Genomic DNA, 55,139 nt, shown 5'->3' with positions numbered 1-55,139 from the left:
TAAGTTATTGAATAATAACCAGATTTAGCAGGGTGATAATGTGAGTGGTCCTAACAATTAAAGTTACACGCTAGTTGAACAATACCTGTAAGCCTAATGAAATATTTACAATTAAATTGATTCAGCTTTAATTATTTGCTTCTAAGACTCGCAAATTTTAAGCCTGATCTCATTACAATCCCCGAGGTACAAAAAAGGCATTAATAATAATGTTATTAACGCCTTTAGCTGAATTAAGGATTATTCAGTAACTCTCATCATCTATCGATAACTAATACCGATTGGAGTAAGTATGTGATCTAAATTTTACGCAGAGAAAATGGCTTAATTCAAGGCGAAAGTTGAGGTAAATGGTTGTTCCCTTTACGAAATTTCCAACGAAGAAGGAAGTTATTTTAACCAGTAAAATAGATCAGCTATTTGTTCCGATTGGTATAAATACCTCAGCCATGTTTAATAGGAACTACACTTTTATATAAATAGGCTTCACAAAAAGTAGGGCTTAATCTTCGTACTACTTGGCTTAATAAAGAAATAACTGCAATTGAAAAAATTAACCTTCCCCAGAATATAGTATTGAAATCTGCGCCTATTAATAGAATGAGCAAGGTGTCTTCTATTAAGCTATGCAATAGATTTAATAGCATGATCGCCGTAAATACATCACGGGCTTTGATATGCCCTTGTTTGGCCTCATGAATTAACAAGCCTCCACCAAAAGCGAGCCCTAGGGTAATGCCAATTATTGTTAAACTGGTTGCCTCTTTGCTGATACCTAATAAACGTAAGAAGGGTTTTAATAACCAGGCCATTAATTTTTCAATACCTAATAATTTAAGTATTTTCAACGTAAATAATAAAATAGAAATAACGATAAAAACCATAAATAAACTAGATGTTTGTTTTATCAGCCATCCTAAGTAGCTTGTATCAGCACTCACTTCAGGCTTCCAAAGAATAACGGCTTCATGTTGTAAAGTATCAGTATATTGATAACTTAAATGCAGTAACCAGGCTAAGAGCAAGCTACCGCCAATACGTAAAAATAAAGTAGCCCATAAGCTAACGCCTGCTTTTTTCGCTATTGTTGCTTCAATGGGTAGGGTATGTGCGAGTAGCATCATACTGCCAAGGATAGACGCTTGTGCAACTGTTAATGTTTCATCCATATTGATTAATACAATCAACCCCCCATAAATATTAGTGAGTAGCGTTGTCGCCCAGACTAAGCTCATACTGTCGGGGAGGCCTACGCTATTCATTAATGGACCGAGTAATTGGCTTATTAAAATTATACCGCCGAGCTCTTCTACAATTTTTATGATGATTAACATCGGGATCATTATTTTGAAGAGTGTGTAGGTAACGCGGAATATGTCTTTGCATAATTCGCTGAAAAACAGTGTGATAGTCGGCATAGCTAATAACTTTTTGATGGAAGGAGGATTTTTGATAATACTGTTTTTGTTTGTTGAGGCAATCAAAACATAATATTTTAGTTGGGGATCTGATCTCTAACCAATATGTATTTTATATTAACTATTATTAGTTGTCGGTAATGGAACTGTCATTAAAAGAGGCGTTTTTGGGGGGATTACTTTTCCAGTAAAATACTGATTAAACCTTCTCTCAAAGCGCCTTTAGAAAGTGTTATTTTTTCAATCCCTAAGCTCTCAAAGAGTGCAATTAAAATGGCTAAACCACTCGCGAAAACTGCTTGGCGTGATTCTTTTAAACCATCAATGATGAGTTCATCTATTTGCTGTGAATCGATGCATTGCTGTTTTATCTGGTTGAGTAAACTTAGCGTGAGATGTGGCTTTAGTTGTTGTTTACTATTTACTTCGTTGACCGCTTGAATCGTGCCTGACGCCCCCATGCAAAATGACCAGTTTAGCTCTTGATAATTTTTGACATGTGGTTGGATGATTTCTTTTGCGCGGTGTATTGCACGTGAAAAGTTATCGTTGTTAAGTTGGTTGTCAGAAAAGAAATTATTTAACCAAGTAACACTGCCCATATGTAAGCTTTCAGCTTTTAATACATGTTTACCTTGGCCAATAATTAGTTCGGTGCTTGCGCCACCTATATCAATCACTAATAGTTGTTCTTGGCTTTGTTCAGTAAATGCGACACCACGATAAATGATTTTAGCTTCTTCAATACCTGAAATAAGCTTAATTGGATATTGCAGTATTCTTTCTGCTTGTTGAATGAAAGTTTGTTTATTATTCGCAAGGCGTAATGCCGCTGTTGCTGTAATAAGAATTTTTTCAGGCTGGAGTGTATCGAGTTCATCGCGAAATGTTTGCAGGCAGTTTAATGCAGTTTTTATTGTTGTTGGATTTAAGTTGTTATTTACATCTAAACCCGAGGCGAGCCTAACTTTTTGTTTCGTTTTAGAAAATGCGCTAAAACCATCTTCTTCTTTGGTCACTGTTAACATATGAAAACTGTTAGAGCCAAGGTCGATGATGGTATAGCGTTTATCTATCACTATTAATCACTTATTAACGTTTGTGACTACGGTGAAAGTTATCTTTACGGTTGTTTGGGCGACTACTGTTATTTGCTTTGTACTTAGTTATTTTCATTACAGGTAATGAATCAAGTAATGCATCTTTGTCGTATTCGCTAACAGGAATAGCATGTTTAATGTATTCCTCAATACCAGGAAGATTAAAGACATACTTTTCACACGCTAGTGTAATAGCAAGGCCTGTTTGTCCAGCACGACCAGTACGGCCAATACGATGAACATAATCTTCACAATCATCTGGTAAATCAAAGTTAAAAACGTGTGATACTTTTGGAATATGTAGACCACGTGCAGCAACATCTGTTGCAACAAGAACGTCTATTTCACCATCAGTGAACTGTTTTAATACTTTTTCACGTTTCTTCTGTGGCACGTCACCAGTCAATAAACCTGCGCGTAAACCATCTCCAGATAAATAACCCCATACCTTTTCACAGACATGTTTAGTATTAGCAAAAACGATTGCTTTTTCTGGCCATTCATCTTCCATCAAGGTCAATAGTAAAAGCATTTTGTCTTCATTTGAAGGGTAAAAAAGCTCTTCACTAATATTTTCCGAGGTCATTTTTTCAGGTTCTATCTGAATATGCTCAGGATCATTCATATGTTCAAAAGCAAGCTCTTGTACTTTGTGTGACAAGGTTGCAGAGAACAACATATTTAAGCGCTGGTCTGCCGCTGGCATACGTCTAAATAAGTAACGGATATCTTTGATAAAACCAAGATCGAACATGCGATCAGCTTCATCAAGTACCACACTTTGAATTGACTCAAGGTTAATAACACCTTGTTTAACGAAGTCGATGATACGACCTGTTGTGCCAATTAAAATATCAACGCCTTTTTCGAGTTTGTTAAGTTGAATTTCAACTTTTTCGCCCCCATATGCTAATCCAAGGCGTAAATTAGTGGCCTTCGCTAGTATAATGGCGTCTTTATGAATTTGGATTGCAAGTTCACGTGTCGGCGCCAAAATAATAGCGCGTGGTTGATTCTTACGGCGATTTTCAGGTGCTTTATTTACCAATAGGTGATGAAAGACTGCAGGTAAAAATGCGAGTGTTTTACCTGTCCCTGTTTGAGCTTGCCCTGCGATATCTTTCCCTAAAAGGGTGATAGGCAGTGACAGTGCTTGTATAGGTGTACAGAATTCATAACCTTGTTCGGTTAGGCCTGAAACTAGACTCTTCTCAATAGGAAGGTCTGCAAATTTTACTTGAGTTAGGTGTGTTTTATTCATTTGCTGAGCATAACAGTTTATGCTTGCAATAAGTATTGAGATCGATTCAAATAATGAAAATATAATTTACTATATTCGTGATATAGTGACTATCTACTAGTTAATTCCTTCTGGAGAGAAAAATGAGCGATAATATCGTAACTTTAAGTGATGCAAGTTTTGATGAAGATGTAGTTAATGCTTCAGGCCCTGTTTTAGTCGATTTTTGGGCTGAATGGTGTGGACCTTGTAAAATGATCGCACCTATTCTTAGCGAAGTTGCTGCTGAATATGCGGGTAAAGTTACTATCGGTAAATTAAATATCGATGAAAACAATGCAACGCCGCCAAAATTTGGTATTCGTGGCATTCCAACTCTATTGTTATTCAAAGACGGTAAAGTTGCAGCAACTAAAGTGGGTGCGTTATCTAAAACCCAACTTGTTGAATTTTTAGATGCAAATATCTAAAAAACTCTAGCAGATTAGATAAGTTGTGATCTACAGCTTATCCAATCTGGACTATTATAAATTTTAATGCTACCTTAACGTTCAAATTATGAACAAATCTATTCTCAACTCCACTCACATCAAATCAGATTACCTAAAAACCTATGAATCTAACTGAATTAAAAGACACTCCAGTACACAAGCTTGTAAAACTTGGTGAATCCCAAGGGCTAGAAAGTTTAGCTCGCCTAAGAAAACAAGATATTATTTTTGCAATTTTAAAAGCGCACGCTAAAAGCGGTGAAGATATCTTTGGAGCTGGTGTACTAGAAATATTGCAAGATGGCTTCGGTTTCTTACGTAGCTCTGATAGTTCGTACCTTGCTGGGCCAGATGATATTTATATCTCTCCTAGTCAAATTCGTCGCTTTAATTTACGAACGGGTGATAGTGTTGAAGGTAAGATTCGCCCACCTAAAGACGGTGAGCGTTATTTCGCGCTATTAAAGATTAACCAAGTTAACTTTGATAAGCCTGAAAACTCAAAAAATAAAATATTGTTTGAGAATTTAACACCTATTCACCCTGATGAGCGTTTACGTTTAGAGAGTGGATCAGGTAGTACTGAAGATATTACAGCACGTATTCTTGACCTTGTTGCTCCGATTGGTAAAGGCCAACGTGGATTAATTGTTGCACCGCCAAAAGCCGGTAAAACAATGTTGCTACAAAATATCGCACAGAGCATCAGTATTAATCATCCTGACGCAGAATTGATTGTATTATTGATCGATGAACGTCCGGAAGAAGTAACAGAAATGAGCCGTTTAGTACGTGGTGAAGTTGTTGCCTCTACGTTCGATGAACCAGCAAGCCGACATGTACAAGTTGCTGAAATGGTTATCGAAAAAGCAAAACGTCTTGTTGAGCATAAAAAAGATGTAATCATCCTATTAGACTCGATTACGCGTCTAGCACGTGCTTACAATACGGTTGTACCAAGCTCTGGTAAAGTATTGACTGGTGGTGTTGATGCAAATGCATTACATCGTCCAAAACGTTTCTTTGGTGCTGCACGTAATGTTGAAGAGGGTGGTAGTTTAACTATTCTTGCAACAGCGCTAATTGATACTGGTTCTAAGATGGATGAAGTGATTTACGAAGAATTTAAAGGAACAGGTAACTGTGAAATCCATTTAAATCGTAAATTGGCTGAAAAACGTACTTACCCTGCAATTGATATTACTCGCTCTGGTACTCGTCGTGAAGAATTATTAACTAAAGCCGATGAGTTACAACGTATGTGGATTCTACGTAAAATCTTACATCCTATGGGTGAGATTGGCGCAACTGAATTTATGATTGATAAGCTTGGTTTAAGCAAGAGCAATGATAGTTTCTTTGACGCAATGAAGAACCAAAAAGCGAAATAGTTTACCCTATTTTGTTTTATGAAAACGCTACTCTTATGTAGCGTTTTTTTTATCCATTTTTTGAGGTAGTTACCCATGAAGTTTGATGACCTACGTGATTTTATTGCACAACTTGAAGATAAAGGTTTATTAAAACGTATCACGCAAGAGATTGATCCTAAATTAGAAATGACGGAAATCTCAGATCGTACATTACGTGCAGGTGGCCCTGCATTATTGTTTGAAAACCCGAAAGGTTACGATACGCCTGTATTAACCAATCTGTTTGGTACCACTGAACGTGTGGCGATGGCAATGGGTAAAGAGCATGTTTCACAGTTGCGTGAAGTGGGGGAATGGCTCGCTTATTTAAAAGAGCCTGAGCCGCCTAAAGGTATTAAAGCATTGTGGGAAAAGTTGCCTATTTTTAAGCAAGTCTTAAACATGCCCACTAAAACAATTGCAAAACCTGCTTGTCAGCAAATTGTGATGGAAGGCGATGATGTTGATTTAACTAAATTACCTATTATGACCTGCTGGCCTGGTGATGTGGCACCGTTGATTACCTGGGGATTAACCATTACTCGTGGCCCTTATAAAAAACGTCAGAATTTAGGTATTTACCGTCAGCAATTGATCGGTAAAAATAAAATTATTATGCGCTGGTTATCACACCGTGGTGGTGCGATTGATTTTCAGCAGTGGCAAGAAGCGAATCCGGGTAAACCCTTTCCTGTCTCGGTTGCATTAGGTGCTGATCCCGCGACTATTTTAGGTGCTGTAACGCCCATCCCAGATAGCTTGTCAGAATATGCGTTTGCAGGTTTATTACGTGGCTCGCGCACTAAAGTGGCTAAAAGTCTAAGTAATGACTTGGACGTACCTGCATCAGCAGAGATTATTTTAGAAGGGTATTTACAACCTGGAGAAATGGCTCCTGAAGGGCCTTATGGCGATCATACCGGTTATTATAATGAAGTAGATGATTTCCAAGTCATGACGGTTACTCACGTCACTACGCGCGAAAAGCCTATTTATCACAGTACCTATACTGGTCGTCCGCCCGATGAGCCTGCTATTTTAGGTGTTGCACTGAATGAAGTTTTTGTTCCTATTTTACAAAAACAGTTCCCTGAAATTGTTGATTTTTATCTGCCGCCTGAAGGTTGTTCATACCGCATGGCAGTGGTTTCTATCAAGAAGCGTTACCCAGGGCATGCTAAGCGTGTGATGTTAGGTATTTGGTCGTTCTTACGTCAGTTTATGTATACCAAATTTATTATTGTTTGTGATGATGATATCAACGTACGTGATTGGAATGATGTGATGTGGGCGATTACAACACGTATGGACCCTGCGCGTGATACCACTATGGTTGAACATACACCTATCGATTACCTTGATTTTGCGTCACCTGTTTCAGGCTTAGGGTCAAAAATGGGCTTAGATGCAACTAATAAGTGGTCGGGTGAAACAGACCGAGAATGGGGTGTTCCTATTGTGATGGATGAAAAAGTGAAAGATAAAATAGATTCACTTTGGCAAGATTTAGATATTTTTTCATGATATATACCTGTTATCAATCAAAGTGCTTTATTCAGTTGCCAGCTCGGATACTAAAGCAAGGCGCAGTATGATGACCTTACGAGAGATTAATAAAAACATTAATCCTCTACCGGTAGAATGAAATAAATGACTTTAATTCTTTAATGGCTAGTCCTTATCGAATACTGCAACGCCGTATTAGTTTTCGAGCTTGCAACCCGTAGGGCAAGCTTTGAGGAGAACATCTTCGTTGTTAGAAAGTATCGATTGAGCGAGCTAGATCTTCAACTTTCTGCCTAGAATCTGTTCACCTCACCGCTTGCTGAATTTTGCACCTTGAATGATAACGGGTATAATTGTTATCAATTTGTTAAAACTTCCTTTTTAAAGAGAAATAAATGTCTATTGTTACTTGTAAAGTAAGCTCAATCGAAAAATTAAATGATTTTTTATACCGTATTTTTTTACAGCCACAGCAAGCTGTTTCCTATAAAGCAGGACAATATGTGTCTGTTGTGATGGGAGAAAAAGATAAACGCCATTTCTCAATTGCTAATGCGCCCGGTGGAGATCTGATTGAGCTACATATTGGTGCGACACCAGAAAACGGTTACGCAATGCAAGTGATTGATAAAATGCAAAGTGATGGCCAAGTTGAAGTCGAAATTGCTAATGGCGATGCTTACCTACGTGAAGCATCAACACGTCCTATTATTCTGATGGCTGGTGGTACAGGTTTCTCTTACGTTAAATCTATTCTGGAAGAGATTGTTGCTAAAGGCCTCACTAACCCTGTTTATCTTTACTGGGGTGTAAAAGAATACTCTCATTTCTATTTTGAAGATGAAGCGTCAAGCTGGGCAGAGGCACACCAAAACATCCATTTCCACCCTGTGATTGAATTGCCTGAAGCAGAGTGGCAAGGACATCAAGGTTATGTTCATCAAGCTGTTTTAAATGACTTTGCTGATCTTAGTGCGTTTGATATCTATGTGGTTGGACGTTTTGAGATGGCAAAAATAGCACGTGAAGATTTTGTTAAGCAAAATGCATCTCTTGATCATCTTTATGGGGATGCTTTTGCTTTTATTTAGCATAATAAAGGCCTAAGAATGACAGTTAAAAATGCTCAGCAGCCAGACTTATCTCTGATGGAATCGGTTGATAAACTGTTCCTACGTTTTTTGGTTGGTAAAAATAAAATCTATAAAGAAGGAGAGTATAATGATGGACTCTCCGATGCTGAGCTTGATGATACAGAGTTAGCTTCAAAAGCAGGTGATGCAGAAGACGGTTGGAACCAACGAATATTACTCGATGTTGAAAAAGAACGTGTAATGCGAGAAAAAGCAGATAAGCGTCTTAAAGATAAACGTAACGCTTTGCTCAAGCGCTATTTCCAGCAGTCCCTTTTGAAAGTAGTTAATGCTAACTTAGAAAATACTGATCACGTTATTTTAGAGCAATTACAGTTACGTGACAGTAACGTTGAGCTATTACAGAAACTATTAGTCGGTGAGCCTCGTTATTCGATTTTAGCAGCCTTATTAGACTCTGATATTGGCACTCGAAAACGTTTACTTTCATTAGTGGGTAGCGTTGACTTTATGTCTACGCTGGGTCGCTCATCTCGCCAAGTCCGTGATATTCAAAGTGCGATTGGTTTGATTGGTACAGAAGTCTTACGTTATTTAGTGCCTGCTATTTTGTTCAAGTACCGCATCAATGCTTACAGCCATCATAATGTGTTGTTTGCTAGAAAGCTGTGGCGTTATGAGATGACACTTGGACAAACCTGCACTGCGTTGATGTTAGCGGAAGATTATCGTCGTCCTTATGAAGGTATGTTGTTATCTGCGATGGTGAATTTTGCTTATGTTGCCAGTTACCAGCAATATTTAAGCTCCTTTGAATTAGTGCGCACTGCTTGCTTAGATCAGGCACGTGATAAAGGAGAAAAAGATCGTCATGATTTCTTTTATGATATCCACACGGATTCAGCTTCCTTACAGGCTTTACTTGTTTCGCAATCAAGTTTGGCACTGAGCTTATCCCTTTCTGAGGCATTATTTTCGAAATCATTCCCACACTTAGTTAACGCATTAAGAGAGGAAGTAGAAGCTGTTCCTTTTGAAGCGCGCGGTAAACTGGGTAAAGTTTTATATAAAGCAATGCGCTTTGCTAAATTCGATCAGCTCCGTGCTTCACGACTGTTTAAACCTGAATGGCTTGAAGCGTATCTTAATGAGTCTCAAATAGACCCTGCTACTTATAAAGTATTATTACGTCATGAGTTATTTCGATTCAAACCAATTTGGTAATTAGTCTTCAAAGCAGGTAAAATACGCTATCCATTTTTTAGAGAAAGACATAATGCCAACTTCATCCGATAGATTTAGTGATATTCGACCTTATAATGATGATGAGATCCAACCTGCGATCCAGCGTGTTATTAATAGTGATGAATTCATCGATGCTATTGTCAGTTTTCGTTTCTCTAAAATCGCTAAATTTACAGGCTTTTTATTAAAGCCATTATTGCGCCAGTATTTCTTATATAAATGGCGTTCAATCAATAGCATAGATGAGATGCAGCAAGTTGTGGGCGGTTATGTTCAACATATGATCGACTCTACAACAACCAAGTTCACCTACTCGGGACTTGAGAATTTAGACGCCAACAAAAATTACCTGTTCGTTTCTAATCATCGTGATATTGCAATGGATCCTTCCTTTGTTAATTGGGCTTTGTTCTCTGAAAACTTTAAAACCGTGCGAATTGCAATTGGTGACAACTTATTAAGTAAACCTTTTAGCTCTGATTTAATGCGTATGAATAAAAGTTTTATCGTAAAACGCGCATTAAAAGCCCCACGCGAAATGATGAAAGCGGTATTGCAACTGTCGGATTACATCTTTAGTTCACTGCAAAGCGATAGCAGTATCTGGATAGCGCAACGCGAAGGGCGCGCAAAAGATGGCCATGATAAAACAGAACCTGCGATTATTAAGATGTTTTACATGAACGGTAAAAAGAAAAAAGTCGCGTTTAACGACTATATTAAGCAACTCAATATTGTGCCTGTTGCTGTTTCTTACGAGTTTGATGCCTGTGACAAACACAAAGCCCAAGAGTTATTTGATAAAGCGCAAACTGGCGAATATAAAAAATCTGAGTTTGAAGATATCGAAAGTATTGTACGCGGTATTATTGGCCAGAAAGGGCATGTTCATGTTGCCTTTGGTAAAGCGCTAGATGAAGACTTTGAAGATCCAGAACAAGTAGCAAGCGCAATAGATCAACAGATTTACCAAAACTACTATTTGCATCCTTCTAACTTCATTGCAGCAAAACAAAACTTAGACTCTGTTAGTGAAGCTGATAAAGCCACCTTTGAGCAACGCTTACAAGGTATGGCGCCAGAGCTTCAAGAAACAGTATTGAAAATGTATGCAAACCCAGTGATAAACAGTATAAATTGATAAAAATGTTCAAAAGTGAAGCACTAATTACTTTGTTATGCACATTTTGATTTTTAGTTAATTCCTCAAAGTTGTCACATTCGCGATCTATGTTGTTGAAAATTAAGCTGTAATCTATTTTATTTGTTACAGCTCAATTTTTCTTGAAAACTACTAACAGAGTTATCCACAGGAATTCTCTGTATTGAAAGTGAACAGCCACTTACCCTACCGCGCAATAAATCTAACTCTATTTTAAGATTCTATTTTTAGTTATAATCGTTATTTATTTATAACTATTGAGTAATGAACCGATGGCGACGATCCCTGAAAATCCTTTTGTACTTGTTGATGGCTCTTCCTATCTATACCGTGCATTTTTCTCTCCCCCGCATCTCACTAATTCAGCGGGTGAAGCGACGGGCGCTGTTTATGGCGTGGTCAACATGCTCAAAAGCCTGATGCGTCAGTTTAACCCTTCACATATTGTTGTGGTATTTGATGCTAAGGGTAAAACCTTCCGTGATGATATGTATAGCGACTACAAAGCTAATCGTCCTAGCATGCCCGATGATCTACGCATTCAAATTGAACCGTTACACGCGGTCATTAAAGCGATGGGTTTACCTATCCTTATTGTCGATGGTGTAGAAGCCGATGACGTTATTGGTACACTATCAAAAATCGCCAGCGCTAAAGGTATTAAAACACTGATTAGTACCGGTGATAAAGATATGGCACAGCTGGTGGATGAACATACACTACTTATTAATACCATGACTGATACGGTCATGGATGTGGAAGGCGTGACTGAGAAATTTGGTATTTCGCCTGAGTTAATTATCGATTACCTCGCATTGATGGGTGATCAAGTAGATAACATTCCTGGCGTCCCTGGTGTTGGTGAAAAGACCGCATTAGCGATGTTACAAGGCATCGGTTCAATGGATGCTATTTATGACAATTTAGAAAAGCTTGCTCCTCTGGGGTTCCGTGGTAGTAAAACAATTGCTAAGAAGATGGCTGATAACGAAGAGATGGCGCGTCTTTCTTACTTGTTAGCCACTATTAAACTCGATGTTGAATTAGACGTCGGTTATGACGATTTTAAATTTGGCGAGCAAGACAGTGATGAGCTTATTAAGCTGTTTGGCAAGTTAGAATTTAGACGTTGGTTATCTGCGTTACTTGATGGCGGAAAAGTGGTCGACACAGCTGCCGGTGAAGCGGGTAGTTATAACGCCGTCTCTAGTAATGGAAATACGAGTAGTGCTAACCCTAGCGCGGCGGTTGCTAATGCTGCATTGGTTGATCGCAGTGCTTATAAAACGATTTATACGCAAGGCCAATTAACGCAACTGATTAAAAAGCTTGAAAATAGTGACCTGTTTGCTTTCGATACAGAAACAACCAGCTTGGATTACATGCAAGCACAGATTGTGGGTTTATCATTTGCGATTCAAACAAACGTAGGTAGTGATGATGCACCTGTCATTGAAGCTGTTTATCTTCCACTTACGCACGATTATATCGATGCGCCAAAGCAGTTAGACTTTGCTGAAACGATGGCTAAATTAAAACCATTACTAGAAAATAACGAGCATAAAAAAGTAGGTCAAAACCTTAAGTACGATCGTAGTGTATTACTAAATCACGGTATTGAATTAAAAGGCATTCAATTTGATACCATGCTTGAGTCTTATATCATTGATAGTACGGGTAAGCATGATATGGATACCCTTGCGCTTAAGTACCTTGACCATAAATGTATCTCTTTTGAAGAGATTGCGGGTAAAGGTAAAAAGCAACTGACCTTCAATGAGATTAGTATTAAAGAAGCTGCACCGTATGCCGCTGAAGATGCTGATATTACGCTTCGTTTACATATCGAGTTGTATAGTCGTCTGCAAGAATCTGAAACGCTACTTACGCTATTTAATGAAATAGAGTTGCCACTGTTAACCGTGCTCTCTGATATTGAACGTGGTGGTGTCGCAATAGACAGTGAATTATTAACGGCGCAAAGTGTAGAAATTGCTAAACGTCTGTTAGAAATTGAAGAGCTTGCGTATGTTGAGGCGGGTAAACCGTTTAACTTAAGTTCGCCAAAACAGTTACAAGTTATTTTGTTTGAAGAGCTTGAATTGCCTATCTTGAAGAAAACACCTAAAGGTGCACCTTCAACGGCTGAAGAAGTATTAGTTGAGTTAGCGGAAACTTACCCGTTACCAAAACTGATTATTGAACATCGTGGATTAAGTAAACTTAAGTCGACTTATACCGATAAACTGCCAAAAATGGTTAATGAAAAAACTGGTCGTGTACATACTTCTTATCATCAAGCCGTCACAGTGACCGGGCGTTTATCATCAAGCGATCCAAACTTACAAAACATTCCTATTCGTAGTGCAGAAGGTCGTCGTATTCGCCAAGCTTTTATTGCCCCACAAGGTTATAAAATTGTGGCTGCCGATTACAGTCAAATCGAGTTACGTATCATGGCGCATTTATCACAAGATAAAGGCTTATTAGAAGCGTTCTCACAGGGCGTTGATATCCATAAAGCCACTGCCTCTGAAGTGTTTTCGGTTGATGTAGATGACGTTACTGTTGATCAGCGCCGTAGCGCTAAAGCAATTAACTTCGGACTTATCTATGGTATGAGTGCCTTTGGTCTTGCTAAGCAGTTAAATATTGGTCGCCACGATGCACAGCAATACATGGATAAATACTTTAATCGTTACCCTGGTGTATTAACTTACATGGAAGATACACGCACGGTTGCTAAAGAGCAGGGTTATGTTGAAACAATTTTAGGACGACGTTTACAGTTGCCTAATATTAACTCGCGTAACGGCATGTTGAAAAAAGCGTCTGAACGCGCAGCAATCAATGCGCCAATGCAGGGAACGGCTGCTGATATTATCAAAAAAGCGATGATAGACATGGCCGCTTGGGTTAACAAGCAACCTGAAGGTAATGTGCAATTGTTAATGCAAGTGCACGATGAATTAATCTTTAGTATTAAAGAAGAGCTTGTAGAGTCTTATACCAAAGAGATTCAAAGCATTATGGCTGGCGCGGCGAAACTTGATGTTCCGTTAATTGCTGATGCTGATATGGGTAATAACTGGGACGAAGCACACTAATAAAAACTGACTAAGTGAATGAAAGTGGGAACGACACTATTTTGAATTAATTTGTTAATAATTATGAACCTTTTATCACTATGAAAGACTAATCCTTTGAACTAGTTAATTTTATAGTTTCTTCCTTAGTTTTCCTCTGCATGGTTTTTCCATTCAGAGGTTTTTTTTGTCCTGAATTTGTTGCCTACTCTGAATAATGCCATTTCGAATGGATCGGAAAACGGAAGAAATGTTTCTAGTGTCTATTGTTTTCCTCTGCATGGTTTTTCCATTCAGAGGTTTTTTTTGTCTTTAATTTATCGTCTGCTCTGAATAGTTCTTTTCGAATGGATCGGAAAACGGAAGAAACGTTTCTAACATCTATTGAAAAGCAGTTCGTTTTTAGTCGTCAGTTATTAGTTGACACCCATTGCAGAGTTGTTGAATTTGTTGCGCTAACAGCTAACAGCTAACAGCTAACAGCTAACAGCTAACAGCTAACAGCTAACAGCTAACAGCTAACCATCCTCTATTTATAGATAAAGATACTGCAGCACCAGAAAGAAGCTCATTCCTAGGCCGATTGTTTTTAATAAGCTCTTGGTCACCAATGCAATAACAAAAGCGAACAGGGCTGCAATTAGGTAGTTGTTGCTCAAGCTGATGTCGATAACACCACTTGGCATGATGACCGCGGGGATAATGATGGCGGTTAATACTGCTGGTGGAACAAACTTTAGCGATTTAGCGAGCCAATTAGGAAAGCTAAGCTTGCCTGCAAAAGCAAACATGATAAAACGTATGCCGAAGGTGATGATAAACATGCCTAAAATTAAAAGTGCTTCATTCATAATAAACCTCACTCATAAGAAACTTGTCTGTTAGCAAGTTGAGAAATAGTTAACCCCACCGCGACACCAATAATCGCGCTGACAATTAAACCTAATTTATTAGGCAGGTGTGCAAAAGCGAGTGAACTAATACCGGCAGCAAAAATTGCGCTAATCATTGCTTTGCTGTTCATATAAGGCACAACCATGCCAATAAAGGTTACCGACATAGCAAACTCAAGGCCCCAGCTACTCATGTCAGGAATCAAGCTTCCCAAGAATAAACCTAAAATTGTGAAAGAGACCCACGTGGTATAAAAGCAGCTAATAGAGCCGAGATAAAAATAGTGAGCATCACGTTTATCTTCCTGTAAATAACGTTGGCTCATATTCGCAAAGCTCTCATCGGTTAACCCAAAAGCAAGTATTGCCCGCCAGCCTAAAGAAAGATGTTTTACATGTTCAACAAGTGCAGTGGCATAAAGTACATGACGTAAATTAACCACGAAGGTGGTTAATAAAATCATCTCTAGTGGCGCTTGTACGGCAATCAGTGCTAAGACGATAAATTGTGCCGAGCCAGCAAAAACCAATACCGACATCGCTACGGTTGCTAATGCAGAGAGGCCACTGGTTGGCGCTAATGTGCCAAATAAAATAGCAAAAGGAATGGCGCCTAATACTAACGGTAGCGCTGCTTTACCGCCCCCTAGAAATTCCCTTTTTTGTGTTTTGTTAAACATAAAGTTGTAGCTCCATATAAACATCTGCTCGCGCATAATCACTCTGGCCTTTTGGGTGTGGCATCTGAGTAAAACCAAAGTGTTGATAAAGCGCCATGGCACGTAATAATTTACTGTTTGTTTCTAAGCTAATTTTTTGAATGTTGAGGTCTCGTGCTTTATTCAGTGCGCTTAATAATAATGACCGACCAATACCATGACCTTGGATATCGGGACAAACCGCCATTTTAGAGAGTTCGTAACAATCGTCGCTAATCGGTTTCAGCGCAATGCAACCAATGACCTGTTCATCTTGTTTAGCAAAAAACAGATACCCTCCCTGTGCGAGGTAATAACTTTCTGGTTGTTCAATCGCTTGCTGGTCATTTACTGTGAGTTCGCCATTAAACTCGCTATTTAACCAGCTCATATTGAGCCGTTTAAAATCGTTTTTATAATCACTATGCCAGTTCACTATACTAATGTTTTGCACTGGTTTTTTAAGATCCTGCAGTACAATTTGAGAAAGATTAAGCTGTTTCAGACTGTTTTCAAACTGTTCGATAGCGTCTAATAATGGCGTTTTTTGCAAGCTTTCAAGATAATCTAAGTGTTTCTTTAGCGCCTGCCAAATAGGGGTGGCTTGCTCGGTTATCTGTGTTGATTGCTGGGTTAAAATAAGCTGGCTCGCGCGTTTATCTGTTGGGTGAGGGTGCTTGGTTAAATAACCCTCTTGAATCATTTTATTCGCGAGTTTACTAATGGCGGGATGGCTCACTGCTAGGTATTCAGCTGCTTGGGTAATACCCATAGGTCCCATCTTATTGATAAGATTGAGTAACAAAAAATAGTTAGGGTTAAGCGTTAAGCCCATTTGTTCATACACCACAGCCACTTCTGTAAAAAGCTGATCACTAAGTCGTTTTAAGCGACTGCCTAAACTCAGGCTAGCGAGTGTTTTCATGTAATCCATCTTAATTTCCCTATCAGACTATTTAACAATGTACGTAACTGGTTACGTAGTTAGTTTCCTATTGCTTGCCAGTTATGTCAATAGGTGATCGAAAATTAAGCAAAATGTGACCCGTTGCCCACTTTCCCCCTTTCTAGCTCCGTGGTATATTAGCGAATATTATTTTCCCCCTTATTTATTATTTGGAATAACTCATGACCACGATTAAGTCGACGTCTGAAATTCGCCAAGGATTTCTTGATTTTTATGCTAAGAAAGGGCACCAAACTGTAAGCAGTGGTTCTCTTGTGCCTGATAACGATCCTACTTTGCTATTTACTAATGCAGGTATGAATCAATTTAAAGATACTTTTCTTGGTAGTGAAAAACGCGCTTATACACGTGCCACATCAAGCCAACGCTGTGTACGTGCTGGTGGTAAGCATAATGACTTAGATAACGTGGGTTACACCGCTCGTCACCATACATTTTTTGAAATGTTAGGTAACTTTAGTTTTGGTGATTATTTCAAGCAGGAAGCGATTGCTTTTGCATGGGAATTTTTAACTAAAGAACTGAAAATACCAACAGAAAAATTACTTGTGACTGTTTATGAAAGTGACAATGAAGCATTTTCATACTGGGCTGATAAAATCGGCGTACCAGAAAATAAAATTATTCGCATTGGTGATAAATCACCTGAGAAAAAATTTGAGTCAGATAACTTCTGGTCGATGGGTGATACGGGTCCTTGTGGTCCATGTTCTGAAATATTTTATGATCACGGTGAACATATTTGGGGCGGTCCTCCAGGATCACCAGAAGAAGATGGCGATCGTTTTATCGAAATCTGGAACTTAGTATTCATGCAATACAACCGTCATGCCGATGGCACGATGGAAGACTTACCACAACAGTCTGTTGATACGGGTATGGGTCTTGAGCGTATTTCTGCGATTATGCAAAACGGTCACTCTAACTACGATATCGATTTGTTCCAAGGTCTTATCAAAAAAGTAGCTGAAGTTACTGGCGCAACAGATTTAGAAGATAAATCGTTACGTGTTGTTGCCGATCATATTCGTGCTTGTGGTTTCTTAATTGCGGATGGTGTTATGCCATCAAATGAAGGCCGTGGTTATGTATTACGTCGTATTATTCGTCGTGCAGTACGTCACGGACATAAACTAGGCGCAACAGAGGTTTTCTTCTTTAAAATCTATGAAGAGCTTATCCACCAAATGGGTGAGGCTTACCCTGAGTTATTACAGCAACGTCTATTTGTAGAAAAGATTTTACGTCTAGAAGAAGAGCAGTTTGGTAAAACACTAGAGCGTGGTTTACAAATCTTAGACATCGCACTTGACGATTTAGAAGGCAAAGTGGTTCCAGGTGATGTTGTTTTCAAACTTTATGATACTTACGGTTTCCCAGCTGATTTAACTGCTGATATCGCACGTGAACGTGAATTGACAATCGACCAAGATGGTTTCGATAGTGCAATGGCAGAGCAACGTTCACGCGCTCAGCAAGCGAATAACTTTGGTAAAGATTATAACGATGTTTTAAAAATCGAAGGCAAAACAGAGTTCATCGGTTACGAAACATTAGAAGGCACTGCAACGGTGACTAATCTTGTGAAAGATGGCGCTTTTGTTGATTCATTAGTTGAAGGTGATACCGCGCAGGTCATTTTATCGAAAACACCTTTCTATGCTGAATCTGGTGGTCAAACGGGTGATTCTGGTATTTTGAAGCTTAATAACGGTATCTTTACCGTGACTGATACTAAAAAGTCGGGTGATGCATTTTTACATATCGGTTATTTAAGCACTGGATCATTATCTGTTAACGAAAAAGTACAGGCTTTAGTTGAAGCTGACCGTCGTAAGTCGATTGCTTTGCATCATTCAGCGACACATTTATTACACGCTGCATTGCGCCACACATTAGGTGAGCACGTAACGCAGAAAGGGTCGTTATGTGATGCTGAAAAATTACGTTTCGACTTCTCGCATTTTGAAGCGTTATCGATGGGTACATTAAATCAAGTAACACACTTAGTTAATCAAGCGATTCGTGATAACTACGAAATTGTGACTAAGTTACTCGACATCGAAGAAGCTAAAACAACAGGTGCAATGGCTTTATTTGGTGAAAAATACGACGAGATGGTACGCGTTGTAACAATGGGTGATTTCTCTGTTGAATTATGTGGCGGTACACATGCTCAGCGTACGGGTGACATGGGTTTATTCCTTGTTACTTCTGAAGCAGGTACGGCTGCTGGCGTACGCCGAATTGAAGCCTCTGTAGGTGCTGCTGCTGAACAAGCGCTTTATAACTTACGCGATCAATTTAATAAAGCGTGTGATTTGGTGAAGGGTGATAGTTTCAACATTGGTGAAAAAATCATGCAGACTTTGGACCGCAATAAAGCACTTGAAAAAGAGCTAGCGACAATCAAAGCAAAAATGGCCAGTGAAGCAGGTTCAAACTTGACCGGTAATGCGATTGATATTAATGGTGTAAAAGTCGTTATTGCTAATATAGAAGGTATTGACCCGAAATTATTACGTGATAGTGTCGATGAAATGAAGAACAAACTTCAATCGGGCATTGTTGTATTAGCAACGGCAGTCGGCGATGATAAAGTAAGCTTGATTGTTGGTGTGACTAAAGACCTGACTAAGAAAGTAAAAGCAGGTGAGTTAGTTAACTTAATTGCTGGACCTGTTGGCGGTAAAGGTGGCGGTCGTCCAGATATGGCGATGGCGGGTGGTAATAATCCAAGTGGACTAACAGAAGCGTTAGCACTTGTTGAACCTTGGCTAGCAACAAAATTATAATGGATTGGCGCATGGATGTGCGCCATAAGTGAGATGTAAAGAAAATGGCATTAATAGTACAAAAATATGGTGGCACATCAGTCGCTAATGTTGAACGAATTAAAGTTGTTGCTGACAAAGTAAAAGCAACACGTGATGCGGGTAATGATGTTGTTGTGGTTCTTTCTGCGATGTCAGGCGAAACTAATCGTATGATCGCATTAGCAAAACAACTCAATGCAACGCCAAGCGCGCGTGAAATGGATGTATTGCTAACAACGGGCGAGCAGACAACGATTGCATTGTTGTCAATGGCATTACATCATTTAGGTGTTGATGCGGTATCAATGACCGGTGACCAAATTCGCATGAAAACGGATACTAGTCATTCTAAAGCACGAATTTTAGATGTTGAAACTACAAACTTAGAAGCGCATTTAAAGCAAGGCCGTGTTGTAGTGGTTGCTGGTTTCCAAGGTCGTTGTGAAAATAACAATATTACAACCTTAGGCCGTGGTGGTAGTGATACCTCTGCTGTTGCCATTGCTGCAGCACTGAAAGCGGATGAATGTCAGATTTATACGGATGTTGATGGTGTTTACACTACTGACCCTCGTGTTGAACCGAATGCACGCCGTTTAGATAGCATCACTTTTGAAGAGATGTTAGAAATGGCCAGCTTAGGCACTAAAGTATTACAAATTCGCTCTGTAGAGTTTGCAGGAAAATACAATGTCCCACTGCGTGTACTATCTAGTTTTAAAGATGGTGGTGGTACATTAATTAGTTATGAGGAAAATAAAATGGAATCTCCTGTAATCTCAGGTATCGCTTTTAATCGTGATGAAGCACGTTTAACACTTTCTGGTGTGCCTGATCAGCCTACTGTGGCAGCACAAATTCTTTCACCGATTGGTGATGCAAATATCGACGTGGATATGATCGTACAAAACACGGTTGGTAATGGTAAAACAGATTTTACTTTTACTGTACATCGCGATGACTACGAAGAAGCAAAAGCTTTGTTAGAAACTGTTTGTGCTGAATTAAAAGCAGAAGCGGTACAGGGCAACAATGAAATTGCAAAAGTATCTATTGTTGGCGTAGGTATGTGGAATCATCCTGGTGTTGCAAAAACAATGTTTGAAACATTAGGTAAAGAAGGAATTAATATTCATCAGATCGCTACTTCAGAAATTAAGATTTCAGTTTTAGTTGATGGAAAATATTTGGAACTAGCGGTACGTGCTTTACATAAAGCATTTGAGCTAGCAACAGATCCAACAGAAGAAAAATAGCTCACAGATCTCATCGGGTAAAAAAGATGTGAATTTTTTTTACCGTTAGGTCATAATAAAAAGAGCACATGGGAAAAACTAATAATAACAGGAGCAGGATATGCTAATTTTAACTCGTCGAGTTGGTGAAACTTTGATGATTGGCGATAACGTTACCGTTACCGTGTTGGGCGTGAAAGGGAACCAGGTACGTATAGGCGTTAATGCACCTAAAGAAGTATCTGTACACCGTGAAGAAATTTACATGCGTATCCAAGCAGAAAAAGCTAGCCAGTAAGCGCTAGTCATTAACATTAGAGCCTAAGGGCTCTTTTTTTTCGTCTATTGATTGTTGCCCTCGTATTTTAGATGTCACGCTTCATGAAGCGTTCTGTACCAAGTGCAGATCAATGCCAGCTCAAGTGGCTTTCTTATTGCCATTCAGTTTTGGTAAATACTATGACTGCTTTATCTACTCTCGTACGACTTTACCAGACCCATCTTTCAACTGAATTCTCTAATGGTTAAGTTTGCTATTAGTAGAGTGTCTGAAAAATCACTTTCTACTGGTGATTCTCCTCGTAAAACCAACCTCGCTAAAATAAAACGCTTAAATGAGTCATGGTTACCCTCTGTTTAATGTATTTGTTGTAAATGGCCTCATCAAATGAGTCTCTTGAATGTATTTAATTATAAAACAACGAAAATATACCTGATTGCTTTAAATGAAATGGCGCTCTTGAGCATTAATAGGCTTATTTTTATCCCATAACAGAGGTTTGATGCATTAAATTCGACCATACCTAGGTTATTAGCTATTACGCCTTCGTGCATAATGAAATTAAGAACAGAAGAAATCGACTTATAAAGTGCCTGTATAAGGTGATATTGCTCATAAAATAGAAGATTTGCTGTTTTAGTAAGCAAACAGAAATAAACTAGTTAAATAATGTTTGACTACTTTTGAGAAGACAGTATTATGAGCCTCAACAAGACGACGGAGGGGTGGCCGAGTGGCCGAAGGCGCTCCCCTGCTAAGGGAGTAACGAGTTTATAGCTTGTTCGAGAGTTCGAATCTCTCCTCCTCCGCCATTTTGTTACAATAGATTCTTAAAAGCGGGTGTAGCTCAGCTGGATAGAGTACCTGGCTACGAACCAGGCGGTCAGGGGTTCGAATCCCTTCACCCGCACCATCTTCCTATTTGCACGGAATGGTGATTTATGAATCGAAAATAAAAACAAAAGAATATCGCGGCGGGTGTAGCTCAGCTGGATAGAGTACCTGGCTACGAACCAGGCGGTCAGGGGTTCGAATCCCTTCACCCGCACCATTCTTTTAAAACTTACATTTAGTGAGTTTGTTGTTTTTAGAGCTTTAAATATTGTTTCTCAATATTTACATCTATGCGGGTGTAGCTCAGCTGGATAGAGTACCTGGCTACGAACCAGGCGGTCAGGGGTTCGAATCCCTTCACCCGCACCACTTTTAATACCTTCTTATTTAATATCCCAAAACAATAAAAAAGCATCCCTAATATAACTACCAATCAACACATTCTAATTTATCTGTTTTTTACTGCATAAATATTTAATTTGTGTGAATAAAAAGTCGTTATATTGATTGATGTTTTTGCGAGCTTGATCATTCTAAAAGTGAATATCTTATTCCTTTATAAATGGATTTCAGAGTTCCGCTTCTCTTGTAGCACCGACCCTGCTTAGTCGTAGCGAATAAATCCCCCGTGATAGCCTCAAAGCCCCATGACTTCCAATTTTCAGCTAAAACGCGTATAATGTTGCCTTTTGAAAATGCAGTTTAATTTTATTATCGACTTCTTTTATAAGTTGGTGATAGGAGCTAATGCATTGTTTCTGCTTTTAGCGTTGTTTCTTTGGATGATTTATCATCGTTTATAAGGCGTTAAATACACTTCGATTGTGAATATTTATTCACTTATTTGAATTGTTTCTAAAAGAGGCACTTACGAGTGCAAAAAGGATAACAAGTATGGATATTACTGAGTCGTTATTTCAAGCAATGACACTATTTGGATTAGGGATGACTTTTGTCTTTTCATTTTTAGGATTATTAATGATTGCCGTTAAGTTAATGGCAAAATATATTCCTGCAGATGAACCCGTTGTTAATAAACGTGTACCTCAGAAAAAACTAGCTTCGGCTAGCACTTCAAAATCTGAAATCAACCCACAATTAATAGCTGCCATTACCAGTGCTGTGCAGCAATACCGTAAAGCTGAAGCAGCATAATGGGGAACGAACAAATGAAGGAGCAAGTGAATATGTCTAAGCCATTGGCGATCACGGAAGTTGTATTACGTGACGCACACCAATCACTCTTTGCAACACGTATGCGTATCGACGATATGTTACCGATTGCAGAAAAACTAGATAAAATAGGTTATTGGTCTTTAGAAACTTGGGGCGGCGCTACATTCGACGCATGTATTCGTTATTTAGGCGAAGATCCATGGGATCGTATTCGTGCATTAAAAGGTGCGATGCCAAATACACCACAGCAAATGTTATTACGTGGTCAAAACCTATTGGGTTACCGTCACTATGCTGATGATGTTGTTGAAAAATTTGTTGAACGCGCACACACAAACGGTGTTGATGTATTCCGAATTTTTGATGCGATGAATGATGTACGTAATTTTGAAACTGCAATTAAGTCAGCGGTAAAAATTGGCGCACACGCACAAGGTACTATCTCTTATACCACTAGCCCTGTTCATACAATCGACGGTTGGGTTGATATGGCTAAACGTCTTGAAGATATGGGTTCACACTCTATCTGTATTAAAGATATGGCGGGTTTGTTAAAGCCGTATGTTGCAGAAGAGTTAATCACTAAAATTAAAGCTGCGACTGATATCCCTCTTGCATTACATTGTCATGCAACAACGGGTCTTAGCCTTGCCACTCAACAGAAAGCGATTGATGCGGGTATCGATATTGTCGATTCTGCTATCTCTTCAATGAGTATGACTTACGGCCATTCACCAACAGAAACATTAGTTTCTATTGTTGAAGATACTGAACGTGATACTGGCTTAGATTTATTAAAACTTGCAGACATCTCTGCTTACTTCCGTGAAGTACGTAAAAAATACGTTAAATTCGAAGGTGAGTTAAAAGGTGTTGATCCACGTATTCTTATCGCACAAGTACCGGGTGGCATGTTAACTAACATGGAAAGCCAGCTTAAACAGCAAGGCGCTGCCGATAAGATGGATGAAGTATTACAAGAAATCCCACGTGTTCGTGAAGATCTTGGTTTCATTCCATTAGTAACACCTACTTCTCAAATCGTTGGTACACAAGCTGTTATCAATGTATTGATGGGCGAGCGTTACAAAACAGTGACTAAAGAAACTGCGGGTGTATTAAAAGGTGAATACGGCTCTGCGCCTGCGCCTGTTAATGCTGAGTTACAAGCGAAAATTTTAGACGGTGCAGAAGCGATTACTTGTCGTCCTGCTGATAATATCCCTGCTGAAATGCACGCGATTCAGGCTGAATTTAAAAAATTAGCAACTGAAAAGGGCGTTCAAATTGCAGAGCAAGAGATTGATGACGTACTTATTTACGCATTGTTCCCTGAAATCGGTATGAAATTCTTAGAGAATCGTAATAACCCTGATGCATTTGAACCTGTTCCAAGTGCTGATGATTTAATTGTTGCAAACACACCTAAGCAATCCGATCCTAAAACATACTCTGTTGCAGTTGACGGGCAATTGTTTAACGTACAAGTTGGCCCTGAAGGTAGCGTTGATGGCATTACACATGCTAATGCAAGTGCAACGCCGTTAACGGCTGCAACAGCCGCGCCAATAGCTGCTGAAGGTGAAGATCTTCCTGCTCCATTAGCGGGTAATATCTTTAAAGTACTTGTTGCTGAAGGCGAGCAAGTTAATGAAGGTGATGTATTACTTGTGATGGAAGCAATGAAAATGGAAACAGAGATTCGCGCACCAAAATCAGGTGTTGTGCAAGCTGTGTTAGTTCGAGAAGGCGATGCAGTAGCAGTGGGTGAAACCCTGTTTACAATCGGTTAAGGAAGATATAAAAGTGGATGGATTAATTAAACTTTGGGGCGATACGGGTATTGCTCACTTTGAGTTTCCTGATCTTGTGATGATCGCTGTAGGCTGTTTGTTATTGTTCTTAGCGATCTCTAAGAAATTTGAACCTTTATTATTATTACCTATTGGTTTTGGTGCTATTTTAGCAAACATTCCTAATGCTGGCTTTAATGATGAAGGTGGCATACTTTATTACATCTATCATATCGGTATTGAAACGGGTATTTTCCCGCTCATTATCTTTATGGGAGTGGGCGCGTTAACAGACTTCGGAGCATTAATTGCAAACCCTAAAACATTGTTTTTAGGTGCGGCTGCTCAGTTTGGTATTTTTGCGACACTGTTTGGTGCGATACTGCTTAACTATGTACCGGGTATGGAATTCAGCATGGCAGATGCTGCTGCGATTGCAATCATCGGTGGTGCAGATGGCCCTACAGCTATCTTCTTAGCTTCCAAGCTGGCGCCTGAGTTGCTCGGTGCGATTGCTGTTGCTGCATACTCATACATGGCATTAGTGCCGTTGATTCAACCGCCGATTATGCGTGCGTTAACAACGCAAGCTGAGCGTGAAATCAAAATGAAACAGTTACGTCCTGTTAGTAAGAAAGAAAAAATTATCTTTCCTCTAGCGGTATTAATGATGACGATTCTGTTTTTACCGGCAGCAACACCTTTAGTAGGTATGTTCTGTTTAGGTAACTTGATGCGTGAGTCTGGTGTTGTTGATCGTTTAAGCTCTACGGCTCAAAACGAATTGATTAACATTGTTACTATTTTCTTAGGCTTAGGTGTTGGTTCAAAACTATCAGCTGAATCATTTTTGAATATAGAAACATTAGGTATTTTAGGTTTAGGTGCAGTGGCATTCTCAATCGGTACTGCATCGGGCGTTATCATGGCTAAGCTCATGAATAGATTCTCTAAAGACCCTATTAACCCATTAATTGGTGCGGCCGGTGTTTCTGCTGTTCCTATGGCTGCACGTGTTGCGAATAAGGTTGGCTTAGAAGCGAACCCTCATAACTTCTTATTAATGCATGCAATGGGACCAAACGTTGCAGGTGTATTAGGTAGTGCGGTTGCTGCAGGTGTGTTACTCGCGTTAGTTGGCTAGTAACTACTTAGGTCGTCGCCATTTAAGCCTACTTATGAAGTACATCCGTGTACTTCATCGCTACGCGACTAGCTAAAGCTATTCAAATATGTTCCATACATATTTAGTCATCGTTAAAAAAGCTCATTTAGATAACTAAACTGCGCTTTTTTGCCTTGAATTAGACATAAATGGCTTAGCCCAAAGCATTTACTGTTTATCAAAATTGCGTAGTAGAAGGCCACTTATTTAAGTGGCCTTTTTTATTGGAGTTGTTTTTGTCTTCTGAATTGATTACGTTGTTTTTTAGTGGGTTTATTTCATCAACTTTGTTACCTGGCGGTTCTGAGTTATTACTGATTTATTACCTTAATAATAACCCTGAAAATGTTTGCTCTTATTTTATTGCGGTTACGGCGGGTAATAGTCTTGGCGCAATGTTTACTTATTTAATGGGTTATTACTTTTATTGGGGAAGAGATAAAGCACAAGAAAAACATCAAAAAGCGATATGTTTTTTAAAGAAGTATGGCGTGTTTTCTCTCTTATTAAGTTGGTTGCCCATCGTTGGAGATCTACTTCCTTTAGTTGCTGGTTGGTTAAAATTATCGATTACAAAGTCCATAATATTTATCACTACAGGTAAAGCATTACGTTATTTATTAATCATTATCTCAACGCTCTATTTTATCTAAGAAACTTGTCAACTAAGCCTTTTTTAAGGTACTCTGCTAGCTCTTTTTTTACTTTGAAGGGGTTGCCCTTGTCTTTCAATTTTCAGCAACGTTTAAATATAATTGCGCAGCATTCAAATGCATTAGTTGGTTTTGGCCGTGGTGTTGAACGTGAAGCATTACGTGTGCAACCCGATGGTAAGCTTTCGGAAGGAGGGCATCCCTATGCCTTTGGTAGTGCGCTTACCCATAGCTCGATTACGACAGACTATGCAGAAAGTTTGCTTGAATTTATTACCCCTGTCGCTAAAGATGTAAACCAGCTTTTTGATTACCTCAATGATATTCATCACTATGCAGCAAAAAACCTAGAAAACGATGAGACATTGTGGCCAATTAGCATGCCCTGTTATGTTCAAGGCGAAGATAAAATTGAACTTGCACAGTATGGAACCTCTAATACTGGCAAGATGAAAACAGCCTATCGACAGGGATTGAAAAATCGCTACGGTAGCATGATGCAAATTATTTCTGGTGTGCATTACAACTTCTCATTACCTGCTTCTTTCTGGGAAACATGGTCTGAAATACATCAATCGAAATTAACCGGTAGTGATGCACAATCCGCTGGTTATTTAGGTTTAGTGCGTAATTACTTCCGTTATGGTTGGGTTATTCCTTATTTATTTGGTGCTTCGCCTGCATTGTGTAAGTCATTTTTACAGGGTAAAGAAACCAATTTAAACTTTAAAAAAGTAGGCAACGGAACGATTTATCTTCCCTACGCAACGTCTTTACGTTTAAGTGATTTAGGTTATACCAACAGCTCTCAATCATCTTTGAATATCTGTTACAACAGCGTTGATAATTACATTGGCTCTGTGCGTAAAGCATTAAATAAAAAAGCCCCTGAGTTTGCTGATCTTGGTATTAAAGAGTCGGGAAATTACATCCAGCTTAATGATAATATTCTGCAAATTGAAAATGAGCTGTACGCTTCTATTCGACCTAAACGTGTGCAACAGGCGAATGAAACACCATCACAAGCGTTAAATGCACGTGGCATTGAATATATTGAGATCCGCTCATTAGATGTTAATCCTTTCTGTAAATTAGGGATCACACAAGAGCAAGTTAACTTTTTAGATCTATTTTTAACTTGGTGTGCCATCAAACCTTCTGCCGAAATCTCTGCATTGCAATCAAAGTATTTTGCGGCCAATCTAAATGCCATTGTTACTGAAGGCAGAAATCCTGCGTTACAGCTTGAGATTGACGGAAAAAATAAGTCTGTCGCGCAATGGGGCGAATGGCTGACTGATGAACTTAAAGAATTAGCAGTAGTATTAGATGACTGCGGTAAAGAAGAGCGTTATAAAGAAGCTATTGCACATATTGCACCACGCTTTAGCGCGCCTGAATTAACCAGCTCAGCACGAATTCTGGAGCAAATTATTGAACAGAACTCTGATAATGGTCCATTGGCGCTTAATCTCTCTAAACAATACAAGCAAGAATTGATTGATCAACCTTATCAAATTTGGTCTGACCAATATTTTGAAACACAGAAAGTTGAATCGCTTAAAAAGCAGCAAGAAATAGAAGAATCAGATGATGTTAACTTTGATACTTTCTTAGAAAGTTATTTCATCCATTCAGAAAAAGCATAAAAAAAAGCCTCTCGAATGAGAGGCTTTAAAATAAGGAATATTATGTTTTCGGGTGGTTAATCCGTTTGTTGCTACGTTGGTGGTTAATCAACGTTTTTTAAAGCTATGTTTATATAAAGATTGTTCTGCTTATAATGATTAGTCTATTGCTTTGGAATTAAGTTCAATGAAAATGAAAAATAAGTTAATAATTATTCTAGGGCTATTAACTTTAGCTGGATGTGCAACACCACCACCGCAGAATCCCGATAATATTTGTGAAATATTCTTTGAAAATCGCGACTGGTATAGCGCATCAAAAAACATGAAAGACACTTGGGGAACGCCGATTCATGTTCCTTTAGCGATGATGTATCAGGAGAGTAGCTTTAAGCATAATGCAGCTCCTCCAATGCAATACTTTTGGTTTATCCCTATTGGTCGTGCAAGTGATGCGTATGGTTACGCACAAGCGAAAACGATGACTTGGGATGATTACCAGAGAGAAACAGAGAATAGCTGGGCGGATCGTGATGACTTTGCTGATGCTATCGATTTTATGGGGTGGTTTACCAATAAAACGCAAAAGATAAACGGTATTTCTAAGTGGGATGCTTATGCACAGTATCTTAACTATCACGAAGGTTGGGGTGGTTATAAAAATAAGAGTTACAATAAAAAACCTTGGTTAATTAAAGTATCACGTAAGGTCGATAAGCGCTCTAAAGAGTATGCTGCTCAACTACGTGGTTGCCAAGAAAACTTAGATTCAAGTTGGTTGTGGAGATTGTTCTTTACCTAATGAAGGTAAAGCTGTCAGTCTTGAGCTACACCTTGTTTTCCGTCATCTGCGCGGGAATAGAGTGCACATTCACCTTGATTGATGTGTATGTTGCGTTATTTACAGACAGCTGACAGCAGAAAGCTGACAGCTAGTTTTATCTCGTTTCCATGTTTTATGTGGGAATGTATACAATTAAGATAATAGGAAAAGAAAATGCCATTATTAGATAGTTTTACAGTTGATCATACGATTATGAATGCACCTGCTGTGCGTATTGCTAAAAAAATGCAAACACCAGGTAAAGATACGATCACAGTATTTGATTTGCGTTTTACAGCACCAAACAAAGATATCTTATCAGAAAAGGGTATTCATACACTTGAGCATCTTTATGCTGGTTTTATGCGTAACCACCTAAATGCTGATAACGTTGAGATTATTGATATCTCACCAATGGGTTGTCGTACAGGTTTTTACATGAGCCTGATTGGCGCACCAACAGAAGCACAAGTGGGCAATGCTTGGCTTGCTTCAATGCAAGATGTATTAGAAGTAAAAGCACAGAGCGAAATTCCAGAATTAAATGAATTTCAATGTGGCACTTATTTAATGCATTCTTTAGATGAAGCAAAAGCAATTGCACAAGCAATTATTGATGCAGGTATTGGCGTGAATAAAAATGATGATATTTCGCTGAGTGATGAGCAGTTGAATAATCTATAAAAAGTAGTTCGTCATCAGTTGTTAGTTTTTAGCTAATAACTGATGACGGGTTGTTGACTGCTACTCTGCTTCTTCGCAATACAAATGAGGAATGACTTTAACTAATTTTACCATATTGTTTTCAACTTCTAATATTTCCATTGGATAACCACAGATACGTAAACTGATTTGGCCCGTTGGAATCTCTTCTAAATGTTCTAATATCAAGCCGTTTAAAGTACGTGGACCATCGGTTGGTAATTTCCAGTCCATCTCTTTATTAATATCACGAATACCTAAGCTTCCTTCAATAATATAAGAATCATCATGTTGTTTATGAATTTCTTGAGAGCTGGTTGGTTCTCGTGTGGTTGTAAAGTCACCGACAATTTCTTCTAAAATATCTGCCAGTGTTACTAAGCCTTGAATATCACCATATTCATCAACGACTAAGCCAATACGCTCTTTATTATGTTGAAACTTAATAAGCTGGGTATTAAGTGCCGTGCCTTCAGGGATAAAATAGAGCTCACGTACACTGCGTAATAGAGTTGTTTTAGTGAAATCTTCTTTTAGTAAAATAAGCAGTGAATCGCGTGCATGTACAAACCCTATCGCATCATCAATCGTATCTCGATATAACAGCGTCATTGTATGGGTACGATGTCTGAGCTGTTTTAAAATAGTGTCCCAATCTTGGTTGATATCGATGGCAGCAATTTCATTACGTGGAATCATAATTTCATCCACGGTCACTTTTTCAAGCTCTAAAATACTCAATAACATCTGTTGGTGATGCGCGGGAATCATAGAACCTGCTTCGTGTACCACGGATCGTAATTCGTCGCTTGAAAGCGCGTTATCACTTTGGTGGTTAACATTGATGCCAAAAATCCTTAATAGACCGTTAGAGATACCATTAATCATCCATACCAGTGGGCTAAGTAGTTTTTGTAAAGGCTGTAAAATATACGAGCTTGGGAAAGCAATTTTTTCTGGGTAGAGTACTGCTAATGTTTTTGGCGTCACTTCTGCAAAAATAAGAATCACCAGTGTTAAAACACCTGTTGCAATCGCAATGCCGGCATCACCAAAGAGGCGTTGACCTAATATAGTCGCTAATGCAGAGGCTAAAATATTAACCAAGTTGTTACCAATTAAAATTAGACCGATTAATTTATCTGGTTTATTTAATAACCCTTCCACACGAATTGCACTCTTATTCTTATCTTTTGCCATGTGACGTAATCGGTAGCGATTAACGGTCATCATGCTTGTTTCTGAGCTGGAAAAATAAGCAGAAACAATAATCAATATGATAAGTGTTATCAATAAGGCGCTCGTGGGTATGTCGTTCAAAGTAGTCTCTTTTGTTAGTAAGTGTGAGTTACCCGATATTAGCGAAGAAAAACACATAAAACAAAGCTGATTAGACTTTAAATTATAAAGATGTCGAGGACATTACAGTGATATTAAGCTACTTTTAGAGTTAATCTTCTAATTATCTCTATTTTAAAAGGATCCCTCATGACTTTGAAGTTAAAATTTACCATTGCGTCAATCTTAATCTTTGGTGCAATGTTACTGCTTGCTGGTAGTGGTTTAATGTCACTAAAAGCAGCAAGCGAAGCTGATAATGAAGCACGTGTTTATCAGCTTTTTAAAAGCTCATATAACACGGTTATCCAGTTAGAAAATATGGCTGAAACTGGAAAGCTATCTGTTATTGAAGCGAAGAAAGTTGCGACACAAATCCTTAAAGAAAATAAGTACAAAGACAACGAGTATGTGTATGTTGCAAATGAAGAAATGGAATTTATTGCTGCACCTCATGACCAACAGTTACATGGGACAAGCTTTCATGACTTCAAAGATGCAACGGGGGGTAGTGTTGCAGATATTTTGTTAGCCGCTGTTAATAAAGAATCTGGTATTGCTAAATATCTATGGAATTCGGAAAGAGACGGCAAAGTAGTACAGATTACCTCTATCGCTCAAGAATCTCCTAAGTGGCGGTGGGTAGTAGGTACGGGGATTAGTGATGCTGAAACCGATGCCCGCTTTTGGTCAACAGCTAAATGGATGGTTATCGAAACATTAGCTTTAGCAATAATAGTCTCAGTTTTATTATTCCTTTTTGTACGTGATCTATTACGCACTTTAGGTGGTGAACCATCGGAAGTATTATCTGTAGTACAAAAAGTTGCTCAAGGTGACTTAGCGTTTAAAGTTAATGATGACAATATTCCTGCTGATAGCATTTACGGCTCTACCTTGCAAATGAAATCATCACTGCACCATATGTTACTTTCGGTTAACCAATTAGTGGAAGGCTTCCGTAGCGAATTAAATGAGGCTGATCGACGTACTCAAAATATGGATGAAGTTTCACAATCACAAAACAGTGAAACAGATATGGTTGCGACTGCGATGGTAGAAATGACAAGTTCATCGCAGACAGTCTCAGAGCATGCGCAAAATACAGCACATGCAACACAGCAAGCAGATAAAGAGGGTGAACAAGCACGTTCATTAACTGAAGCTTCTTCTGCATCGTTAATGACATTAGTAACACGCGTAAGTGAAGCGGGCGAAGTGATTGAAGAGCTGGGTGGAGATGTAGACAATATCGTATCGGTATTGGATGTAATTCGTGGTATTGCTGAGCAAACTAACCTATTAGCCTTAAATGCGGCCATAGAAGCGGCACGTGCTGGTGAACAAGGTCGTGGTTTTGCCGTGGTAGCCGATGAAGTGCGTAGTTTAGCGGGTCGTACACAAGACAGTACTAAAGAGATTCAAGGTATGATTGAGCGTCTGCAGAGTGCTTCACAGCGTGCTGTATCATCAATTAATATGAGTATAGAAAACAGTCAAACAACGGTTGAAAAATCAGAAGAGAGCGCCGAGGCATTAGGGCGTATTGCAGAGTCATTATCTACTATCACAGAAATGAGTCATCATATTGCAGAGGCGGCAGGTGAGCAATCTCGTGTTGGTGATGATATCTCAATGCGTATTAGCACGATTTCTGATAACGCGCGTAACGGTAGTGAAATTGCATCAGGCGCCAAAGATTCTACGGCGAAGATGCGTGCCGCTGCCGCTAACCTGGAAGAGGAGCTTGCTTCGTTCCGCTTATAAGTAGTATTCGTATAAGGTAACTGCACAGTAACGGATAAAAAGCCCTGACTATTTTTTATAGTCAGGGCTTTTTATTGAGATAATGAAAGTCATTAAATGCCTAAAGAATTTATTGTTATAGGTTCATAGCTAGTTGAAATTGGCTCACCGTAGGCTATCAAACGTCGATAAGAGCTATTTTACAGTGTGCAGGGAGATAAATGCTAAGCTTGCTGAATACTGTTTTTTAGCTAAGCGTATGATATTTTTTATAAACAGCACTTACAAAAAGGCCCTGATTATTTTCATAATCAGGGCCTTTTAATTTTATGTGATTAAGCGAGTTTAGAAGTGTGCTTCTACGCCGGCAAATAATCCTTTGTTTTCTTGTGATTGGTCATTGATTACCATTTCTTGGTAACGGTAACCTGCACGAACAGCAAAGTTCATCAGGTTTGAATCAGGGTTGAACGTGTACGCTAAACCAATCTCAGCATCTGTTGCTTCATCATCAGTGACACTTCCTGCAATGACTTCTGCAAAGACGTTCATGCTAACACCTGGAATAAAGACTTTAGCTGCACCGTAAGCTTGACCGATATCTGCAGTTTGATTAGCAAGATCTTCAACGCGTGTATAAGCTAAACCAAAATCAACTTCGAATAGGCCATTATCAAATACTTGGTAATAAAGGATACCGTTTAACGCTGAGCTAGAAGGTTCTGTTTTATTTCCGTTAAGATCTGATGACTCAGCGCTAAGATCAGAATACTTTATTTTTGCGCTAGGAATTAGTGGGATAAAATGCTCAATAGCAACGTAACCAGAAAGATTGTTCGTATCTTCAAAGCCACTTTCACTATTGTTGTAGCTTGTTGTTGTAGTGCGGTAATCAACACCTGCATATATACCTAAAAAATCAGCCATTACTGGTAGGCTCATAGACGTTGCAATAGCAGCTGCAAAAATTTGTTTTTTCATTATTAATTCCAAGTATTAGTGGTTATGTTTTATTTTCGTTTGCATAGTAATTTTTTTTACAGGGGCGTCAACTATAATTTCATCGCCATTATCAAAATAAAGCTTTAATTTTATGGTTGTTCCTTCTGCCAAGGGTGCTTTTAAGTCAAAGAACATGACATGGAAGCTACCAGGGCGAAGTTCTGTATACGCATTTGCATTGATAGCGATATCATCAACTTGACGCATTTTCATCATACCGTCGCTCATGGTATGACTGTGTAATTCTACACGCTCTGCGATATCACTGCTTGCAGCCACCAATTTAAGTGATTTATCACTGTTGTTATTGATGTGCATAAAAGCCGCTGTGTTTTGAGTATGCGGTGGTGTTGCTCGTATATAAGCATCTTCGACGCTAAATGTTGTTGCGTTAGCTAAGCAGCTTAATAATAGTGTAGTTGTTAAGAATAACGAGTTAATTAATTTCATGAGTTTTTATCGTCTTTTTTGAAAAAGTAATAATAAAGGCCAATCGCAAGTAATATCCAAATACCAAATTTAAAAATAAATGAGATGGTACTCAGTAGAACAAAGCTTAATAATAAGATAAATGCTATCACGCTTAAACTAATCACTGATATACCAAACATAAACAGTACAAATGCAGACAATAAAAGAGCTGCTAATTCAAACATAATCATTCCTTAAAAATAAAGTGCCATCTTAGAAGGCTCAACTGTGCTTTTTACTTTTAATGATTACCAGTGATTTACGATGATCATTTTCCGTTTAGTATAAAGTTCAGTGTGTTTTAGAGTGTTTAAAAAAAATGCAAAGCCAGAAATCTGCGCTTTGCATTTAAAGTGTATCACTAATGAAGATTTAACCGCGCAGTGCTTTTTCACCACGAGCAATACCACAAACACCAGAACGTACCACTTCAACAATTTCACTTGTTTCGCCAATGGTTGCAATAAAGGCATCCAATTTAGAGCAAGCTCCAGTTAGTTGAATTGTGTAAAGGCTCGGAGTGATATCAACAATTTGACCACGGTAGATATCTGCCGTGCGCTTGATCTCTTCACGAACTTCACTATTGAGTGTACGTACTTTAAGTAACATTAACTCACGTTCAACATGTGAACCCTCAGTTAATTCAGAAACACGTAATACATCAACAAGCTTGTGTAACTGCTTCATCATTTGCTCAAGCGTTGCAGAGCAATCAACTTCAGTTGTAATAGTCATGCGTGATAGTGTTAAATCATTGGTTGGAGACACGGTTAGTGACTCAATGTTATAACTACGTTGTGCAAACAAACCAACAACACGCGCAAGTGCACCGGGTTCATTTTCTAATAATACTGAAATAATACTACGCATCAGTTCTCTCCGTTGGGCTTAAGTACATATCTTCCATGCTACCGAATTTAACTTGCATCGGGAAAACTTGCTCTTCTGGGTCAATGGCAACATCAACGAATACAACACGATCTTTTAATTCAAAAGCGCGTACTAGTGCAGGTTCAAGTTGATCAATAGTGTCTACCTTAATACCAATATGGTTATAGGCTTCTGATAATTTAACAAAATCAGGCACACTATCCATATAAGAGTGAGATTGACGACCGCCGTAAAACATTTTCTGCCACTGTTTTACCATGCCTAAAGAACGGTTGTTCAGTAATAAAATAACTACTGGAATGTTGTATTGCATACAGGTAGATAGCTCTTGAATATTCATTTGAATAGAACCATCACCGGTTACACAGACAACAGGGCGATCTGGAAATGCAATTTTACAGCCCATCGCTGCTGGTAAACCAAAGCCCATCGTACCTGCGCCACCTGAGTTAATCCATTGGCGAGGTTCTTTAAATGGGTAGTATTGCGCAGCAACCATTTGATGCTGACCCACATCAGAAGTAACTATCGCGTCACCCTTAGTGACTTTATATAAGCATTGAATGACTTGTTGTGGTTTTATGTGTGTCTCTGATGTTTTGTAAGCAAGGCAATCTTTCGCACGCCATTCATTAATCTGATCCCACCAAGCATTGATACTTTCAGCATCATTCGTTGCTTTAGTTTCTTCAAGTAGGTCTAACATCTGCTGCAATACAATTTCAATCGAACCTACGATAGGTAAATCAGCATGAATGTTTTTAGAGATAGACGTTGGATCGATATCTATCTGCATAATTTTTGCATTTGGACAGAATTTATCAACATTATTGGTTACGCGGTCGTCAAAGCGTGCGCCTGCGGAAAATATAAGGTCTGCATTGTGCATTGAACGGTTAGCTTCATAAGTCCCGTGCATACCTAGCATACCAATAAATTGTTTATGCTCTCCTGGGAAAGCACCCAGACCCATTAGGGTATTCGTTACTGGTAAGTTTAACTTTTCCGCTAATTCTAAAACTTGCTTTGAAGCATTGGCAATAATAGAACCACCACCTACATATAAGACCGGCTTTTTAGCGCTTAATAACGCGGCTACTGCACGCTTTATTTGCCCTCTGTGGCCACTCAATGTTGGGCTGTATGAACGTAAACTAACTGATTTAGGGTATTCATACGGGAATTTGTTCAGTGGGTTTTGCACATCTTTTGGAAGATCAATGACAACTGGGCCAGGTCGGCCTGTCGATGCAATGTAGAATGCTTTTTTGATAGCAATTGGAATTTCTTCCGCTGTGCGACATGAAAAACTATGTTTTACGACTGGGCGAGAAACACCAATCATATCAGTTTCTTGGAAGGCATCATCGCCGATCCAATGCGTTGGAACCTGTCCAGATAAAACCACTAATGGAATCGAATCCATATAGGCAGTTGCGATACCTGTAATACAGTTTGTTGCTCCTGGTCCAGCGGTCACTAATACAACACCGACTTTACCCGTTGCACGAGAATAAGCATCTGCCATATGGACTGCTGCTTGTTCATGGCGTACTAAATAGTGTTCAATTTTATCCGATTGAAAGATCGCATCGTAGATATCTAAAACAGAACCACCGGGGTAACCGAAAATATGTTCAATGCCCTCGTCTTGTAGAGAGCGGACAACCATCTCGGCGCCAGATAACATTTCCATAATAATTCCTTTATTACAATTGGTTAATTGCGTTGCTTTCCACCTGTATCGGGTCGAAGCAAACCTTGTTTATTGCTCACCAGCTATCAATAGTGATGGATCAATAAGTGGACGTTAACTGTACGGTAATAAAAAATAATTGCACCTATTTAAGCAAAAAAACATCCTCATTTTATTATCTTAGATACAAAGAATTAATGTGAATTAGAGTTTTATTAATAGGTAGACTATTTTTACTAAAGAAAAGGAGAGTGTTATGAGTGATCATATTCTTGTTTGTCCGAACTGCTCTACAGTGAATGATATTGAGCAAAGTGAGTTTCTAAATTGGCCGGAATGTTGCGATTGTAATACGTTATTACTTTCAAAAGTGCCCATTGAAGTTAACGAAGCAGCATTTAAAAATTTTATAATGCTCTCAACATTACCTGTTGTGGTTGATTTTTGGGGGCCTTGGTCTGGTACAAGTCACGAAATGGCTGATACTTTGAGTTCGCTAGCTAATACATTTTATCAAGATGCCATTTTTTTAAGAGTTAATAGTGAGCAGGAACAAGTGTTGGCTAATACCTACAAGTTGACTGATATTCCGACTTTTATTTTATTTGCCAGTGGCCTTGAATACCACCGGCTACATGGCGCTATTAGCGAACCCGAATTCCACCGATGGCTAGAACGTTACCTACGCATTAAACGCAAAAAAGCGATACCTCACCCATCCTCAATTTAATTAACTCAAGCACATATTTTTATTTTTACTCTGCACTATATATTTCAGGCTAGATTGGTTAAAATTCGCCTCTTTTTATATATATACTCATCACGCCACATGGGTATCAAACCAGAGATTATTGATGTTTGAAATCAATCCCGTTTTAAATAAAGTTAAAGACCTTACTGAGCGCGCTGAGCTGCTTAGGGGGTACCTTTGACTACGATGCTAAATCTGAACGTTTAGAAGAAGTGAGTCGCGAGCTTGAGTCTCCAGAAGTATGGAGCGAACCAGCACGTGCACAAGCATTAGGCAAAGAACGAAGCGCATTAGAATTAGTCGTGGACACTATTAGTGCACTTGATGCTGGCTGCGAAGAAATTCAGATGCTGGTGGACATGGCCGTTGAAGAAGGTGATCAAGATAGCTTTGATGAAGCGGTATCAGAAGCCGATGAGCTAGAAAAGAAACTAGAAGTGCTTGAATTCCGCCGTATGTTCTCTGGTCAAAACGATGCTTGCTCTTGTTATTTAGATATTCAATCGGGATCTGGTGGCACAGAGGCGCAAGATTGGGCCAATATGCTACTACGTATGTATTTACGTTGGGGCGAAGCGAACGGTTATAAAACCGAATTGATGGAAGTCTCTGCGGGTGATGTTGCCGGTATTAAAGGCGCAACGATTCGTTTTAGCGGTGAATATGCTTACGGCTGGTTACGCACAGAAACGGGTGTACATCGTTTAGTACGTAAATCGCCTTTTGACTCTTCAGGCAAACGTCATACTTCTTTTGCTTCAGCGTTTATCTATCCTGAAATTGAAGATGATATTAATATCACTATTAATCCTTCTGAGTTGCGTATTGATGTATATAGAGCATCAGGCGCGGGTGGTCAGCACGTTAATACAACTGAATCAGCGGTACGTATTACGCATGTGCCAACCAATATTGTTGTACAGTGTCAGAATGACCGTTCACAGCATAAGAATAAAGATCAAGCGATGAAGCAATTGAAAGCCAAGCTTCACGAGCATGAGCTACAGCTTCAAAACGCAGAAAAACAGATCAGTGAAGATAATAAATCAGACATTGGCTGGGGAAGCCAAATACGCTCATACGTATTAGATGATGCGCGTATTAAAGATTTACGAACAGGTATCGAAAGTCGTAACCCAAATAGGGTACTCGATGGTGAGTTGAATCCGTTTATTGAAGCGAGCTTGAAATCAGGCTTGTAACAACCAAATTTATAGTAAAACTAAACAGATAGGAATTATCATGTCAGAGCAAAATAAAGCAGAAGCACCGCAGGTCGAGTTAAGTGAAATATTGGCTGCACGTAAAGAAAAACTAGATGCAATGCGTGCTAAAGGGCAAGCATTCCCAAATGATTTCCGTCGTAAAGATATCTCTGACAAGCTACATGCTAAATATAATGAAAAAACAAAAGAAGAATTAGAAGAGTTAGCTGTAGAGGTTAGCATTGCTGGTCGTATGATGACTCGTCGTATCATGGGTAAAGCAAGTTTTGCGACAATCCAAGATATGGGCGGTCGTGTTCAAGTTTATGTTGCTCGTGATAATTTAGAAGAAGGTTTTTATAACACTGAATTTAAAAAGTGGGATTTAGGCGATATTATTGGTGCAACGGGTGTTTTATTTAAAACAAAAACAGATGAGTTAAGCATTAAAGTAAGCGAAATTCGTATTCTTACTAAAGCACTGCGTCCACTACCTGACAAATTCCACGGTTTATCAGATACAGAAGCGTGTTACCGTCAACGTTACCTTGATCTTATTGCTAACGAAGAATCACGTAAGACATTTATTCTACGTAACAAGATTGTGACTGCTATTCGTAACTACCTAAATGAGCGTGAGTTCATGGAAGTAGAAACGCCAATGCTACAAGCAATCCCTGGTGGCGCTACTGCACGTCCATTTGAAACATTCCATAATGCATTAGATTTACCAATGTATTTACGTATTGCACCAGAATTAAACCTTAAGCGTTTAGTGGTTGGTGGTTTTGAGCGTGTATTCGAAATTAACCGTAGCTTCCGTAACGAAGGTGTTTCAACACGTCATAACCCAGAATTCACTATGATCGAATTCTACCAAGCGTATGCTGATTACATTGATCTAATGAACTTAACTGAAGACATGTTACGTACGATCACTGAAAACGTATTAGGTTCAAGCGTTGTAAATTACGGTGAAGAAGTCTTTGATTTCGGCCAACCATTTATTCGCATGACCATGAAAGAGTCTGTATTAACTTACAACGATGGCATCGAAGCAAGTGAATTAGATAGCATGGAAGGGCTAAAATCCGTTGCTAAACGTTTCAACGTAAATCTGAAAGATAGCTGGGGTGAAGGTAAAGTATTAACAGAGATCTTTGAAGAAACGGCTGAGCATAAACTAATGCAACCAACGTTTATTACGGCTTACCCAGCTGAAGTATCACCGCTTGCACGCCGTAACGACGAAGATCCAGATGTAACAGATCGTTTTGAATTCTTTGTTGGTGGTCGTGAACTTGCAAATGGTTTCTCTGAGTTAAATGATTCAGAAGATCAAGCGCAACGCTTTATGGATCAAGTAGCACAGAAAGAGTCTGGTGATGATGAAGCTATGTTCTACGATGCTGATTACATCACAGCACTTGAGCATGGTTTACCACCAACAGCGGGTGAAGGTATTGGTATCGACCGTTTAGTTATGTTGTTTACTGACAGCCATACGATTCGTGACGTATTACTGTTCCCGCATATGCGCCCACAAGCAAAATAACTTTAAAAATAGCGGTCAGTTTTTAGCTGTTCGCTATCAGTAAAGTCAAAAAGTGAGCCTCGTTAATTTAACGGGGCTTTTTTGTGCTTAAGGCAGAATCGCCATGCTTATATCAATTACAATAAATAGCTGATCTATTTCGCTGGTTAAAATGACTTCCTTCTTCGTTGAAAATCTCGCAAAGGGAGTACCATCTAAGTCCGATTTCGCCTTGAATTAAAGCATTTTATCTGCGTAAAAGGCGTTTTCTAACGTAAGAATTAAAATAAACTTCTACTCCTATTGATTCTCTTTTTGGGTTTTTAGTTGTTCTCTTCTGCGTAGTTTTTTGTTCTTTTTGGAGTTTTTAAACTTCTCACTATTATCTTTTTTCACAGGGAATATTGAATCCATACAACGAATAGGAACTAAAAATGAAAAAATGGAGCTTGAGGTGTAAAAGGTTAACCAAAAAAGGAAGTTTATGGGGCTAATTGCAAAATAATATACATCACCATCATAACGATAATCACTAGGGGATTCTATAATTCCAGTGACTATAGCCTCTATGGAAATGAGCAGTAGGCCTGTTCCAAGTACACAGGCCAAAACAACAATTACTGCCTTATTAAACAATAATCTTCTTTTGCTGAGTATGTGTTGTTTTAACTTAGACTTTTTCATTAGGTTATTCAGTTATAAATTTTTTCTTGCTTTCCCCAAAAGGTAATTAGCAAAGCAATCACAATACCAATAAATCCAACGCTGGAAAAGATATAACTTAATTCATTTTTAATTGTAAACATATTTAACAAACTAGTAATTAATAGTGATGACAGTCCTATTGTTTTTATTACTGCTAGCGGTGCTTTTAAGCGAAACCAAGTTTCACAAAAAGGGCATTTTTTTTCTAGGTGAATGCCCTTTTTCTGAGTTGCTTTTATATTTTTAGTGTTAATTTTTTCTTGGCAGTTTGGGCAAGTAGTGATCATTTGTATTCCTTTACTGGCTATTTTCTTATTTCTCTTAATGTCCTAAAACCCACTGCGTAGGATGTATAGTATTTAGGCAAACTCATTCTTGATGAGTGATGCACGTAGGGCTGAGCGTCTAACCAGTTGGCTCCTTTTACTATTTTATCACTACAATTTCCGCTGTAATTAGGCTCATGGTTACCAGTGGCATTATCATGACTATCAGAAGCGCAGTCTAATACCCATTCTGCAACATTAGAGGTTACATCATATAGGCCGAATGGATTTGAAGTCAAAATTCCGACTTTCCATGGGTGAGCGAGATCACTTCCTTGTGGGCAGTCACCTAAATCTCGGTCGCAATGGTCTAAACCTTGCTCATATTCGTTGCCCCACCAAAATTTACTGTTTCGGCCTGCTCGTGCAGCAAACTCCCATTCAGCTTCGCTAGGTAATCGGTAAGTTACACCTGTTTTTTTGGTTAGCCACTCAGTGTATGCCATTGCATCAGCCCAAGTGACGTTTATAACGGGTTGTTGCCCACGGCCCCATCCATCATCATTAGGGCATTGTATATTTGTCTCATGGCAAAAGAGGTCGTATTGCTCAAAAGTAATTTCGGTTTCACTCAGTGCATAGGAGGTGTTAATAGTAACTTGATAAATAGGCTCCTCATTCTGGAATGATCGAAAATTTTCACCACCAATAGTTCCTTTGCCTGATGGTATTATTACCATCTTTGGGGCCAGATTTCCGTTACTTAGTTTATCTTGTATATAAGTGATTTCATGGCTATTATTGCTTGTCCCTAAGGGGCTTAAACTAACATAACTAGCTGCAATTCCTATGAATAATATCGAAATAAGTAAGTAGCTTAGCTTGATTTTATTTAGCATGTTATACCTTTCAAAAGCCTAAGCTTTGGTTGTAATACCAATTACATAGTTAATAGAGTTTTGTACTTTGCTTGGCAAGTTTTTCACACTGCCATGAATTGTAGCCGCGCTTCCTACCCCAGTAGCGATAACCGTTTTAGACAAAAAACTTTTATAAAAAGTACTTCTAATTAATTTTTGTACCTGTACTTGACTGTAAACCTTAGTGGCACGTGTACCATCATCGAGTAATTTCTTTCCTCGTATAACTTCTTTTAGTAATTTTTGGTTTTTTAATAATTTAGGGTTGTTAATTTTCAAAATTTCTTCTGCGAGTTTTTTCCGGTTAGCTCTAGTCATACCTTTATACATTTTTAGTAATTTATTTTGTCCAAAAGCTTTGTTCTGTTTAAATTTAAAATATAGAGACGTTGAGTCTAGGCCTGCCTTCGCTAAGTCTGCTACTTGTACTACATCTAGGGCAAACATTACGGTTGCAAAAGTTGGAGAGCTATCTAGCCATTGATTATACTCAGAGTTACCATTTACTTCATTTATCACCCTGCCAATGCCTGTGCCACATTGAAAAGTTGCTGCTGAAGTTGAAGCTAAAGTTAATGGCATAGCAGCCCAAGTTGCACCGAAACTAGCTCCGCCACCACCAGCTTCTGCAAAAAGCAATACCCAGCCAGAACCTGCTCCTGCACAGGAGATCATTGTGCTTTTTGACTCCTCCCAGAGAGTAGACTTTACTAGTTCTACTCTTTTATGATTAGGTACGTGTTTAGGGAAACTAACTTCACGAATGTATATTATTTTTCCATCTGCTCTGCAGCTTTCTCTTAATGTTTTTTTATCGTAATGACTGCTAGGAGAGAGGATCAAACTACCTGGGTTTACTGATAGTTTACCTATACGGTTTTTTTCATATTCAAAAATAACCCCTGCATGCTGAAACTCTGAGTCTGAATCTAGAGACATATACATTTCTTGTAATACGTTACTAGGAAATAATTGGGCGGCTCTTGCAGTAATGCCAGAAGCATTTAACATGTTGTTCACTATATACATCCTTGAATATTGTAATGTTTGCCAGAGAGTAGCATATTTAAATATCAGGTAAATATTGTGATTATATTTATTTGATTTTTGCATGGGTTAATATGAAATTACTACGGGGAAGGATGCAACTTCAATTGTATTCAGAGAAATATAAAACTGAGTTGGCTGGGGAGGCATTAATATCTAAAATTACAATTTAGGAGCTAAAGACTAAAAATCTGTTAGCTATACTAATCTATAATTGAAATTCTCTTACGGCCGATAGGGATATCAAGTGCATTTAATGCCTTTTGAATGAGTTTTTCTCCATAGGTATTATCCCTAAACTCGGCATGTTTTTGATCCAATGCAACATCTACTGGTTCTGTGGATCAACAGGAATTTGAGGCTTTCGCTTTTGATCGCCGTAGTAATTATTATTTTCACACCCAACACACGACACGTTAGTTCCATTGCTCAGGCTATTCTTATTTTGGACAATAAACGCATATTTCACTTCGTTTCTTTAGCAAAGGTGACCGTCGCTTGTTTAATGTTTCACATTCAATTTCTAAACGTTTTACTTGAACTTTTGATTTACTAATTTTGGAGAAAAACTTCCGGTGCAAAGTAAGCGCTCGAAAGCAGGTATTTTATATCGAAGCTATTAAGGGAATAAGCCTCTTCGCCAATAATAGGGTACGTCAGTAACTAGCTATCAGTTATCAGTGAAAACCAGTATTTATGGGAAAGGCTGTAGTTATGCTCGCTGAAAATATAAGCCTTGAGGTGTTATTAGGTTTTTATTTTGCTAATGGCTGGCAGCTGATCGCTTCTCTTAAATTTTAGACAAAAAAATACCCGCTCGAAAGCAGGTATTTTATATCGAAATTGTTAAGGGAAGATTACTCTTCGCCAACAACTTCAATTGTAACAAGGGTTAAAACGTCAGAGCCAGTGTTCATAAATAGCGAAACTGCAATCGCAGTTTTTGTTCACTCTGTTTGTATTGTCGAATTTTGGACAAAAAAATACCCGCTCGAAAGCAGGTATTTTATATCGAAATTGTTAAGGGAAGATTACTCTTCGCCAACAACTTCAATTGTAACAACAGTTGAAACTTCAGAGTGTACAGAAACTGCAATCTCGTAAGTACCAGTGTTACGTAAAGCGCCTTCAGGAAGACGAACTTCACTTTTAACTACAGCTACACCAGCAGCCGTGATTGCGTTAGCAATGTCACGAGTACCGATTGAACCGAATAGTTTACCTTCATCACCTGATTTAGAAGAGATAACAACCGCTTCTAAAGCTTCAAGTGACGCGCCACGTGTTTGTGCCGCAGCAAGGTTAGCAGCTTGCTTAGCTTCTAATTCAGCACGACGTGCTTCAAAAGCTTCTAAGTTTGCTTTGTTTGCTGGTAAAGCTTTTTGCTGTGGGAAAAGAAAGTTACGTGCGTAACCTGCTTTAACATTCACTTTATCGCCAAGTTTACCAAGGTTAGCAACTGTATCTTGTAGGATAATTTCCATAATCTATAGCTCCTATTTACTTGTGTAAATCTGTGTAAGGAATAAGCGACAAGTAACGTGCACGTTTGATAGCGCGCGCTAGTTGACGTTGGTATTTTGCACATGTGCCAGTAATACGGCTAGGTACAATTTTACCACTTTCAGTAATGTAGTTTTTTAACGTTGGTACGTCTTTGTAATCAATTTCGCTAACACCTTCAGCAGTGAAGCGACAGAATTTACGACGGCGAAAATAACGAGCCATGGTAGTTCCTCAAATTTGTTCTATGTACTGAGCGTGCAACACTAATTTGCCAACATTGTTGGCGCTTTTATGAAAAGTGATAAAACCACTTACACGAAGCTGCATGCCTTTCGATAATGTGTTTTTTAACTGAGTAGCGAGTGTTCCACTAGTTGCAATGGGCATATAACAAAACGCATTGCGTGGTAACTCAACCTCTTTTTGCACCGAGCGGTGTTCAATTGTAAAATTACAATGTTCGACACCACTTGGACTAACTTTAAATGTTGGCTTTTCAGTTACAACACCTGAGAGACGCAAAAAGTTTTCAGTCACTAAGTTTCTTATGCTTCAGCAGTTGCTTCTGGAGCAGCGTCTGGGCGTGGAGCACGAGGAGCACGCTCCTCTCTTGCTTTTGCCACAACAGATGCTTCAGTTACAGCAGCTTTAGTACGCATGATCATGTTGCGGATCACTGCATCGTTGAAACGGAAAGCAGTTTCCAAATCATCGATTACGTTTTGCTCTGCTTCAATGTTCATAAGAACATAGTGTGCTTTATGCAATTTGTTGATTGGGTAAGCTAATTGACGACGGCCCCAATCTTCTAGACGATGGATCGTTCCGCCAGCTTCTGTAATAGATGCTGTGTAACGTTCGATCATACCATTTACTTGTTCACTCTGATCTGGGTGAACCATAACTACGATTTCATAATGACGCATATAAAAATCGCTCCTTACGGGTTAGTAGCTTCTGAACTTGGATCAGCCGTACCAAATAGAAGCAAGGAACAAAAAAGATGGCTGATTTAAGGCGACAAATTATACAGTTTCATAATTAACAACGCAAGCTAAGCTTTCATTTACATTTATCAAGTTGCATCTATTCATTAACTATTTAAAATAGTCTTTCAATAATTTAATGGTGAGTATTATTTAGTGGGCTCTCGATGGTTTTATATCTTATTAGCGAATGTCGCGGTATTGACTGCAAATGTATGGCTATTTGTCGATAAACCCCTGCCTGACGCGACAGAATCGGCAGCGCCTTCTCATCCTTCTTTTATCGTCTTAGAGAATGTAGAGGGTGTAAAAAGTAAATCGAATAAGGCTGGCATCGCATCAATGAACGGTTTCCACTTTCTGCTTAATGATCCATTAGCGCCTGAGCCAGAAGATTTGCAACCTCAGCTAAGCTTGGCTAAAAAAACGATAGAGCAAAAAAATAGCCAGATTAACAAAGCACGACAAAAGAATAAGCGCCAGTCTGCTCAGGTTACCCAACAGAAAAACAAAAATAAAAAGCTACAGCGTCAATTATTTACATTGCAAGATACGTTACGCGATCGTGAAGAGGTATTAGTTAGCCATCAGCGTAAAATTGAGCAATTAGAAGAACAAACAAAAATAGCAGAGAATAACCGTTTTAAAACGGATATTGATCTGGTTAAAAAATCGATAGAGTATCAACCTGATTTAGTGAATGTAAAATCAGCGGAAAAATCATCGTTACAATCAACGGCTATCGGTAAAGAGTCACTAACTGATGAAATAGAATCCAAGCGTTTTTCTGGTTCTGTCGAATTTGGTTTTACTTATGAGCAAGACAATCAAGTAACAAAAGCGGTCAATGGACGATTGATCTTAGATTACGATGAACCCGATAAATACAACATTAACAGCGATTTAGACTTTGAATTTGAAGATGAGGATGGTGAAACCAGCACTGAAAAATATCGTTGGCAGCTACAGTCTGATTATAATTTAGACCCACATAACCTGATGTTTGCGCGTAGTGATGTAAACCGTAGCCAATTTTCAAGTTATGAGCAGGAAGATATTTTTACTGTTGGTTATGGACGTATCTTTTTTAGTAATGAAAAACATAAGTTTAACGCTGAAGTTGGGCCTGGTTATCGTTTTGCAGTGCCTAATGTTGGCGAAGATGCGGTTTCTATTGATGAGTTTATTGTGCGTACTCGGCTTAATTACGAGCGAATTATTACTGATAGCTTACAAGTGAAAGTCGATACCGTGTTAGAAGCAGGGCACTCTAATAGTGTTTATAGTTTGAGTTTTAAAGCGCAGAATCGAATCTACCAAGAGTTATATCTTACTTTTAGTTTTGATTACAAATTTACTGAAAATGTACCTGTTGATACGGTGAATAAAGAAGTAAGTAGTGGGTTGAGTTTGTTGTATGCATTTTAGAAAATCAGCTGACGGCTTATAGCTGTCAGCTGTCAGCTTTATTTATCGTCTTTGGCGTACGACTTCAAACAAACAAACGCCAGTAGCTACTGATACGTTTAAGCTTGAAACTGCACCGGCCATTGGCAGTTTAATCAGTTCGTCACAATGTTCACGTGTTAAGCGACGTAAACCTTTACCTTCCGCGCCCATTGCAATCGCGATGCCACCAGAAAATTTACAGTCGTAAACCTCTTGTTCAGCTTCGCCTGCCGTACCGTATATCCAAATACCTTTCTCTTGTAGGTTACGCATGCAACGTGCCAAGTTAGTCACGTGAATAAGCGGTACAGACTCTGCTGCGCCACAGGCAACTTTACGCACAACAGGTGTAAAGCTTGCTGAGTTATCTTTAGGAATGATAACCGCGTGTACACCGGCAGCATCAGCACTACGTAAACAAGCACCTAAATTATGCGGGTCAGTGACACCGTCTAAGATAAGTAAAAAAGGAGGCTCAGTTAATTCATCAAGAATAGGCTCTAAATCGTTATCGGTTAATACTTTTGCAATTTTTATACGTGCAATAATACCTTGATGTTGCTCATCATTGGCTTTTTCATCAAGCGATTTACGTAGCATCTGTTGCACCGAAATCCCCCATTGTTGTGCTTTTTCAGTGATATCAGTTAAACGTTGATCATCACGACCTTTTAGCGTGTAAATTTCAATAACACGTTCTGGTTGCGTTTCTAATACCGCATCAACGGCATGCATGCCGTAAATTAATTCACTTTTGCTCATCTTGCTTATCTCTTTATAAAAGAGGTGAAGCTAAAGCTTCACCTACAAATGTTATTTATATATTCGTTTATCTATCTGTTGTTATTCGGCTTAGCATTTGTGCGCGCTGCACGACTCGCTTTCTTGCCTGTTGCCGTTGTTTTTTTCTTTTTAGAAGAGGCTGTGTTCTTTGCGCCTTGTGCTATTTTTCTTTGAGGCTTTTTCTTCTGTTTGTTAGCCGCCTTTCTTTTTGCAAGCTCTTCTTCAGTTAGCTTGTTGCTGTTTTTCACAAATACTTTCTTAGGTTTTTTCTCTGCTTTTTCATCAGGTTGAACAGTCGATTGTTCATTTTCTTGACGTTCTTTTTTATTGCGCTTACGTTTATCAATCGGGCGATCTTTTTTAGGTGCCGACTTAGATTTATCACCATCTTTTAAGCCACGTTTACGCTGGCCTGCAACTTCTTCATCATTCAGTTCGAAGTCGATTTTTTTATCATCTAAGTTTACCGACAATACTTTAACTTCTAATACATCACCAATACGGTAAGTACGGCCTGTGCGTTCACCTTTAAGGGTCTGTTTACCAGCATCAAAAATATAATAATCGCTGATTAACCCTGAAATATGTACTAAACCATCAATGTGAATGTCGTTTAGGCGCACAAAGAAACCAAAGTTAGTCACTGCGGCAATCGTTCCGACCATGACATCACCAATGTGATCCTGCATATATTCACATTTCAGTGCATCTGCTACATCACGGGTTGCATCATCAGCGCGGCGTTCTGTCATTGAACAATGTTCACCTAACACACCCATTTCGCTGTGTTGGTAATGGAAACCACCGGTTTCAGTCCATTTCGATTTAAGCTGACCTTTCTCTTGATGCTTAACAAGGTACTTGATTGCACGATGCAGAATAAGATCTGGGTAACGGCGAATTGGCGACGTAAAGTGAGAGTATTCACCGAGTGCTAAACCAAAGTGACCCAGGTTTTCATCTTGGTAAACCGCTTGTTTCATTGAGCGCAGTAACATGGTTTGTAACAGTTCGCTATCTTCACGACCTGCAAATACTTCAGCTAAGTCAGCGTAATCACGTGGAGCAGGTTTATCACCGCCACCTAGGCTTAAGCCAAGTTCGCCAAGGAATGAACGGAAGTTAACGAGTTTCTCTTCACTTGGTGTTTCATGAACACGGAATAGAGCGGCTGCCTGTGCGCTTTCAATCAAACGTGCAGAAGCAACGTTCGCTGCGATCATACATTCTTCGATGATCTTGTGTGCATCGTTACGTACTAATGGCACGATTGATTCTATTTTACGTGCCTCATTAAATAAGAAACGTACTTCTAATGTTTCAAATTCCATACCGCCACGAATCTTACGTGCTCTTTTAAATGCTTTATAAAGATGCTCAAGTTCTTCTAAGTGAGGTACTAATGGATTGTACTGCTCACGAAGCTCTTCATCACCTTCAAGAATTTTAGATACTTTTGTATAAGTAAAACGCGCATGTGACTTCATGACTGCTTCGTAGAACTTAGAGCTTTTTAAATGACCATCTTTGCCAATGACCATTTCACTGACCATACATAGGCGGTTAACCTGTGGATTCAGTGAACAAAGACCGTTAGATAAAACTTCTGGTAGCATCGGAATAACTTGGTCAGGGAAATACACTGAGTTACCACGGTTAATCGCTTCTTTATCTAAAATGGTATTATTTCGTACGTAATAACTTACATCTGCGATAGCAACCCATAAGCGCCATCCACCACCAGGTTCTTTTTGACAGAAAACTGCATCATCAAAATCACGTGCATCTTCGCCGTCAATAGTTACTAATGGCAGTTCGCGCAAATCAACACGGCCTTCAATCGCGTGATCAGGAACAAACTCACCAAATACTTTTAACTCTTTGTCTAAACCTTCTGGCCATTCATGTGGAATGTCATGGGTACGCAGGGCGATTTCAACTTCCATGCCTGGTTCCATGTCTTGACCTAATACTTCAGTAATTTTACCCATTGCGCTAAAGCGTGCTTTAGGGCGGTTGGTTATTTCAACAACCACGATCTGCCCATGACGTGCACCACAGTTATTTTCTTTGCTGATCAGAATCTGTTGGTTAATGCGAGAATCATCAGGAATAACCATTGCCAGGCCATCTTCAACAAAATAACGTCCGACGATAGTGCCTTGACGAGCCGTTACTAGGCTTATAAAGCGTGCTTCAGTACGACCGCGAGAATCTACTTTTACAGGTTGCGCTAATACTTCATCACCATGGAAAAGAAAACGCATTTGGTGGTTGGGTAAAAACAGGTCTTTTTCTTGGTCTGGACTCTTTAAGAAACCAAAACCATCTTTATGACCGATAACCTTACCTTGCACTAAGTCTAGTTTTTCAGGTAGGGCATACGTTGATTTACGACACCACACAAGTTGACCATCACGTTCCATTGCTTTCAAGCGTCGGCGTAAACCTTCTGCTTCTTCTTCACTGCTTAGTGAAAAGGCTTTAAATATTGCATCACGTGTAATGGGTTTAGCTTGTTTTTGCATAAACTCTAAAATGAACTCACGGCTAGGCACTGGGTGCTCGTAAGTCTGTGATTCTCGTTCGATGTGTGGGTCTTGTGTCATATTGAAGGCTCTAAATAATGTAAGTACTGGAAAGTATATCTGAAAAAGACTAGATCACATTATTTATTAACCTTTTGGGCTTTAGGTTTATTGTATTTCGGCCAGATAATGATGATTACTAAGAGAATTTGTTCGAACAATAGACACTCAGCGGTTATTTTGGGTAAATCATCAAAAAAGAGTAGACAGAAATTCAAAGCTTGAGTAATATTCGCGCCACGCTAAAGACGTGAGCACCCGTAGCTCAGCTGGATAGAGCGTTGCCCTCCGGAGGCAAAGGCCGCAGGTTCGACTCCTGTCGGGTGCGCCAATGTTTCGGAAGACAATAGTTCAAAGTAATATTTCAGTTCTTTAGTATTTAGTGGCGGATGTAGCTCAGTTGGTAGAGCCCCGGATTGTGATTCCGGTTGTCGCGGGTTCAATCCCCGTCATTCGCCCCATCTTTTCTAGATGTAAAATTGATTCTCGGTGATTAGCGCAGCTTGGTAGCGCACCTGGTTTGGGACCAGGGGGTCAAAGGTTCGAATCCTTTATCACCGACCACATTCGAAGAGCCTGTTTAACTGATAATGTTAGACAGGTTTTTTTGTTTAGTGGCGGATGTAGCTCAGTTGGTAGAGCCCCGGATTGTGATTCCGGTTGTCGCGGGTTCAATCCCCGTCATTCGCCCCATCTTTTCTTGATGTAAAACGAGATAATCGGTGGTTAGCATAGCTAATAGCCAAAGACTTAGTCTACAGACTAAATCTAAAAATCTCGGTGATTAGCGCAGCTTGGTAGCGCACCTGGTTTGGGACCAGGGGGTCAAAGGTTCGAATCCTTTATCACCGACCACATTTAGATAAACCCGCTTAGTCCATTGGATTAAGCGGGTTTTTTCGTTTTAAGTACCTTTGAAAAGCAATCGAGGGGCATTCATTGATTCGAACCCTTTATCACCGACCACATTTAGATGAATCCGCTTAGCTCCTAGAGTTAAGCGGATTTTTTCGTTTTAGGAACCTTTGAAAAGCAATCGAGGGGCATTCGTTGATTCGAATCCTTTATCACCGACCACATTAAGAATAATCTGCTTAGCTCTTAGATTTAAGCGGATTTTTTCGTTTTAGGAGCCTTTGAAAAGCAATCGAGGGGCATTCATTGATTCGAACCCTTTAAAGAAAGCCGTGGGGCATTAGAAAGGCTGTTTTAACATAAACCACATCGCACTACCTTCTTCACCAAAGGCCATTTCAAAACGTACTGGCACTTTAGCGGCTAACGCGCGGATACTAAAACCAACATCATATTTCATATCCGAGAGTAATAAACCAACATCATATTTTTCTGCAACACGTCCAGCTTCTGCAAATAACACGAATTGAAACCAATCAACAGGAATAGGATTCCAAGCGAGATCGGCAAGTGGGTTGATACGGGGAATAATACGATATTCAATAGCACCATAAAGTGCCGCTTTATCATTAAAACGGTTGTTATCGTAAGCGCGCATTCTGGTCCAACCACCGAGTCTTGCACCTTCCCACATTGGTGTTTGGTGTTTTTTTAGTGAACCATTGTCATAAAGGGTTTCCGAGTCTTTCCAAGAAGGGCTATAAGCACTCCAGACGTTAAGGGCAACAACACTTTGACGACTCCAAGAGACGTTTTCAAACTCCAGGTAATGTGAGTAATCCACTTCAAGAGAGTTCCAGCTTTGTGTTGAGTTGCCTGTGCCAAAGTCAGCAGATGCTTTTGCGCTAAACGCGTAACCACGAGATGGGTTACTTGGGTAGTCGGTATTATCATGTTCGAGGAAGAGGCGTACACCATTGGTATTAATTTCTTGTGATTCAAGGAATTTATCGGCCGTCCATTTGGAGTAAAAAATCTCACTACCAATTAGCGTTTGCCCGGTCGAAAAAGGTGCTCCACCGCCAATATGATCACGGTTAACAGCAATGCCTCGCTGTAACTGAATTTTAGGGAGCACTTGGTTTTTGCTTTCACCCCAAGGTAAAACAAAACGCACATCGCCTTTAAACCAATTGTTATAACCCTGTGTCTGTAATGGCGTGGTTGCATTATAGTCATTGTTTTCTAGATCTTTTTCAGAGTCATTACCGCCTTCGATATACAGGCGTTGATTAGGGTAATAACCATAAGCGCCAATAGCACTGACAAATAAACGATTGGAAAAGCTAGGGCGATAACCATTGATTGCTAACATCGCACCTGAGGTTCGTTCGGTTTCAGATTCTCTTAAATCGTTATGTTTTACTTCTAATTCTTCACCAATAAAAGTAGTGGCGACAATCGACATTTGAGGTTGAATGTAACCGGCAAAAATACCCACCGCACCCATAGTGAACCCCATACTATCTGAGCTGAAGACATAAGGTAAAACGACCCAAGTTTGTTGTTTGTTTTTATCTCGGTTGAGATCTTCTATTAAAAACTCACTGGCGTTAATGCTGTTACAAAAGACAGAAAGAAGTAAAGTGGGTAAGAGATTTTTTGTTAAATAAAGCAATTTCATATCATTATAAGCTGGGCCGGAGTGTGTGGGCTCAGTATATACTACCGATGGCATTGCAGAAAAGGAGTTGAGTAGTGGATGCTTATTATATAGACTTTAGGCCATTATTTAATGATAAAAAGGCAAAAGACAAACCATGAAAAAGCTATTAATGAGTTTGCTTTGTATCACGGGATTGTTGACCACAACTTCTGTATTAGCGGCTAATAAAATTGGTATCGCAGTGGATCAAGGTTTTGGCGTTACTGGCCAGTTTGAAAATATTCAGGCCTTTATTGGTAATGATGGCATCAGTGGCGATTACATTGTTAAGCAAGGTAGCTTCACTGAAGATATTCCATTTAATTGGTATGTTGGTGGTGGCGCTTATTATAACTGGTCTGGCAATGACAGTATTGGCGCACGTGTACCATTAGGATTAACGTTACCTTTTGCTGCCAAGTGGGATGTTTACGGGCAACTTGCCCCCGCACTAGATTTAGACTTAGATCGTGACAAACTCAATTTTGAATTAGATTTTGCAATCGGTATTCGTTACGCCTTTTAATCCAAACATTATTCAGAAGAGAAAGGGCGTCAGCCCTTTTTACATTTATAGGGAAAATTTTATGCGTTTATTACATACCATGTTACGCGTGGGTGACTTACAAAAATCAATTGATTTTTATACTTCAATTTTAGAGATGAAATTACTTCGTCAGTCTGAAAATGAGCAGTATGAATATACGTTAGCTTTTTTAGGTTACGGCGATGAAACAGAAACAACGGTATTAGAGCTAACTTATAACTGGGGAACATCAGAGTATGACCTAGGAAATAGTTATGGTCATATTGCCATTGAAACTGATGACATTTATGCAACCTGTGAAAAGATCAAAGCGATGGGTGGTGAGATTACACGTGATGCTGGTCCTGTTAAAGGTGGCACGACTGTGATTGCTTTTGTTAAAGATCCTGACGGTTATATGATTGAACTGATCAATAAAAAAGATGCGGGTCAAGGGTTAGGTTAATACCTACTTGGCAAACACAGGAGCCTAGCCTCCTGTGTTAATTTTTCTCTAAATATTTTCCTCTATTATCCTGCACTACTCTCTTCTTCATGCTCAAAATAATAATTCACACGTGCGCGTGGGTTTAAATACTCTTGAATATTCTCTGGTAATTTGTTGGGAATGATCACCTTGTCTATTTTTAACTCTTTTTCACTAAGGGCAATAATAGGCGCATCACTTTTAGGAATAGAGGGGTCGTAAATCATGACATTAGGTTGCAGGATATTCTCTTTGCTGACACTCATTACTAATGCCAGTTTTCCGTTACACAGTTGCACAATACAACCTGGCGGATAAATACCGAGTTCTTTAACCATTAAACCGAGCACCTCTTTATTTAGCTGCTTGCCACGATTCTTATAAAGGTGTGATAAAGCATGATAAGGCGTGCGTGTCGGGTGTTGGTCACTGGGATTACATAGGTTGTCATATTCATTAGCGATGCTCACAATTTGTGTGAGTAGGTTTATTTGATCGCCTTTTAGTTTTTTAGGATAACCGCTTCCGTCTAAAAATTCATGATGTTGGCTGACGATTTCGGCCACTGCATCGGGAAACCCTTGGATATTATTAATTTGATCCTGCGCATAACGTACGTGAATTTTATAATAATTATTTTCAGCAACACTCACATTAGGTCTATTGTGCAAAATTTGGTTGGGTATTTTACTTTTTCCTAAATCATGGAACAGTACGCCTAAACCTAAATACACTAACTCCTGCTCAGACAATGCCAGTGCTTTACCGAGAATTATTGCGAGAATGGACACATGAAAAACATGGCTATGGTATTTGTCGCCTTCTTGACCTTCTTCCATTAAATGCAATACGGTGCTTTTACTGTTATTCAATTTCTCTGTAATATGGATAATTAATTCTTTAGCATCAGCTAATGCCTGTGGTGCCTGATTACCTAGTTTGAGATTAATAGCACGTACCACGGAAAGCGATTTTTTAAACTGTGTTTCACATTTACGCAGGTTACGTAAATAAGCTTTTTGTTCTTCAATACGGCGTTCTTTTTCTTGCCAGAGCACATCTAAGTAACTCTTTTTTTTATCGATCTCTATATTTTCAGGTTTACCCGTATTTGCTGGTAATGGGCTAGCATCACTTTTTTCTGGAAGGTAGAAAACATGATTAAAGCTTAACGATTGTAAAACCTGAATCTGATCTTCATCTTGTATTTTGAAGCTACTGAATAGAAAAGGATGACCTCCCCATGTGCAGGGGAGTTTGAT

General features: G+C 39.1%; 48 protein-coding genes and 9 tRNA genes. 33 read left to right on the top strand and 24 right to left on the bottom strand.

The window, feature by feature from the left end; translation table 11 throughout:
• Window positions 1–443 precede the first annotated feature (443 nt).
• The 3 genes from CXF74_RS08170 to rhlB form a co-directional block, all read right to left on the bottom strand.
• A complete protein-coding gene (locus CXF74_RS08170) occupies window positions 444–1,418 on the bottom strand; it encodes a hypothetical protein (protein ID WP_101081922.1) in 975 nt (324 codons plus the stop codon).
• A 176-nt stretch (window positions 1,419–1,594) separates the two neighbouring features.
• On the bottom strand, window positions 1,595–2,497 hold the full coding sequence (locus CXF74_RS08165) for a Ppx/GppA phosphatase family protein (protein WP_232772472.1): 903 nt from the start codon (window positions 2,495–2,497) through the stop codon (window positions 1,595–1,597).
• Between the two features lie 13 nt (window positions 2,498–2,510).
• Entirely contained in the window at window positions 2,511–3,779 is a 1,269-nt protein-coding gene (rhlB, locus tag CXF74_RS08160) for an ATP-dependent RNA helicase RhlB (protein ID WP_101081921.1), read from the bottom strand.
• Window positions 3,780–3,901: 122 nt separating this feature from the next.
• Here rhlB and trxA point away from each other — a divergent pair, with 122 nt between their 5' ends.
• The 7 genes from trxA to polA all read left to right on the top strand — a co-directional run bounded on the left by trxA (window position 3,902) and on the right by polA (window position 13,775).
• Window positions 3,902–4,228 (top strand): thioredoxin TrxA, encoded by a 327-nt coding sequence (gene trxA / locus CXF74_RS08155; RefSeq protein WP_101081920.1) that lies wholly within the window; start codon window positions 3,902–3,904, stop codon window positions 4,226–4,228.
• A 143-nt stretch (window positions 4,229–4,371) separates the two neighbouring features.
• Complete coding sequence (gene rho / locus CXF74_RS08150) at window positions 4,372–5,640, top strand: transcription termination factor Rho (protein ID WP_101081919.1); 1,269 nt, start codon at window positions 4,372–4,374, stop codon at window positions 5,638–5,640.
• A gap of 75 nt (window positions 5,641–5,715) precedes the next feature.
• On the top strand, window positions 5,716–7,185 hold the full coding sequence (gene ubiD / locus CXF74_RS08145; protein WP_101081918.1) for a 4-hydroxy-3-polyprenylbenzoate decarboxylase: 1,470 nt from the start codon (window positions 5,716–5,718) through the stop codon (window positions 7,183–7,185).
• Between the two features lie 377 nt (window positions 7,186–7,562).
• Window positions 7,563–8,258 (top strand): NAD(P)H-flavin reductase, encoded by a 696-nt coding sequence (gene fre, locus CXF74_RS08140; protein ID WP_101081917.1) that lies wholly within the window; start codon window positions 7,563–7,565, stop codon window positions 8,256–8,258.
• 18 nt (window positions 8,259–8,276) lie between these two features.
• Window positions 8,277–9,485 carry an HDOD domain-containing protein gene (locus CXF74_RS08135; protein WP_101081916.1) on the top strand — a complete coding sequence of 403 codons (1,209 nt, stop codon included), beginning with the start codon at window positions 8,277–8,279 and terminating at the stop codon, window positions 9,483–9,485.
• A 52-nt stretch (window positions 9,486–9,537) separates the two neighbouring features.
• Complete coding sequence (locus CXF74_RS08130) at window positions 9,538–10,647, top strand: 1-acyl-sn-glycerol-3-phosphate acyltransferase (protein WP_101081915.1); 1,110 nt, start codon at window positions 9,538–9,540, stop codon at window positions 10,645–10,647.
• A 293-nt stretch (window positions 10,648–10,940) separates the two neighbouring features.
• Window positions 10,941–13,775: a DNA polymerase I gene (gene polA, locus CXF74_RS08125; RefSeq protein ID WP_101081914.1), complete on the top strand. Its 2,835-nt coding sequence runs from the start codon at window positions 10,941–10,943 to the stop codon at window positions 13,773–13,775.
• Window positions 13,776–14,287: 512 nt separating this feature from the next.
• On the opposite strand, the gene CXF74_RS08120 is transcribed toward polA, so the two are convergent.
• From CXF74_RS08120 to CXF74_RS08110, 3 genes are read right to left on the bottom strand one after another with little or no spacing between them, the layout of a single operon-like run.
• Window positions 14,288–14,605: an AzlD domain-containing protein gene (locus tag CXF74_RS08120; RefSeq protein WP_101081913.1), complete on the bottom strand. Its 318-nt coding sequence runs from the start codon at window positions 14,603–14,605 to the stop codon at window positions 14,288–14,290.
• A gap of 8 nt (window positions 14,606–14,613) precedes the next feature.
• Complete coding sequence (locus tag CXF74_RS08115; protein ID WP_101081912.1) at window positions 14,614–15,327, bottom strand: AzlC family ABC transporter permease; 714 nt, start codon at window positions 15,325–15,327, stop codon at window positions 14,614–14,616.
• Complete coding sequence (locus CXF74_RS08110; RefSeq protein WP_101081911.1) at window positions 15,320–16,279, bottom strand: bifunctional helix-turn-helix transcriptional regulator/GNAT family N-acetyltransferase; 960 nt, start codon at window positions 16,277–16,279, stop codon at window positions 15,320–15,322. Before CXF74_RS08110 ends, CXF74_RS08115 begins: the two co-directional genes overlap by 8 nt.
• Window positions 16,280–16,473: 194 nt before the next feature.
• Here CXF74_RS08110 and alaS point away from each other — a divergent pair, with 194 nt between their 5' ends.
• The 14 genes from alaS (at window position 16,474) to luxS (ending at window position 29,399) form a co-directional block, all read left to right on the top strand.
• A complete protein-coding gene (alaS, locus tag CXF74_RS08105; protein ID WP_101081910.1) occupies window positions 16,474–19,107 on the top strand; it encodes an alanine--tRNA ligase in 2,634 nt (877 codons plus the stop codon).
• Window positions 19,108–19,151: 44 nt separating this feature from the next.
• The gene (locus CXF74_RS08100) at window positions 19,152–20,384 is read left to right on the top strand and encodes an aspartate kinase (protein ID WP_101081909.1); all 1,233 of its coding nucleotides are present in this window, start codon (window positions 19,152–19,154) and stop codon (window positions 20,382–20,384) included.
• Window positions 20,385–20,484: 100 nt separating this feature from the next.
• A complete protein-coding gene (csrA, locus tag CXF74_RS08095) occupies window positions 20,485–20,661 on the top strand; it encodes a carbon storage regulator CsrA (protein ID WP_101081908.1) in 177 nt (58 codons plus the stop codon).
• 701 nt (window positions 20,662–21,362) lie between these two features.
• Window positions 21,363–21,455, top strand: a tRNA-Ser gene (locus CXF74_RS08090).
• A 24-nt stretch (window positions 21,456–21,479) separates the two neighbouring features.
• A tRNA-Arg gene (locus tag CXF74_RS08085) sits at window positions 21,480–21,556 on the top strand.
• A 61-nt stretch (window positions 21,557–21,617) separates the two neighbouring features.
• A tRNA-Arg gene (locus CXF74_RS08080) sits at window positions 21,618–21,694 on the top strand.
• Window positions 21,695–21,769: 75 nt separating this feature from the next.
• Window positions 21,770–21,846, top strand: a tRNA-Arg gene (locus CXF74_RS08075).
• Between the two features lie 525 nt (window positions 21,847–22,371).
• Window positions 22,372–22,632 (top strand): oxaloacetate decarboxylase subunit gamma, encoded by a 261-nt coding sequence (locus CXF74_RS08070; RefSeq protein ID WP_101081907.1) that lies wholly within the window; start codon window positions 22,372–22,374, stop codon window positions 22,630–22,632.
• Between the two features lie 32 nt (window positions 22,633–22,664).
• Window positions 22,665–24,446 (top strand): sodium-extruding oxaloacetate decarboxylase subunit alpha, encoded by a 1,782-nt coding sequence (oadA, locus tag CXF74_RS08065; protein WP_101081906.1) that lies wholly within the window; start codon window positions 22,665–22,667, stop codon window positions 24,444–24,446.
• 13 nt (window positions 24,447–24,459) lie between these two features.
• Window positions 24,460–25,590, top strand: a complete 1,131-nt coding sequence (locus tag CXF74_RS08060) for a sodium ion-translocating decarboxylase subunit beta (protein WP_101081905.1) — start codon at window positions 24,460–24,462, stop codon at window positions 25,588–25,590.
• 257 nt (window positions 25,591–25,847) lie between these two features.
• Window positions 25,848–26,264, top strand: a complete 417-nt coding sequence (locus CXF74_RS08055; protein ID WP_101081904.1) for a YqaA family protein — start codon at window positions 25,848–25,850, stop codon at window positions 26,262–26,264.
• A 68-nt stretch (window positions 26,265–26,332) separates the two neighbouring features.
• Window positions 26,333–27,913, top strand: a complete 1,581-nt coding sequence (gshA, locus tag CXF74_RS08050) for a glutamate--cysteine ligase (RefSeq protein WP_101081903.1) — start codon at window positions 26,333–26,335, stop codon at window positions 27,911–27,913.
• 166 nt (window positions 27,914–28,079) lie between these two features.
• Window positions 28,080–28,694, top strand: coding sequence for a transglycosylase SLT domain-containing protein (locus CXF74_RS08045; RefSeq protein ID WP_101081902.1), 615 nt, complete (start codon window positions 28,080–28,082; stop codon window positions 28,692–28,694).
• A gap of 195 nt (window positions 28,695–28,889) precedes the next feature.
• Window positions 28,890–29,399: an S-ribosylhomocysteine lyase gene (gene luxS, locus CXF74_RS08040; protein ID WP_101081901.1), complete on the top strand. Its 510-nt coding sequence runs from the start codon at window positions 28,890–28,892 to the stop codon at window positions 29,397–29,399.
• 60 nt (window positions 29,400–29,459) lie between these two features.
• Here the strand turns inward: luxS and CXF74_RS08035 are convergent, their stop codons facing one another.
• A complete protein-coding gene (locus CXF74_RS08035; protein WP_101081900.1) occupies window positions 29,460–30,737 on the bottom strand; it encodes an HlyC/CorC family transporter in 1,278 nt (425 codons plus the stop codon).
• Window positions 30,738–30,905: 168 nt separating this feature from the next.
• Here CXF74_RS08035 and CXF74_RS08030 point away from each other — a divergent pair, with 168 nt between their 5' ends.
• Window positions 30,906–32,522: a methyl-accepting chemotaxis protein gene (locus tag CXF74_RS08030; protein WP_101081899.1), complete on the top strand. Its 1,617-nt coding sequence runs from the start codon at window positions 30,906–30,908 to the stop codon at window positions 32,520–32,522.
• Between the two features lie 324 nt (window positions 32,523–32,846).
• Here the strand turns inward: CXF74_RS08030 and CXF74_RS08025 are convergent, their stop codons facing one another.
• The 5 genes from CXF74_RS08025 to CXF74_RS08005 form a co-directional block, all read right to left on the bottom strand.
• On the bottom strand, window positions 32,847–33,482 hold the full coding sequence (locus CXF74_RS08025; RefSeq protein ID WP_101081898.1) for a TIGR04219 family outer membrane beta-barrel protein: 636 nt from the start codon (window positions 33,480–33,482) through the stop codon (window positions 32,847–32,849).
• 15 nt (window positions 33,483–33,497) lie between these two features.
• Window positions 33,498–33,953, bottom strand: coding sequence for a copper chaperone PCu(A)C (locus CXF74_RS08020; RefSeq protein ID WP_101081897.1), 456 nt, complete (start codon window positions 33,951–33,953; stop codon window positions 33,498–33,500).
• Complete coding sequence (locus CXF74_RS08015; RefSeq protein ID WP_101081896.1) at window positions 33,950–34,159, bottom strand: hypothetical protein; 210 nt, start codon at window positions 34,157–34,159, stop codon at window positions 33,950–33,952. Before CXF74_RS08015 ends, CXF74_RS08020 begins: the two co-directional genes overlap by 4 nt.
• 187 nt (window positions 34,160–34,346) lie before the next feature.
• A complete protein-coding gene (gene ilvN, locus CXF74_RS08010) occupies window positions 34,347–34,847 on the bottom strand; it encodes an acetolactate synthase small subunit (protein WP_101081895.1) in 501 nt (166 codons plus the stop codon).
• Complete coding sequence (locus CXF74_RS08005) at window positions 34,840–36,564, bottom strand: acetolactate synthase 3 large subunit (protein ID WP_101081894.1); 1,725 nt, start codon at window positions 36,562–36,564, stop codon at window positions 34,840–34,842. Before CXF74_RS08005 ends, ilvN begins: the two co-directional genes overlap by 8 nt.
• Before the next feature lie 256 nt (window positions 36,565–36,820).
• Here CXF74_RS08005 and CXF74_RS08000 point away from each other — a divergent pair, with 256 nt between their 5' ends.
• From CXF74_RS08000 to lysS, 3 genes are all read left to right on the top strand, one after another.
• The gene (locus CXF74_RS08000) at window positions 36,821–37,294 is read left to right on the top strand and encodes a thioredoxin family protein (RefSeq protein WP_101081893.1); all 474 of its coding nucleotides are present in this window, start codon (window positions 36,821–36,823) and stop codon (window positions 37,292–37,294) included.
• 124 nt (window positions 37,295–37,418) lie between these two features.
• A protein-coding gene (gene prfB, locus CXF74_RS07995; protein ID WP_101081892.1) for a peptide chain release factor 2 occupies window positions 37,419–38,517 on the top strand; the annotation gives its coding sequence in 2 pieces (ribosomal slippage) (window positions 37,419–37,493 and window positions 37,495–38,517; 1,098 coding nt in all).
• Window positions 38,518–38,557: 40 nt separating this feature from the next.
• Entirely contained in the window at window positions 38,558–40,075 is a 1,518-nt protein-coding gene (lysS, locus tag CXF74_RS07990) for a lysine--tRNA ligase (protein ID WP_101081891.1), read from the top strand.
• Window positions 40,076–40,354: 279 nt separating this feature from the next.
• Here the strand turns inward: lysS and CXF74_RS07985 are convergent, their stop codons facing one another.
• The 8 genes from CXF74_RS07985 to rpsF form a co-directional block, all read right to left on the bottom strand.
• Window positions 40,355–40,738, bottom strand: a complete 384-nt coding sequence (locus CXF74_RS07985) for a hypothetical protein (protein WP_101081890.1) — start codon at window positions 40,736–40,738, stop codon at window positions 40,355–40,357.
• Window positions 40,739–40,746: 8 nt separating this feature from the next.
• On the bottom strand, window positions 40,747–41,046 hold the full coding sequence (locus CXF74_RS07980) for a hypothetical protein (protein WP_101081889.1): 300 nt from the start codon (window positions 41,044–41,046) through the stop codon (window positions 40,747–40,749).
• A gap of 17 nt (window positions 41,047–41,063) precedes the next feature.
• On the bottom strand, window positions 41,064–41,765 hold the full coding sequence (locus tag CXF74_RS07975) for a formylglycine-generating enzyme family protein (protein WP_157822357.1): 702 nt from the start codon (window positions 41,763–41,765) through the stop codon (window positions 41,064–41,066).
• 177 nt (window positions 41,766–41,942) lie between these two features.
• Window positions 41,943–42,965: a hypothetical protein gene (locus CXF74_RS07970; RefSeq protein ID WP_101081887.1), complete on the bottom strand. Its 1,023-nt coding sequence runs from the start codon at window positions 42,963–42,965 to the stop codon at window positions 41,943–41,945.
• Window positions 42,966–44,023: 1,058 nt separating this feature from the next.
• On the bottom strand, window positions 44,024–44,476 hold the full coding sequence (gene rplI / locus CXF74_RS07965; protein WP_101081886.1) for a 50S ribosomal protein L9: 453 nt from the start codon (window positions 44,474–44,476) through the stop codon (window positions 44,024–44,026).
• A 16-nt stretch (window positions 44,477–44,492) separates the two neighbouring features.
• Window positions 44,493–44,720 carry a 30S ribosomal protein S18 gene (gene rpsR, locus CXF74_RS07960; RefSeq protein WP_094752566.1) on the bottom strand — a complete coding sequence of 76 codons (228 nt, stop codon included), beginning with the start codon at window positions 44,718–44,720 and terminating at the stop codon, window positions 44,493–44,495.
• Between the two features lie 9 nt (window positions 44,721–44,729).
• Window positions 44,730–45,035: a primosomal replication protein N gene (gene priB, locus CXF74_RS07955; protein WP_101081885.1), complete on the bottom strand. Its 306-nt coding sequence runs from the start codon at window positions 45,033–45,035 to the stop codon at window positions 44,730–44,732.
• Between the two features lie 8 nt (window positions 45,036–45,043).
• Window positions 45,044–45,424, bottom strand: coding sequence for a 30S ribosomal protein S6 (gene rpsF, locus CXF74_RS07950; protein WP_101081884.1), 381 nt, complete (start codon window positions 45,422–45,424; stop codon window positions 45,044–45,046).
• A 216-nt stretch (window positions 45,425–45,640) separates the two neighbouring features.
• On the opposite strand from rpsF, the gene CXF74_RS07945 reads away from it, so the two are divergent.
• Entirely contained in the window at window positions 45,641–46,912 is a 1,272-nt protein-coding gene (locus CXF74_RS07945; RefSeq protein WP_101081883.1) for a DUF481 domain-containing protein, read from the top strand.
• Window positions 46,913–46,954: 42 nt separating this feature from the next.
• Here CXF74_RS07945 and rlmB read toward each other — a convergent pair whose 3' ends face one another.
• Both rlmB and rnr read right to left on the bottom strand, forming a co-directional pair.
• A complete protein-coding gene (rlmB, locus tag CXF74_RS07940) occupies window positions 46,955–47,695 on the bottom strand; it encodes a 23S rRNA (guanosine(2251)-2'-O)-methyltransferase RlmB (RefSeq protein WP_101081882.1) in 741 nt (246 codons plus the stop codon).
• 71 nt (window positions 47,696–47,766) lie between these two features.
• Entirely contained in the window at window positions 47,767–50,325 is a 2,559-nt protein-coding gene (gene rnr, locus CXF74_RS07935; protein WP_101081881.1) for a ribonuclease R, read from the bottom strand.
• 233 nt (window positions 50,326–50,558) lie between these two features.
• Here rnr and CXF74_RS07930 point away from each other — a divergent pair.
• The 5 genes from CXF74_RS07930 to CXF74_RS07910 all read left to right on the top strand — a co-directional run bounded on the left by CXF74_RS07930 (window position 50,559) and on the right by CXF74_RS07910 (window position 51,159).
• Window positions 50,559–50,635, top strand: a tRNA-Arg gene (locus CXF74_RS07930).
• A gap of 54 nt (window positions 50,636–50,689) precedes the next feature.
• A tRNA-His gene (locus CXF74_RS07925) sits at window positions 50,690–50,765 on the top strand.
• 26 nt (window positions 50,766–50,791) lie between these two features.
• Window positions 50,792–50,868, top strand: a tRNA-Pro gene (locus CXF74_RS07920).
• 53 nt (window positions 50,869–50,921) lie between these two features.
• Window positions 50,922–50,997 (top strand) — tRNA-His (locus CXF74_RS07915).
• A gap of 85 nt (window positions 50,998–51,082) precedes the next feature.
• Window positions 51,083–51,159 (top strand) — tRNA-Pro (locus CXF74_RS07910).
• Window positions 51,160–51,499: 340 nt separating this feature from the next.
• Here the strand turns inward: CXF74_RS07910 and CXF74_RS07905 are convergent.
• The gene (locus CXF74_RS07905) at window positions 51,500–52,837 is read right to left on the bottom strand and encodes a BamA/TamA family outer membrane protein (RefSeq protein WP_232772471.1); all 1,338 of its coding nucleotides are present in this window, start codon (window positions 52,835–52,837) and stop codon (window positions 51,500–51,502) included.
• Window positions 52,838–52,979: 142 nt separating this feature from the next.
• Here CXF74_RS07905 and CXF74_RS07900 point away from each other — a divergent pair, with 142 nt between their 5' ends.
• Window positions 52,980–53,390 (top strand): hypothetical protein, encoded by a 411-nt coding sequence (locus tag CXF74_RS07900; RefSeq protein ID WP_101081879.1) that lies wholly within the window; start codon window positions 52,980–52,982, stop codon window positions 53,388–53,390.
• 61 nt (window positions 53,391–53,451) lie between these two features.
• The gene (gene gloA / locus CXF74_RS07895; RefSeq protein WP_101081878.1) at window positions 53,452–53,856 is read left to right on the top strand and encodes a lactoylglutathione lyase; all 405 of its coding nucleotides are present in this window, start codon (window positions 53,452–53,454) and stop codon (window positions 53,854–53,856) included.
• Window positions 53,857–53,921: 65 nt separating this feature from the next.
• Here the strand turns inward: gloA and CXF74_RS07890 are convergent.
• Window positions 53,922–55,139 (bottom strand): HD-GYP domain-containing protein (locus tag CXF74_RS07890; RefSeq protein WP_101081877.1); only part of this gene is annotated, 1,218 nt, incomplete at its 5' end.

Origin of the sequence: Psychromonas sp. Urea-02u-13, assembly GCF_002835995.1 — a bacterium.
GTDB lineage: Bacteria > Pseudomonadota > Gammaproteobacteria > Enterobacterales > Psychromonadaceae > Psychromonas.
Note: the sequence above shows the minus strand (reverse complement) of the source record. Positions and strands in the feature narration are given on the sequence as shown.

Bases quoted from the DNA above. Each gene is read 5' to 3' on its own strand.
- CXF74_RS07900 (WP_101081879.1), top strand. From the start codon at position 52,980: ATGAAAAAGCTATTAATGAGTTTGCTTTGTATCACGGGATTGTTGACC.
- rho (WP_101081919.1), top strand. From the start codon at position 4,372: ATGAATCTAACTGAATTAAAAGACACTCCAGTACACAAGCTTGTAAAA.
- gloA (WP_101081878.1), top strand. From the start codon at position 53,452: ATGCGTTTATTACATACCATGTTACGCGTGGGTGACTTACAAAAATCA.
- rlmB (WP_101081882.1), bottom strand. From the start codon at position 47,695: ATGAGCAAAAGTGAATTAATTTACGGCATGCATGCCGTTGATGCGGTA.
- CXF74_RS08005 (WP_101081894.1), bottom strand. From the start codon at position 36,564: ATGGAAATGTTATCTGGCGCCGAGATGGTTGTCCGCTCTCTACAAGAC.
- lysS (WP_101081891.1), top strand. From the start codon at position 38,558: ATGTCAGAGCAAAATAAAGCAGAAGCACCGCAGGTCGAGTTAAGTGAA.
- CXF74_RS08025 (WP_101081898.1), bottom strand. From the start codon at position 33,482: ATGAAAAAACAAATTTTTGCAGCTGCTATTGCAACGTCTATGAGCCTA.
- CXF74_RS08015 (WP_101081896.1), bottom strand. From the start codon at position 34,159: ATGTTTGAATTAGCAGCTCTTTTATTGTCTGCATTTGTACTGTTTATG.
- luxS (WP_101081901.1), top strand. From the start codon at position 28,890: ATGCCATTATTAGATAGTTTTACAGTTGATCATACGATTATGAATGCA.
- CXF74_RS08120 (WP_101081913.1), bottom strand. From the start codon at position 14,605: ATGAATGAAGCACTTTTAATTTTAGGCATGTTTATCATCACCTTCGGC.
- trxA (WP_101081920.1), top strand. From the start codon at position 3,902: ATGAGCGATAATATCGTAACTTTAAGTGATGCAAGTTTTGATGAAGAT.
- oadA (WP_101081906.1), top strand. From the start codon at position 22,665: ATGTCTAAGCCATTGGCGATCACGGAAGTTGTATTACGTGACGCACAC.
- CXF74_RS08100 (WP_101081909.1), top strand. From the start codon at position 19,152: ATGGCATTAATAGTACAAAAATATGGTGGCACATCAGTCGCTAATGTT.
- CXF74_RS08170 (WP_101081922.1), bottom strand. From the start codon at position 1,418: ATGCCGACTATCACACTGTTTTTCAGCGAATTATGCAAAGACATATTC.
- CXF74_RS08070 (WP_101081907.1), top strand. From the start codon at position 22,372: ATGGATATTACTGAGTCGTTATTTCAAGCAATGACACTATTTGGATTA.
- CXF74_RS07975 (WP_157822357.1), bottom strand. From the start codon at position 41,765: ATGGTAATAATACCATCAGGCAAAGGAACTATTGGTGGTGAAAATTTT.
- CXF74_RS08115 (WP_101081912.1), bottom strand. From the start codon at position 15,327: ATGTTTAACAAAACACAAAAAAGGGAATTTCTAGGGGGCGGTAAAGCA.
- ilvN (WP_101081895.1), bottom strand. From the start codon at position 34,847: ATGCGTAGTATTATTTCAGTATTATTAGAAAATGAACCCGGTGCACTT.
- fre (WP_101081917.1), top strand. From the start codon at position 7,563: ATGTCTATTGTTACTTGTAAAGTAAGCTCAATCGAAAAATTAAATGAT.
- CXF74_RS07980 (WP_101081889.1), bottom strand. From the start codon at position 41,046: ATGATCACTACTTGCCCAAACTGCCAAGAAAAAATTAACACTAAAAAT.
- CXF74_RS08000 (WP_101081893.1), top strand. From the start codon at position 36,821: ATGAGTGATCATATTCTTGTTTGTCCGAACTGCTCTACAGTGAATGAT.
- rnr (WP_101081881.1), bottom strand. From the start codon at position 50,325: ATGACACAAGACCCACACATCGAACGAGAATCACAGACTTACGAGCAC.
- rpsF (WP_101081884.1), bottom strand. From the start codon at position 45,424: ATGCGTCATTATGAAATCGTAGTTATGGTTCACCCAGATCAGAGTGAA.
- CXF74_RS08045 (WP_101081902.1), top strand. From the start codon at position 28,080: ATGAAAATGAAAAATAAGTTAATAATTATTCTAGGGCTATTAACTTTA.
- rplI (WP_101081886.1), bottom strand. From the start codon at position 44,476: ATGGAAATTATCCTACAAGATACAGTTGCTAACCTTGGTAAACTTGGC.
- polA (WP_101081914.1), top strand. From the start codon at position 10,941: ATGGCGACGATCCCTGAAAATCCTTTTGTACTTGTTGATGGCTCTTCC.
- rhlB (WP_101081921.1), bottom strand. From the start codon at position 3,779: ATGAATAAAACACACCTAACTCAAGTAAAATTTGCAGACCTTCCTATT.
- alaS (WP_101081910.1), top strand. From the start codon at position 16,474: ATGACCACGATTAAGTCGACGTCTGAAATTCGCCAAGGATTTCTTGAT.
- CXF74_RS07985 (WP_101081890.1), bottom strand. From the start codon at position 40,738: ATGAAAAAGTCTAAGTTAAAACAACACATACTCAGCAAAAGAAGATTA.
- csrA (WP_101081908.1), top strand. From the start codon at position 20,485: ATGCTAATTTTAACTCGTCGAGTTGGTGAAACTTTGATGATTGGCGAT.
- rpsR (WP_094752566.1), bottom strand. From the start codon at position 44,720: ATGGCTCGTTATTTTCGCCGTCGTAAATTCTGTCGCTTCACTGCTGAA.
- CXF74_RS08135 (WP_101081916.1), top strand. From the start codon at position 8,277: ATGACAGTTAAAAATGCTCAGCAGCCAGACTTATCTCTGATGGAATCG.
- CXF74_RS08020 (WP_101081897.1), bottom strand. From the start codon at position 33,953: ATGAAATTAATTAACTCGTTATTCTTAACAACTACACTATTATTAAGC.
- CXF74_RS08110 (WP_101081911.1), bottom strand. From the start codon at position 16,279: ATGGATTACATGAAAACACTCGCTAGCCTGAGTTTAGGCAGTCGCTTA.
- CXF74_RS08030 (WP_101081899.1), top strand. From the start codon at position 30,906: ATGACTTTGAAGTTAAAATTTACCATTGCGTCAATCTTAATCTTTGGT.
- ubiD (WP_101081918.1), top strand. From the start codon at position 5,716: ATGAAGTTTGATGACCTACGTGATTTTATTGCACAACTTGAAGATAAA.
- CXF74_RS08130 (WP_101081915.1), top strand. From the start codon at position 9,538: ATGCCAACTTCATCCGATAGATTTAGTGATATTCGACCTTATAATGAT.